The organism is Desulforhopalus singaporensis, from assembly GCF_900104445.1.
Lineage (GTDB): Bacteria > Desulfobacterota > Desulfobulbia > Desulfobulbales > Desulfocapsaceae > Desulforhopalus_A > Desulforhopalus_A singaporensis.
In genome coordinates, this window is record NZ_FNJI01000024.1 from 1 (window position 1) to 57,671 (window position 57,671).

The 57,671-nt window shown below is 51.1% G+C and carries 57 protein-coding genes and 1 pseudogene (1 of these 58 running past the window's edge); 24 read left to right on the forward strand and 34 right to left on the reverse strand.

Annotation, left to right across the window (positions count from 1 at the left end; genetic code table 11):
• The 3 genes and pseudogenes from BLQ17_RS22295 to BLQ17_RS15185 form a co-directional block, all read left to right on the forward strand.
• Positions 1-150 (forward strand): annotated as a pseudogene (locus BLQ17_RS22295) (IS481 family transposase); the annotation flags it as partial.
• Between the two features lie 527 nt (positions 151-677).
• Positions 678-1,157 (forward strand): universal stress protein, encoded by a 480-nt coding sequence (locus BLQ17_RS15180; protein WP_092224340.1) that lies wholly within the window; start codon positions 678-680, stop codon positions 1,155-1,157.
• Between the two features lie 15 nt (positions 1,158-1,172).
• Positions 1,173-1,655 (forward strand): universal stress protein, encoded by a 483-nt coding sequence (locus BLQ17_RS15185; RefSeq protein WP_092224341.1) that lies wholly within the window; start codon positions 1,173-1,175, stop codon positions 1,653-1,655.
• 249 nt (positions 1,656-1,904) lie between these two features.
• Here BLQ17_RS15185 and BLQ17_RS15190 read toward each other — a convergent pair whose 3' ends face one another.
• Both BLQ17_RS15190 and BLQ17_RS15195 read right to left on the reverse strand, forming a co-directional pair.
• Complete coding sequence (locus BLQ17_RS15190) at positions 1,905-4,118, reverse strand: acetate--CoA ligase family protein (protein ID WP_092224343.1); 2,214 nt, start codon at positions 4,116-4,118, stop codon at positions 1,905-1,907.
• A complete protein-coding gene (locus tag BLQ17_RS15195) occupies positions 4,108-4,896 on the reverse strand; it encodes an enoyl-CoA hydratase/isomerase family protein (protein WP_092224345.1) in 789 nt (262 codons plus the stop codon). Before BLQ17_RS15195 ends, BLQ17_RS15190 begins: the two co-directional genes overlap by 11 nt.
• 827 nt (positions 4,897-5,723) lie before the next feature.
• Here BLQ17_RS15195 and BLQ17_RS15200 point away from each other — a divergent pair.
• Positions 5,724-6,248: a hypothetical protein gene (locus BLQ17_RS15200; RefSeq protein WP_092224347.1), complete on the forward strand. Its 525-nt coding sequence runs from the start codon at positions 5,724-5,726 to the stop codon at positions 6,246-6,248.
• A gap of 576 nt (positions 6,249-6,824) precedes the next feature.
• Here BLQ17_RS15200 and BLQ17_RS15205 read toward each other — a convergent pair.
• The 5 genes from BLQ17_RS15205 to BLQ17_RS15220 form a co-directional block, all read right to left on the reverse strand.
• Positions 6,825-7,238 (reverse strand): lipocalin-like domain-containing protein, encoded by a 414-nt coding sequence (locus tag BLQ17_RS15205; protein WP_176761261.1) that lies wholly within the window; start codon positions 7,236-7,238, stop codon positions 6,825-6,827.
• Positions 7,239-7,534: 296 nt separating this feature from the next.
• On the reverse strand, positions 7,535-7,798 hold the full coding sequence (locus BLQ17_RS15210) for an amidohydrolase family protein (RefSeq protein WP_245695171.1): 264 nt from the start codon (positions 7,796-7,798) through the stop codon (positions 7,535-7,537).
• A complete protein-coding gene (locus tag BLQ17_RS15215) occupies positions 7,792-8,640 on the reverse strand; it encodes an amidohydrolase family protein (protein WP_092224353.1) in 849 nt (282 codons plus the stop codon). Before BLQ17_RS15215 ends, BLQ17_RS15210 begins: the two co-directional genes overlap by 7 nt.
• Entirely contained in the window at positions 8,606-8,752 is a 147-nt protein-coding gene (locus BLQ17_RS22680) for a hypothetical protein (RefSeq protein WP_176761262.1), read from the reverse strand. The genes BLQ17_RS15215 and BLQ17_RS22680 overlap by 35 nt, the downstream gene beginning before the upstream one ends.
• A gap of 50 nt (positions 8,753-8,802) precedes the next feature.
• A complete protein-coding gene (locus tag BLQ17_RS15220; RefSeq protein ID WP_176761263.1) occupies positions 8,803-9,003 on the reverse strand; it encodes an amidohydrolase family protein in 201 nt (66 codons plus the stop codon).
• Between the two features lie 169 nt (positions 9,004-9,172).
• On the opposite strand from BLQ17_RS15220, the gene BLQ17_RS15225 reads away from it, so the two are divergent.
• The 5 genes from BLQ17_RS15225 (at position 9,173) to BLQ17_RS15245 (ending at position 13,351) form a co-directional block, all read left to right on the forward strand.
• Positions 9,173-9,457 carry a hypothetical protein gene (locus BLQ17_RS15225; RefSeq protein WP_092224357.1) on the forward strand — a complete coding sequence of 95 codons (285 nt, stop codon included), beginning with the start codon at positions 9,173-9,175 and terminating at the stop codon, positions 9,455-9,457.
• A gap of 34 nt (positions 9,458-9,491) precedes the next feature.
• The gene (locus tag BLQ17_RS23720) at positions 9,492-9,809 is read left to right on the forward strand and encodes an IclR family transcriptional regulator domain-containing protein (RefSeq protein ID WP_092224359.1); all 318 of its coding nucleotides are present in this window, start codon (positions 9,492-9,494) and stop codon (positions 9,807-9,809) included.
• 359 nt (positions 9,810-10,168) lie between these two features.
• On the forward strand, positions 10,169-10,906 hold the full coding sequence (locus BLQ17_RS15235) for a GntR family transcriptional regulator (RefSeq protein ID WP_092224361.1): 738 nt from the start codon (positions 10,169-10,171) through the stop codon (positions 10,904-10,906).
• A 227-nt stretch (positions 10,907-11,133) separates the two neighbouring features.
• The gene (locus tag BLQ17_RS15240; protein ID WP_092224363.1) at positions 11,134-12,462 is read left to right on the forward strand and encodes a replication-associated recombination protein A; all 1,329 of its coding nucleotides are present in this window, start codon (positions 11,134-11,136) and stop codon (positions 12,460-12,462) included.
• Between the two features lie 40 nt (positions 12,463-12,502).
• A complete protein-coding gene (locus BLQ17_RS15245; RefSeq protein WP_092224365.1) occupies positions 12,503-13,351 on the forward strand; it encodes a hypothetical protein in 849 nt (282 codons plus the stop codon).
• A 3-nt stretch (positions 13,352-13,354) separates the two neighbouring features.
• Here BLQ17_RS15245 and amrS read toward each other — a convergent pair whose 3' ends face one another.
• The 5 genes from amrS to BLQ17_RS15270 all read right to left on the reverse strand — a co-directional run bounded on the left by amrS (position 13,355) and on the right by BLQ17_RS15270 (position 21,889).
• Complete coding sequence (gene amrS, locus BLQ17_RS15250) at positions 13,355-14,392, reverse strand: AmmeMemoRadiSam system radical SAM enzyme (protein WP_245695172.1); 1,038 nt, start codon at positions 14,390-14,392, stop codon at positions 13,355-13,357.
• Between the two features lie 135 nt (positions 14,393-14,527).
• A complete protein-coding gene (locus BLQ17_RS15255) occupies positions 14,528-15,277 on the reverse strand; it encodes an arginyltransferase (protein WP_245695173.1) in 750 nt (249 codons plus the stop codon).
• 53 nt (positions 15,278-15,330) lie between these two features.
• Positions 15,331-16,680, reverse strand: a complete 1,350-nt coding sequence (gene gdhA, locus BLQ17_RS15260; protein ID WP_092224369.1) for an NADP-specific glutamate dehydrogenase — start codon at positions 16,678-16,680, stop codon at positions 15,331-15,333.
• Entirely contained in the window at positions 16,680-19,730 is a 3,051-nt protein-coding gene (locus BLQ17_RS15265) for a PEP/pyruvate-binding domain-containing protein (RefSeq protein ID WP_092224371.1), read from the reverse strand. The genes gdhA and BLQ17_RS15265 overlap by 1 nt, the downstream gene beginning before the upstream one ends.
• 569 nt (positions 19,731-20,299) lie before the next feature.
• Positions 20,300-21,889, reverse strand: a complete 1,590-nt coding sequence (locus tag BLQ17_RS15270; RefSeq protein ID WP_092224373.1) for a BCCT family transporter — start codon at positions 21,887-21,889, stop codon at positions 20,300-20,302.
• A 434-nt stretch (positions 21,890-22,323) separates the two neighbouring features.
• On the opposite strand from BLQ17_RS15270, the gene BLQ17_RS15275 reads away from it, so the two are divergent.
• Both BLQ17_RS15275 and BLQ17_RS15280 read left to right on the forward strand, forming a co-directional pair.
• The gene (locus BLQ17_RS15275; protein ID WP_092224375.1) at positions 22,324-22,524 is read left to right on the forward strand and encodes a hypothetical protein; all 201 of its coding nucleotides are present in this window, start codon (positions 22,324-22,326) and stop codon (positions 22,522-22,524) included.
• A gap of 348 nt (positions 22,525-22,872) precedes the next feature.
• The gene (locus BLQ17_RS15280) at positions 22,873-23,262 is read left to right on the forward strand and encodes a helix-turn-helix domain-containing protein (protein WP_092224377.1); all 390 of its coding nucleotides are present in this window, start codon (positions 22,873-22,875) and stop codon (positions 23,260-23,262) included.
• 77 nt (positions 23,263-23,339) lie between these two features.
• Here the strand turns inward: BLQ17_RS15280 and mobA are convergent, their stop codons facing one another.
• The 3 genes from mobA to mqnB are packed head-to-tail and all read right to left on the reverse strand — an operon-like array spanning position 23,340 to position 25,930.
• The gene (mobA, locus tag BLQ17_RS15285) at positions 23,340-24,305 is read right to left on the reverse strand and encodes a molybdenum cofactor guanylyltransferase (RefSeq protein WP_092224379.1); all 966 of its coding nucleotides are present in this window, start codon (positions 24,303-24,305) and stop codon (positions 23,340-23,342) included.
• Between the two features lie 58 nt (positions 24,306-24,363).
• A complete protein-coding gene (locus BLQ17_RS15290) occupies positions 24,364-25,206 on the reverse strand; it encodes a 1,4-dihydroxy-6-naphtoate synthase (protein WP_092224381.1) in 843 nt (280 codons plus the stop codon).
• Positions 25,193-25,930 carry a futalosine hydrolase gene (mqnB, locus tag BLQ17_RS15295; RefSeq protein WP_092224383.1) on the reverse strand — a complete coding sequence of 246 codons (738 nt, stop codon included), beginning with the start codon at positions 25,928-25,930 and terminating at the stop codon, positions 25,193-25,195. Before mqnB ends, BLQ17_RS15290 begins: the two co-directional genes overlap by 14 nt.
• Positions 25,931-26,041: 111 nt before the next feature.
• Here mqnB and queA point away from each other — a divergent pair, with 111 nt between their 5' ends.
• Positions 26,042-27,136, forward strand: a complete 1,095-nt coding sequence (gene queA, locus BLQ17_RS15300) for a tRNA preQ1(34) S-adenosylmethionine ribosyltransferase-isomerase QueA (protein WP_092224386.1) — start codon at positions 26,042-26,044, stop codon at positions 27,134-27,136.
• Positions 27,137-27,156: 20 nt separating this feature from the next.
• On the opposite strand, the gene BLQ17_RS15305 is transcribed toward queA, so the two are convergent.
• Positions 27,157-27,423, reverse strand: a complete 267-nt coding sequence (locus BLQ17_RS15305; protein WP_092224388.1) for an FmdB family zinc ribbon protein — start codon at positions 27,421-27,423, stop codon at positions 27,157-27,159.
• Between the two features lie 383 nt (positions 27,424-27,806).
• Between BLQ17_RS15305 and murI the strand changes: the two genes are divergently transcribed.
• The 4 genes from murI to rpsA all read left to right on the forward strand — a co-directional run bounded on the left by murI (position 27,807) and on the right by rpsA (position 32,453).
• On the forward strand, positions 27,807-28,586 hold the full coding sequence (gene murI / locus BLQ17_RS15310) for a glutamate racemase (protein WP_092224390.1): 780 nt from the start codon (positions 27,807-27,809) through the stop codon (positions 28,584-28,586).
• Positions 28,587-28,593: 7 nt separating this feature from the next.
• The gene (locus tag BLQ17_RS15315) at positions 28,594-29,292 is read left to right on the forward strand and encodes a LolA family protein (protein ID WP_092224391.1); all 699 of its coding nucleotides are present in this window, start codon (positions 28,594-28,596) and stop codon (positions 29,290-29,292) included.
• 1 nt (position 29,293) lies between these two features.
• Complete coding sequence (locus BLQ17_RS15320) at positions 29,294-31,090, forward strand: RiPP maturation radical SAM C-methyltransferase (RefSeq protein WP_092224393.1); 1,797 nt, start codon at positions 29,294-29,296, stop codon at positions 31,088-31,090.
• 160 nt (positions 31,091-31,250) lie between these two features.
• Complete coding sequence (gene rpsA, locus BLQ17_RS15325) at positions 31,251-32,453, forward strand: 30S ribosomal protein S1 (RefSeq protein WP_092224394.1); 1,203 nt, start codon at positions 31,251-31,253, stop codon at positions 32,451-32,453.
• Positions 32,454-32,544: 91 nt separating this feature from the next.
• Here rpsA and BLQ17_RS15330 read toward each other — a convergent pair whose 3' ends face one another.
• Positions 32,545-33,729, reverse strand: a complete 1,185-nt coding sequence (locus BLQ17_RS15330) for an MFS transporter (RefSeq protein ID WP_092224396.1) — start codon at positions 33,727-33,729, stop codon at positions 32,545-32,547.
• Between the two features lie 251 nt (positions 33,730-33,980).
• Here BLQ17_RS15330 and BLQ17_RS15335 point away from each other — a divergent pair, with 251 nt between their 5' ends.
• The 3 genes from BLQ17_RS15335 (at position 33,981) to pyrC (ending at position 38,073) form a co-directional block, all read left to right on the forward strand.
• Positions 33,981-36,041: a hybrid sensor histidine kinase/response regulator gene (locus BLQ17_RS15335; protein ID WP_092224398.1), complete on the forward strand. Its 2,061-nt coding sequence runs from the start codon at positions 33,981-33,983 to the stop codon at positions 36,039-36,041.
• Between the two features lie 67 nt (positions 36,042-36,108).
• Positions 36,109-36,987 (forward strand): TIGR02285 family protein, encoded by an 879-nt coding sequence (locus tag BLQ17_RS15340; protein WP_092224400.1) that lies wholly within the window; start codon positions 36,109-36,111, stop codon positions 36,985-36,987.
• Between the two features lie 84 nt (positions 36,988-37,071).
• Positions 37,072-38,073, forward strand: a complete 1,002-nt coding sequence (gene pyrC, locus BLQ17_RS15345) for a dihydroorotase (RefSeq protein WP_092224402.1) — start codon at positions 37,072-37,074, stop codon at positions 38,071-38,073.
• Between the two features lie 36 nt (positions 38,074-38,109).
• Here the strand turns inward: pyrC and BLQ17_RS15350 are convergent, their stop codons facing one another.
• From BLQ17_RS15350 to BLQ17_RS23240, 11 genes are all read right to left on the reverse strand, one after another.
• Positions 38,110-38,331: a hypothetical protein gene (locus BLQ17_RS15350; protein WP_092224404.1), complete on the reverse strand. Its 222-nt coding sequence runs from the start codon at positions 38,329-38,331 to the stop codon at positions 38,110-38,112.
• Positions 38,332-38,339: 8 nt separating this feature from the next.
• On the reverse strand, positions 38,340-38,990 hold the full coding sequence (locus tag BLQ17_RS15355) for a hypothetical protein (protein ID WP_092224406.1): 651 nt from the start codon (positions 38,988-38,990) through the stop codon (positions 38,340-38,342).
• Positions 38,991-39,081: 91 nt separating this feature from the next.
• The gene (locus BLQ17_RS15360) at positions 39,082-40,665 is read right to left on the reverse strand and encodes a multiheme c-type cytochrome (protein ID WP_092224408.1); all 1,584 of its coding nucleotides are present in this window, start codon (positions 40,663-40,665) and stop codon (positions 39,082-39,084) included.
• A gap of 171 nt (positions 40,666-40,836) precedes the next feature.
• Positions 40,837-42,030 (reverse strand): NrfD/PsrC family molybdoenzyme membrane anchor subunit, encoded by a 1,194-nt coding sequence (nrfD, locus tag BLQ17_RS15365; RefSeq protein ID WP_092224410.1) that lies wholly within the window; start codon positions 42,028-42,030, stop codon positions 40,837-40,839.
• The gene (locus BLQ17_RS15370) at positions 42,030-42,824 is read right to left on the reverse strand and encodes a 4Fe-4S dicluster domain-containing protein (protein WP_092224412.1); all 795 of its coding nucleotides are present in this window, start codon (positions 42,822-42,824) and stop codon (positions 42,030-42,032) included. The genes nrfD and BLQ17_RS15370 overlap by 1 nt, the downstream gene beginning before the upstream one ends.
• A 2-nt stretch (positions 42,825-42,826) precedes the next feature.
• A complete protein-coding gene (locus BLQ17_RS15375) occupies positions 42,827-43,372 on the reverse strand; it encodes a hypothetical protein (RefSeq protein ID WP_092224414.1) in 546 nt (181 codons plus the stop codon).
• A gap of 253 nt (positions 43,373-43,625) precedes the next feature.
• Positions 43,626-44,465, reverse strand: a complete 840-nt coding sequence (locus BLQ17_RS15380) for a 4Fe-4S binding protein (RefSeq protein ID WP_245695174.1) — start codon at positions 44,463-44,465, stop codon at positions 43,626-43,628.
• Entirely contained in the window at positions 44,462-45,064 is a 603-nt protein-coding gene (locus BLQ17_RS15385) for a 4Fe-4S dicluster domain-containing protein (RefSeq protein ID WP_245695175.1), read from the reverse strand. The genes BLQ17_RS15380 and BLQ17_RS15385 overlap by 4 nt, the downstream gene beginning before the upstream one ends.
• A 45-nt stretch (positions 45,065-45,109) precedes the next feature.
• Positions 45,110-45,403 carry a chaperone NapD gene (locus BLQ17_RS15390; RefSeq protein WP_092224416.1) on the reverse strand — a complete coding sequence of 98 codons (294 nt, stop codon included), beginning with the start codon at positions 45,401-45,403 and terminating at the stop codon, positions 45,110-45,112.
• 70 nt (positions 45,404-45,473) lie between these two features.
• Positions 45,474-47,861: a molybdopterin oxidoreductase family protein gene (locus tag BLQ17_RS15395; RefSeq protein WP_092224418.1), complete on the reverse strand. Its 2,388-nt coding sequence runs from the start codon at positions 47,859-47,861 to the stop codon at positions 45,474-45,476.
• Between the two features lie 73 nt (positions 47,862-47,934).
• Positions 47,935-48,318 carry a cytochrome c3 family protein gene (locus BLQ17_RS23240; RefSeq protein ID WP_245695177.1) on the reverse strand — a complete coding sequence of 128 codons (384 nt, stop codon included), beginning with the start codon at positions 48,316-48,318 and terminating at the stop codon, positions 47,935-47,937.
• A 180-nt stretch (positions 48,319-48,498) separates the two neighbouring features.
• On the opposite strand from BLQ17_RS23240, the gene BLQ17_RS15405 reads away from it, so the two are divergent.
• The 3 genes from BLQ17_RS15405 to BLQ17_RS15415 all read left to right on the forward strand — a co-directional run bounded on the left by BLQ17_RS15405 (position 48,499) and on the right by BLQ17_RS15415 (position 51,781).
• Positions 48,499-48,756 (forward strand): hypothetical protein, encoded by a 258-nt coding sequence (locus tag BLQ17_RS15405; protein WP_143005525.1) that lies wholly within the window; start codon positions 48,499-48,501, stop codon positions 48,754-48,756.
• Positions 48,757-48,838: 82 nt separating this feature from the next.
• Positions 48,839-50,431: an ATP-binding protein gene (locus BLQ17_RS15410; protein WP_092224422.1), complete on the forward strand. Its 1,593-nt coding sequence runs from the start codon at positions 48,839-48,841 to the stop codon at positions 50,429-50,431.
• 15 nt (positions 50,432-50,446) lie between these two features.
• Positions 50,447-51,781 (forward strand): sigma-54-dependent transcriptional regulator, encoded by a 1,335-nt coding sequence (locus BLQ17_RS15415; protein ID WP_092224424.1) that lies wholly within the window; start codon positions 50,447-50,449, stop codon positions 51,779-51,781.
• On the opposite strand, the gene rlmB is transcribed toward BLQ17_RS15415, so the two are convergent.
• The 6 genes from rlmB to pal form a co-directional block, all read right to left on the reverse strand.
• Positions 51,766-52,581: a 23S rRNA (guanosine(2251)-2'-O)-methyltransferase RlmB gene (rlmB, locus tag BLQ17_RS15420; RefSeq protein WP_092224426.1), complete on the reverse strand. Its 816-nt coding sequence runs from the start codon at positions 52,579-52,581 to the stop codon at positions 51,766-51,768. The two genes, BLQ17_RS15415 and rlmB, sit on opposite strands and share 16 nt — an antisense overlap.
• Positions 52,578-53,189 (reverse strand): guanylate kinase, encoded by a 612-nt coding sequence (gene gmk / locus BLQ17_RS15425; RefSeq protein WP_092224428.1) that lies wholly within the window; start codon positions 53,187-53,189, stop codon positions 52,578-52,580. The genes rlmB and gmk overlap by 4 nt, the downstream gene beginning before the upstream one ends.
• Positions 53,190-53,191: 2 nt before the next feature.
• A complete protein-coding gene (locus BLQ17_RS15430) occupies positions 53,192-53,488 on the reverse strand; it encodes a DUF370 domain-containing protein (RefSeq protein ID WP_092224430.1) in 297 nt (98 codons plus the stop codon).
• A gap of 55 nt (positions 53,489-53,543) precedes the next feature.
• On the reverse strand, positions 53,544-54,425 hold the full coding sequence (locus tag BLQ17_RS15435; protein WP_092224432.1) for a YicC/YloC family endoribonuclease: 882 nt from the start codon (positions 54,423-54,425) through the stop codon (positions 53,544-53,546).
• A 142-nt stretch (positions 54,426-54,567) separates the two neighbouring features.
• Entirely contained in the window at positions 54,568-55,098 is a 531-nt protein-coding gene (locus BLQ17_RS15440; RefSeq protein WP_092224434.1) for an OmpH/Skp family outer membrane protein, read from the reverse strand.
• Between the two features lie 40 nt (positions 55,099-55,138).
• On the reverse strand, positions 55,139-55,654 hold the full coding sequence (gene pal / locus BLQ17_RS15445) for a peptidoglycan-associated lipoprotein Pal (protein ID WP_092224436.1): 516 nt from the start codon (positions 55,652-55,654) through the stop codon (positions 55,139-55,141).
• Between the two features lie 373 nt (positions 55,655-56,027).
• Between pal and BLQ17_RS15450 the strand changes: the two genes are divergently transcribed.
• Positions 56,028-56,450 (forward strand): hypothetical protein, encoded by a 423-nt coding sequence (locus BLQ17_RS15450; protein WP_092224438.1) that lies wholly within the window; start codon positions 56,028-56,030, stop codon positions 56,448-56,450.
• Positions 56,451-57,671, forward strand: the 5' portion of a protein-coding gene (locus BLQ17_RS15455; protein ID WP_092224440.1) for a radical SAM family protein. Its footprint extends 96 nt past the window's final position; only the first 1,221 of its 1,317 coding nucleotides appear in the window; it begins with the start codon at positions 56,451-56,453; the stop codon falls past the right edge of the window.

Here is a 57,671-nt window from a genome sequence, read left to right on the forward strand (position 1 = left end):
GATCTTGAAGATCTTCAAGTAGACCTGGATGACTGGTTATTACTCTATAATTGGGAGAGGACACACCAGGGAAAGATGTGCTGTGGAAGAACGCCAATAGAAACTCTTGAAGATGGAAAAAAATTGTGGAAGGATAAACAGCTGAACTGAATTTGATCTGACAAAAACCCTGTCAAAATTGGTATTTGTCAGATCAAATTCAGTTCAAATATTTATTTCCCCTCCGCCCTGGCGTCGCGACTCTCTCTAGAAAAACCTTGTCGGCCGACATTCTCGCCACGCATACACTCCACTAACATACTGCATTTCAGTCACTATTCACCTTTTCACTATTACCTGTCCGGCGTACGGTTCAGTAACGCAAAAGAAACAGAGGTGGTGTCAGCTTTTTTTACAGAGGAGAAAATGTTTTTTTCACTACATGTGAAAAATCTTTTCTGATCGACCAGATAGTGGATCGAGTCAAAATCCTTTTGCGATGACAATTCAGCACTATCAGCTGAACAAGAATGACCGGGTAGACTCTACTATTCCATGGAACGATATTTGCGTTATTATCCACCAAAATATCGTTAGAGATAGCCACTAAACGTAAAAACGATTATAGTTAGGCTCATCGGATAATGCATATACCGATGAACAGGCTTTAATTTTAACATATGGAAAAGAGGTAAAAAATGAAAAACATTAAGAAGGTCATGGCCTGCGTTGACCTGTCCGATTACTCAAAGATGACTATTGACTATGCGTTGTCACTCGTAAAGGGTATCGACGCAGAGGTATTGCTTCTCAACGTCATCAACAATAAAGATATCGAGGCGGCCCAGATAGCCATACCATATCTGCCGGGTAACCTGACCATAGACAGCTACATAGAAAAAGCAGGAGCTAAACGGGCTAAGGCGATCAACGATCTGGTAAATGAGTTATTTCCCACTACCGAAATGAAAATGCCGATTCTTATCCGGGCAGGAGTTCCTTACAAGGAGATACTGAGGGCTGTCGACAAAGAGAAAGTAGATGTCGTAGTTCTCGGCAACAAGGGAAAGACCAACCTTCTTGGTACCCTGCATGGATCCCACGGGGAAAAGGTTTTTAGACATTCTCCGGTCCCTGTTCTCAGCGTCAGGGATCGAAAAATGTTCGGCAGGAAATAATTAGGAGGAATAATAATGGGAGCTATTACGCGTGTTGCAGTTGCTGTGAATTTTGCCGATTATAGTGCGGAGCTTATGGAATACGTCGGAGATATAGCCGAACGTAACTCTGCAGAACTTCTGGCCATAAATGTAATTGATAAACGGCAGATCGAACATCTGAGAACTGTATGCGAGGATGAAGATCTGAAATCACTTACCATAGGGGCTTCATTTTCGGTGGAGAACTATGTCGAAGACGAAACAAAATCCCGCATGAAGCGGATTGAAGATCTTTTCCACAAAACGGTTCCGGCAAAGGTTGATACCAGGGCGATTATCCGCATGGGCATCCCCTTCGAACAGATCCTGAAAGTGGTGGAAGAGGAGAATATTGACATGGTCGTCATAAACTCGAGAGGCAGAAGCACGTTCCAGGATTTCATGTACGGGACCGCCTCGGAAAAAATTTTCCGGCACTGTCCTGTTCCGGTGCTCAGCTTGAATCTGGATAAATAATAAGAAACAAAGAATTATTGAACCACTTTACCTGATTCAGGCAGCACCTGGCATAATAGGGTTGGAATCAGGTAAGGTGCGCTCTCACATGGCAACATGTTTATCAATAGTCCCAATATTTCGTTGTCCCTGTTCGTCTGGACCATTGCCCGAACGCCGCTTTTATCAGCACACACAGGGTGTGGTATATAAAAAAAAATCAAGATCCATCGATCTTTATAGCGTGCTCCTTTCAACTCGCGGTAAGCACTATCTGCTCGCATGGAGCAGTATTCGGACATCCACGATGCTAAGGCCCTGTCCATGAACTATCACCGGGTTGAGGTCCATTTCGCGAATTTCCGGATAGGCTTCCATCACCTCGGAGCAAATCAACAGCAGGTTTTCGATGGCTTTCCGGTCTCTAGGAGCCTGACCGCGGACCCCTCGAAGAATTGGAAAAGATTTTGTTTCTTCTATCATTTTTTTTGCCGAGCGCCGGGAAATCGGTACAACTCTAAAGGCGACGTCGTGGAGAATTTCAACCATTATGCCGCCAAGCCCATACATAATTATTGGACCGAATTGTTCGTCGGTTTTCGTGCCTATAATAACCTCCAGACCCGGCTCGGCCATGGGGGAGACGAGGATCCCCCTGATATCGGCGTCCGGCACATAATTCTTCGAATTCCTCATAATCGCAGCAAAAGCCCCGCGGACATCCTCTTCAGTGCGAATGTCCAGACGTACCCCTTTGACGTCGCTTTTATGGATAATGTCCGGAGAGACCACTTTCATGGCTACGGGCTTGCCTATTTTTCTGAAAAAACCGGCAGCCTCCTCCTCACTGGTTGCCAGGTAGCCATTTCCATTATTCCCCGTTTTTTCAACAAAGGACTGATGCGGTTTCACCACCGGTCGGCCTGACTTGTCCTTGAAGAGAGCCATAGCGCCATGCAGGGCAAGGAGTTCCAGACCTTCAGTTTCCAGAAGAGAATCACGTCCATCCTCCAGCGCACCTGTGATTATTTTTACTCCGGCCGATTTTCGTTTATGTTCAGGATTGAGAATAAAATTCGTTTTGGCACGATATGCGCCCAGGTACCGGCCATATTCCCCCAGCGCACCGATACATCTGCAGGCCACATCAATGGAGTCGTAGACCGGGATATTATAGTAGCGAAGCAGGTGTAGAGAATGGGGTTTTTCATAGCTGTAGAGACTGTGGACCACGATTGGTTTTTTTCGACTGACGACAAGTTTGCCCATCTGATGGGCCGCATCTTCTTCCTGCAGGGCAAGAGATTCCGCAAACCGGATGCCATAGCCACCAAATAATCCCACAAGCAGCAGACCACCCACATGGGGATCGTTGAGGATAATTCGCGCACAGTCAGCAAACAACGTCGGCTCCGCATCGGTTCCTCCCGCAACATCCACAGGATTACGAACGGTAGCAGCCGGCGGGAGAATCTTTCTCAGGTTGTTCTGGGTGTGTTCGGTCAACTCGGGAATGGTCAGGCCAAGATCTGTTAAAAGGTCGGCTGCGATTGTGGCATGCCCCCCACCGTCAGCCAAAATGGCGATGCGGTCGTTTTTGATGGGGGGCAGGCAGGAAAGCGTTTCCGCAACAGAAAAAAGCTCGTCCGCATTGTCCACCACGCAAATACCTGCCCGCGCAAAAGTTGTGGAGGCTACCTCGGATATTCCCGCCATGGCGCCGGTATGGGAGCCGGCGGCTTTTCTCCCGGTCGCTGAGCGACCGCTTTTCAGCAGGATAACCGGTTTCTGGCGGGTCGTCTTGTATGCCTCTTGCAGAAACTCACGGCCCTGGCGCATCCCCTCCACATACATCAGGATTGCCGCCGTCTCCGGATCATTCTTGAAGAACCTCAGATATTCGTGAAATTTTATATCGACCTCATTGCCGACGCCGACATAATAGGAAAACCCCCGCTGGCTCTTGATCTTTGCCTCCGTGATCAGACTGAGCGCCATATTGCCACTTTGTGAAATAAGGGCAATATCCCCTCGCGGTGCATCTTTTAACCCCACGAGGTTCAGATTGCTCTTCAGATTCATCATGCCTGAGGTGTTCGGCCCAACCAGTCTGACGTTGTTGTTCCGGGCGGTCTCCAGCAGCCGGGTCTCCAGTTCTATGCCTTTAGCGCCGGTCTCCCCGAATCCGCCGGCGATAGCGACAACACCGGCAATCCCTTTTCGACCGCAGGCTTCGAGGATGTCTGGTACCGTGGCGGCAGGGGTGGTGACCAGGGCCACATCCACCGAATCCGGTATGCTATCGACATCGGGGTAGCAGCGGAGCCCAAGAATGCGTTTTTCCTTCGGGTTGACGGGATAAATAGCCCCCTCGAACTCTTCCTCCAGAAGGATTTTAATGGCCTGGTAGCCACGTTTGGTCAGATTGCGGGAGGCACCGATGATGGCCACAGATTCTGCATTGAATATTTTATCAAGACTCATAATCGGACTCCCCTTTCTTCCTGTTTGCAAAAGCCTGCAGGGAGTCGATTCGCTCCCGGGTGGAAACACAGGCAAGACACGCCTCGATTTCGAAATCCATCAGGGTCTCCAGACTGGCGTCACCGGATGCCATCTGCAGTCCTTTTTTTATCATACTGATCGAAAAAGAGCTGTTTTTCGCGATTTTTTCCGCCATGGCCATAGCTTCCGGCATGAGGTCTGCCAGCGGCACCGCCTTATTCACCAGTCCGATGTCATGGGCTTCACGTCCGGAAATGTATTCCGCTGTAAATAAAAGTTCCTTCGCCTTTCCCGGCCCCACCAGCTGTGAGAGAAGCCTGAAGGCACCGCCGGTAACGGATGAGCTGACGCGTGCTTCGGGGGATCCGATCTGCGCATCTTCAGCGGCGATACGAATATCGCACGCCAGGGCAAGCTCGTAACCGGAGCCGAGAGCATAGCCGTTGATGGCTGCAATAATCGGTTTTTCAAAACGGAGAATACGCCGGGTTGTTTCCTGGAGCCGGACTAGGTAAGCCCTATATGTCGCAAGATCACGGTCCTTGGATTCCTTGAGGTCGGCCCCGGTGGAAAAGGCTCTGCCAGCACCGGTAAGTATCACCGTTTTTACGTCTTGATCGTCTGCTGCTTTTTTGAGGGCTTGTTCCAGCTCGATCCACAGCAATCTATTCATCGCATTGAGCACACCAGGACGGTTCAGGGTAATGATTGCCAAGGGATGAGGGGTTTCATAGACAATGCAAGTATACTCAGGCATGGCTCCTCCTCTTCAGTGTTGAGCCTCCCTGCAAAATAATCTTCCCGGAGTCTCGCCTGCTTCTCTACCGGTCAGGATTCTGATTCTGCGTCATGCAAAAAATTTTATCTTGAAAGCTAAAGGTGCGTAGATGTTTGCGGTAAACTTTTTCTCATTATTTGATATTGCACCCAAACTCTCATTTTGCAGAAGGCTCGATTGGTATTGAAAATAGTGCAGGCAGCTGGCCCTGACGACCTCAGGCCTATAAAAAAATGCTAACAAATTTGTGAGGAATTACCAGAAAAATATCGAAAATCCTGTCACGGCAACGCCAGGGGAGCTAAATCAGTCACTTGCCAACAAATACCTCTGAAAAACGAAAGCCTTCATAACAAACTGTTCAACCTGAAAAAATCTGACCGAATCACAAAGGTTCCTTTCGAGAAATGAAACCCAGGCAGGATCAATGAAGCTTAACCATCGTACCCACAAGTCTGTTTAAAACAACCTGCGCAATTCATGATAGTTCGAAAAGGTATCGAACACAGATGAAAAAGGGGAATAATCGAGCTGCTCTAAAACCTTGTCCGGCACATGACTGTTTAGTGCGCCGAATCCTGTTCATGCACCTATGTGTTAAATATCAACCTGGGGTTATTTTATGTAAGTATTCAACAATTCAATAAATTCTCTAAAAAACAAGGAACGAGCGGGCAAACACACCACAATGTGGCATTGTGGATTTTTCTGTTTTTTAATAAAGTTACTGTGGTTTTGGTATATAGAGATTTCTGGAGAGTTATTTTTTTGCAAATGTTATCACTCAAGAGAGGGGGGGTACAACAATGGCAAAATTGAAAAATGCTGGAAGAAGGAAAGTTGTAAAGCAGATGGTTGGTGGGCTTACAGGCTTGGCTGCATACCAAATGCTGCCCGTTAATTGGGACAAGCCTATAGTTGAACAGATTTTCCTGCCGGCTCACGCTGCTTGCAGTGGTGTGGCCGAGTATTTTGGCACAGAGCTGCCTAACGGCCGGACAGGGGGGCCAGAGGAAGGCCCGGCAACAAATGATTTCCACGTGGTAATAACCGGTGATATGGCAACTGTCAGGTTTACCACCACATACAGGGATGCGATATTCCAGGTTAACAATGTGCCGCTGGGATGCCCGGGAGCAAGTGTCTCTGTCCCGCCGACAACAGAAGGCTGTTGGGAGCCTAGCGAAGGTCAAGGTCCGCAAACACTGCAGATCCTTTCAATAAGCCAGACAGAAATTGTTATTAAAGTCACAGGGTCAAATCCGGGCAGCGAATGGCAAGTGTCGGTACCTCCTGGCACCGGCTCATTGGCATTGACAGGTTGTGACTGATCGCAGCTATTCTGGTTAAAATTCATTCAAACAATATGTAATTGCACAGATAGTCCACAAATCTCAAAGGAGTGAGGTCGATCCTTTTGGCAGACACCGAGACCTTTTATTGTGTTTGGCGCAGTGAAAAATTGTCCTGCATAGGCTGCTGTTGATAGGTATTTCCGTTATCTCTATCTCCAGCGGTCTATACAGAAATTTTCAATGCACTCTGCGGTCGCTGCATCACCTCACTCCTGACAGTACGCGAGGATAATAGTTCAACTCGCTCCCCCAGTATTTTCACAAAGCTTTTAGTTGGGTATCGGAGCAGACCTGCGACGACACGACAAGGCCCGGAAAAACAATTGTCGAGTTCTGATCGCGATACTCCACTCCAAGGCGCGACACTGGCTCTAAAAGCGCAGTCATAGTGGTATTTATCGTGAACTTGAGCTCAATCTTCGCGTTAGCCTGAAAAATCGGTTGAAAAAAGTATACCAAGTCCGTTGGCAGTCCCGGCAAGTCATGTGTGTGTGAGGTTACAAGGTTATATCGAAACTTGCCCGTTCACGCTGTTAGATTAGATCTGAATTGCTACCTGAGCAAGAGGTGTCGCCTCCAGATAAGCTTTGTCTGGTAGCAATTACCTGACTGAGTTGTTTCACGCTCAGTCGTAAGTTCTATTTCATCTTCACTGAGAAATTTCAAATAACGTACAAAGGTAGTGCCAATTTTCTTCGGGGCCGAACAGAACTCGATATAATGGCTTACCTTGTTTCCATTGATCTCCCAACGCCCGGCGTAAGCAAAAAATCGGTCGGATTCTTCCACTGCATTCTTTCCGGTTCGCGCCCAATCCGGCTCCATCAAAAAAGCCGACATATGACCATCGCTGGTGTACTGAATTTGTCCAGATGGTGGATCGCCAAAAGTTTTCGATATAACATCGTTTCGAGACTGGATTGACGAAATAAGCGACCATGCACCAATAAGTTTCTCTGTATTCATAGTTTTCCTCGTTCTTCTTGCGCCTGGAGCAACGAGCATCTTTTCATACGCTTCACCAGGTGTCTTTCATGTTGCCTTCAATGCGGCCAGTACTGATTATGCCAGCATAAAAAGATACTGCATAATCGTTGACTGTGCTTCACTTATTGAGACATAAACATATCGGGTATTGCTGATTGAATGAACAAGGAAAATTCGGATACTGAAGGCTGGAGCGCTAGATAAGAGGAAAGCCGAAATCAATCACCGTCAGTCAACCTTCAAGGGAAGTTGTTGTGGAAGCTACCTGCAGGACATCACTTTCTTCTCAATACCTTTCCGGAACGGCTGTTCATTCTCCTGCCGCGGCTGTAAACAAGCAGTCCGTTCACCATGACATATTCAAAACCGTCCGCATAGACGATCGGATTGACTACAGAGCTATTGTCCCTAACCTTTTCCAGGTCGAAAATGGTTACGTCGGCAGCAAACCCCGGTATGAGGCGGCCTCGATCGCTCAATCCGATCCTGGACGCCGGCAGGCCGGTTATCCTGCGGATTCCTTCCTCAAGGCTCAGCACTTTTTCGTCACGAAGATAATGACCAATAAATTTTGCGCCCCAGTTGTAACCAAGAATACCTCCCAGTCGTATTTCCTTAAGAGCACCGTCGTTGGCCAAAGCCATAGTGTCCGATTCCACTGCACATAGAGGAAACTCTGCAGGACCAATCGGTTATCCGCTTCCGAAAATCCTTCACCGGTGAGAAAGACCCCTTGATAACCATCACCATCTTCTAAAATGAGATCAAACACCACATCCCACCCGGTGGTTTTTCGTTTTCTGGCAATTTCGTCAATCGTCATCCCGCACTTATCGGCGTTTGCCGAACTGGCCAGAAGCCGAATCTTGTCCCATTTTTCATCTACCGCCAATTTCCATATCGGAAGTGGATTTTTCTTGAGTCTTTCCCTTCCTTTAGTCGATTTCATCTGAGCAAACAGTTGGTCTTTGGCAAGTGCAGAGGACCAGGACGGCAGCAAGGCTGTTGCATTCGTATGATTCCAGTTGGTCGGCATCATATCCATGGCAACATCAACTCCCTCCTCCCGGGTCCATTCTATCATCTGGACAGTGTTGCGCATGGCATGTTCCGGTCTGCCATATTTGGGAGTTATATGGGAAATCTGCAGTCGCACCCCGGTTTTCCTGGCCACATCAAGCGCTTCCCGAAAGCCGACCAGGTACCGGCTGTCGCGATTGCGGGAATGAGTCGCATAGAACCCATCCGCCCTGGCTACCACACCGCACAGAGCCGCTATCTCGTCATAATTTGCCATCTTGCCCGGATTGTACTCCAGACCGGTTGTCAAACCAAAAGCGCCCTCTTCAAGCGACTGTTCCAGAAGCTTTACCCATAGCATGTATTTCCGAATCCGTGGCAAGCCGCGGCTCATGCAGCCCCATCACCGCTTCCCGCAGCGCTTTGTGGCCCACCATGCCGACCACATTGGTCGCAATTCCGGCATGATCCATAACCTCCAGCAATTGAGCGTAGCTGTTCTAATTCCCCAGATCCGGCACACCTACCTGCTGAAACATCGCCTTGCGGCTTGCATCGGTACAGGCGCCAGACTGGAACCGCACTGGCCAATCACCTCGGTGGTGACTCCCTGCCGGATCTGATTTTCCGCACGGGGATCGACCAGGAGGGTAAAATCCGAATGGGTGTGGATATCTATAAAACCCGGGGCCACATACAGACCGGGGGCATCAATTGTCTGCACTGTCTCGCAGTTTTCAATATTGCCTATGACCGAAATCCGCCTGTTTCCAAAGATTGCTCGCCTTGATGATTATCTCTCCTGAAACCATTTACAAAATCTCTGTTACCACTCCCCACAACAGTCCTCTCCTGGCAGACAGTATAAGATAAAACTCAGAGGAAGCATAAAGATGCTGAATACGTTCATCATGCCTACCCCGAAAGCTACCGGCGTTTTAAAATCGGGGTCGGAAATCCGCAGCAGCATAAGTAAGCTGGCGGCAGTACCCAGTACCCGTCAATGTTCCAAACATGGCCAGCAGACGTTCGAGACCGTAAGTTTCCAGCCGCCGGCCCAAATAGACAATGAAAAAGAATATCAGCGTGGCAGCGGCTACGCATATAAGCAGGATGGAAACCAGGGAGGCTCGGATAGTAACACCTTGATCACCATCAGCGTCGCCACCAGCAGGTAATCGACCGCCACCCCGGTGATACACCGCTGAACAATTGACGGCCGACCTCAGTAAGACACAGCTGATTCCATATACTGGAGCGACAATTACGGATCACAAGAGATTACTGGAAGATCTGGAAAAAAACCGCCTGAGAGGGTATTCGATAGATCGCGGGGAATTAATACCCAATATCTTTTCCGTTGGTGCACCAATCTTTGACAGAAACGGAACCATCGCAGCTTCCATCAGCATATCATCAGATCCCGTCATGTTGGACCTGGACAATTTCTCCGAACTTACCGACGAGCTGATCCTGGCATCCAGGGAGATATCCCATTCTCTTGGTTATATTACCACGTACATCATTTAGGAACCTGTATCAGGCTCTCCTCCACCCATGCATGAACTTGACAACAGCAAGATGATGCCCGAGTCGGCACGACACCTCACCCAACGTGTGATCAACCATTTTCCCGATCGCTGCAAGCTGGTGATTTTCGTTCTTGACCAAAACGCAACCCGGCTTTGTCCAGCCCCACCCTCCGACCTATCTCCTGCAGAACGAACCGTAACAACATTTTCATCTTGTGAGCTTTATCAATTGCTGGTACATACACTATTGGAGTAGTTCGGTTCCGGGCATTAACAGCCCAACTTCTTAATATAATACCAATAACTATAGTTTACAGGTCAAGGCCTGCCAGTTTGGCCCCGGTGCGGCCAGAAAAGATGAATAAAAAAAAATCACCAAACAAGAGCCAGATAATTCACCAGTGGCTGATTGCCCAGATCGAAACCCATGAAATACGTATAGGCGATCAGCTGCCAACTGAAAAAATGATCATGGAACAGTTTCAGGTCAACAGAACGACCGTGCGCACCGCCCTGGCCAAACTGGAAAAAGCTGGCATGATCGTACGCAGGAGCGGCAAAGGTACTTTTTTAATCACCGATTCTCCTCCTCAGTTTGTACGTAACTTCAACAGGCTTGAACTGGTCGACTCGGATGCCGTGTCCGGTACGACCACCTACAGGACTATTGAGAAAAAATGGGTGGTCCCCCCTAAAAACGTTCAACTCCTGCTTGACAGCAAAGGAGAGGAACATCTCACCTTTTCAAGGGTTGTTGCGGTGGACGACCAGCCGACACTCATGGAGCAGACCTACCTTTCTGAAAAATTATCAGACATTTTTACCGATCTGGACACCAACCAGCCTTACTATCCGCTTATCGAAAAATATGGCGGGGAAAAACTGGCCTATGTCAAGATCAACTTCACGGCGACAAAACCTAACCCGGAGCAGCAGAAACTCCTCCAGGTCGATGAACATCATCCCTGCATCAGACTGCGCTCACAGCTGTACAACACCAAACACGAGATACTCGAATACGTTGAAGCGCTCTACCGCGGGGATAAATATCTCTTCAGCCTGGAATCACTCTGCTATCTGCCCCCCCATCTGTGATCGGCAGCGTCGTTCTGAATTGCCCGTAACGGATACAAAACAACCGTTCGCTGTTTCCCGGGAGGAACCGCCGGACGCTGTCTTTTCCGATCTGCAAGATAGCTTACCTTTTCCTTTACTCCATGGACATTCTGTATATAGTAGTAACCGTATTGCGTCGTCGCAATCAGCGCACGTCACAGATTTCAGGCACTTTTAAATGACCAAAAGCCCCGGCGGAAAACCAGATGCAACGATCAGTTTTTGATAATTTGAATTCTCCCACCGAAATTCCTCTGGCTGAGAAGATCCGCCCACGGACTCTTGAGGAGATATGCGGGCACGAAAAACTGCTTTATCCGGGAAGTCCGCTACGGTCAATGATCGAGAAAGGGACATTTAGTTCATTTATTCTCTGGGGACCTCCTGGCAGCGGTAAAACGACCATAGCCAAGCTGATAGAAAAGCTTGTTCCCGATCGTTTTTTCTCGTTCAGCGCAGTACTGAGCAAAATTGCCGATGTCAAGAAACTGATGCAGCAGGCGCAGCAGATACACTTGCACCATAATCGCAGCAGCATCGTTTTTGTCGATGAAATCCACCGCTTCAACAAATCGCAACAGGACGCTTTCCTCCCCTACGTCGAGTCGGGAGCAGTAGTACTGATAGGGGCCACGACCGAGAATCCCTCGTTTGAAGTAATTCCGGCACTGCTCTCCAGATGTCACCTGTTCGTGCTGGAACCACTGGGGGAGGAACAGATCGTCACTATTCTGCAAAACGGCCTGCCCCACCTGGGCAAGCGTCTGAATATTGCTCCTGAAAGTTTACAAATTCTCGCGAAAAAGTCCGGCGGGGATGCGCGAAGAGGGCTCAACGACCTGGAACTGGTTTGCAGAAATGCCGAAGTCGGCGACACCATCACCCCCGAACAGATCTCAACACTGCTGAACAAACGTTCCCTGTTCTACGATAAACGCGGCGAGGAACACTTCAACCTTATATCCGCGCTGCAGAAATCGATCCGGGGAAGCGACCCGCAGGCGGCGGTGTACTGGCTTGCGCGAATGGTCGAGGCAGGTGAGGATCCGCTCTATATCACCAGGAGACTGGTAAGGATAGCCTCCGAGGATGTCGGCCTCGCCGACCCACAGGCAATAGTGCAGGCCATGGCAGTGAAGGAGGCGGTGCATTTTCTGGGAATGCCCGAGGCCAATACCGCCCTCACCCAGCTGACCGTCTACCTGGCCACCGCCCCCAAGAGCAACGCCCTTGAGACAGCTTACCTCACTGCACAGAAGGATGCAGCAGAGTCAAGCCATCTCAAGGTCCCCAGGGCCATTCGCAATGCACCGACAAGGCTGATGAAGGATTTGGGGTACGGCGAGGGATATCGTTATTCGCACAACTACGAAAATCATTACAGCTACCAGAGATATTTTCCTGAAGAGATGAAGGAAAAGACCTACTACCGTCCATCCCGTTTCGGGTTTGAAAGAGAAATCCAAAAACGGATTGAGTGGTGGAACCGGCTGAAAGCCGAAGAGTTGAAGAAACGTTCCCCCTCTCAGGACTGACAGCAGATTTTTAAAAATCACGTTTTAGATCGCCACAGGTATGAATTTTCTGTTTGAAAAAATAACGTACATCTTCGACCCGCTGTACCATATGTGGGAACATGAACACATACACAGGAAAACCTCCTTTGCTCTTGTTATTTTTTTCCTGTGCAGCGTCGTCAGCATCGAAATGAAAAGACAGGGGTTGCTCAACAACGCCGTTGGCGCGATTATTCCGAGCAACCATTTTTACGCCGTGCACGGCGCCTTTACTGTTGTTCTTATTCTTGAAGTGATCAGCCTTATCTTTTCCCTTCCCTGCTCTTTCAGTAAATCGGTGGGAAAACAGTTTGAGATACTGGCGTTAATCCTTATGCGAAACGCGTTCAAGGAGCTTTCCTACTTTCCTGAACCGATCACTTTTTCAGGAAACGAACATGCCATTCTCAACATTCTCTCAGACGGATTCGGAGCCCTGCTCATCTTCGCCCTACTGGGCGTTTATTATAAAATACAGGTATATTCTTCCGACGACAAAATGGGGCCGGCCGATCTTTTCAGTTTCGTTGCCGCCAAGAAAGGGATCGCCCTGCTCCTTCTTTTTCTTTTTATCCTGCTGGGGATAGAGTACTGGGTCGCGGTCATCCAGGGCAGCGAGCACCATGATTTCTTTTCCAGCTTCTACACCATTCTTATCCTTGCGGACATTCTGGTGGTGCTCATTTCCCAGTGTTTTCAGCCGTCTTTTTATGCGGTTTTCCGCAATTCGGGATTCGCGCTTTCTACGCTGATAATCCGTATCGCCCTGGCCGCTCCGCCGTTTTTCAACGTCCTGCTCGGCCTGGCCGCAGCCCTTTTTGCAATTTCGCTCACTTTCATGAGCAGAACTCTTTTCCGAAAAAAATAGCTGTCAGCGCCAGACCCCGGGAAAAGAGTTTCCGCACCCGGGGCAGTTACCGTTTACAAGCCTGTTGTCTGTAAGATGAAACCCGAACCGTGAAATGACCTGCTCCCCGCAAAAGTGACAGACACTGTTTGCGCCTTTTACTCCGGGAATGTTGCCCGTATAAACGTGATGCAACCCCTGTTCATGGCCGATGCGGCGAGCCCTTTCCAGGGTTGCCGGAGGCGTCATCTTTCTGTCACTCATTTTATAGGTCGGATAAAAAGCGGTCACATGCCAGGGTATCCTGCGGTTGATGGCTGACAAAAACGCCGCGATCTGAGCCAATTCCTCATCGCTGTCATTTAATCCGGGAATAATCAGAGTCGTCACCTCGAGCCACACCCCGAGTTCGACGCATCCTCGAATATTCTCGAGTACAGGCTGCAGTTTAGCCCCACACACTTGCTGGTAAAAGGAATCACGAAAAGATTTAAGGTCGATGTTCATGGCAGTGAGAACGGGGGCCAGTTGCACCAATGTCCGGCGGGACATATAGCCGTTTGACACGAAAATATTTTTCAATCCCTCATCCCGGGCCCCGACACAACAATCGTAGGCAAACTCAAGAAAAACAGTGGGTTCGACATAGGTATAGCTGATTGAATCGCACCCGCCGGCTTTAGCCGCGGCGACAATCTGCTGCGGCAAACGATCGGTGGTGACAAGGTCCAGGTTCTGTTTTACGGAAACCTGGGAAATAGAGCTGTTTTGACAGTGAAGACAGCGGAAGTTACAGCCGGGAGTGGCAATAGAATAGCTCAGACTACCCGGCAGCACATGATAAATTGGTTTTTTCTCAATAGGGTCGACATGCTCGGCGACAACTTTCCCGTAGACAAGGCTCTCGATGGAGTCACCCTTTCGCTGCCTGACCCTGCATTTTCCGAGCTGTCCGTCTTTGAGCTCGCACTCCTGATAACAAACGGGGCATGTGATTACTACCGTCTCCTTGGTCACGTCACTGTTTCCTTCTACTAATCGATGGCCAGGGAGGCGCGCCACCCGGGTAGCCTCCCTGTTCGTTGACCGGCGCTACTATTTTCATTTTTCCTGCCTGGCTTAAATTATAAGAAGGAAAAGCATGTTATGCCACGGTGACCGATGGTAAAATCGCAGAAACAGCCAGACAGCCGACTCTTACGAGTTGCTCTGCCATATGCCATCCACACAGGTATAATTGGGTCGAAAATTCGCTTTATAGCTCATGGCGGAAATTTCATTGATCAGATAGCCGAGGTAAAGATATTCAATATCCCATTCAACACACAGTTCGACAAGATTGAGAATATTGAACGTCCCCAGACTACGTCTTGACTCCTCGGGATCAAAATAAAAATATACCGCATTGAGCCAGTTGTAGCCGATATCGATGATGGATGTTCCCACCAGCCTGGTGTCAATCCGATACTGTACCCGGGCACTGGTCACGATGTTGTTCAGGAAAAAATCACGAAAATAGCCGGTCGCCGAATTGTTTTCCCCGGGATACCTCTTTTTAAGAAAATGATCACACAGTTCCAGTTCTTCCCCGTCCGGCGCCAGCGGCAGAATCTCCTGGCTGACATCCGAATTCCTGGCAGCGGTTCTTTTCTGGTTGCGATTGGGTCGGAAGGTGGAGCTGTGCAGACGGACAGGGATGCAGCTTGAGCAGGAAGAACAGCTCATACAGTAAAGACAATTACCGTTCCTTCTGTATCCCGCCGATAAAAAGAGTTCCATGGCGCGTTCGCTCAAGGGGGCGAACGTTGCCTGATGAAACGTTGCAACTGTGCCCACTTCATAAGGACAAGCTATATCGATATCGACAAAGAGATGGTCAACCCGCGCCTTCAACATCGCAAATTCGCGCGCACACCTCAGATCGTATGAAAGGGGCAACTCTTTCATCTACGGACCTTCCCTGTTTTTCCCGCCATGTGTTTTTGCCACACTACTGGAGTCTACACCAGCCCCTGGTCCAGCATGGCATTAACCACTTTAATAAACCCGGCGATATTTGCACCCGCCATATAATCGCCGGATGCGCCGTATTTGGCTGCCGCATCCAGGCAGGTGGTATGAATCGATTTTATGATCTGCTTGAGTCTTTTGTCAACCTCCTCCCGCGGCCACGAGATACGCATTGAATTCTGTGCCATTTCAAGCCCCGAGACAGCTACCCCGCCGGCGTTGGCAGCCTTTCCGGGAGCAAAGAGAACTTTTTCCTGATGAAATATATCGATCGCTTCCGGCATTGCCGGCATATTGGCGCCCTCACAGACGAGCCTTATCCCGCCGTCGACAAGGTGCTGCGCGTCCCGCCGGTTTATCTCGTTCTGGGTAGCACAGGGAAAAACGCAATCGGCCGGGTGCATCCAGAGTGGATTGTGATCAAGGCCTGGATCAGCCGGAGTATAGACGGCCTCAGGATACTGCTCGACATAGTCGCTGATACGTCCCCTTCTGATATTTTTCAACTGCTTAACATATTCCAGTTTTTCCCCATCTATCCCCGCCTCATCGTAGATGTATCCCGAGGAGTCGGAAAGGGTGATTACCCGGCCGCCAAACTCGATAATCTTCTCCGCTGTAAATTGCGCCACATTTCCTGAACCGGAGATAAGACACTTCTTGTTTTCCAGCCTGTCACCGTATACTCCGAGCATCTCTGAGGCGAAATAGACGACACCGTATCCGGTTGCCTCCGGCCGGATAAGGCTGCCTCCCCACCCGAGACTCTTTCCGGTAAGGACTCCGGTAAACTCGTTGGATAATTTTTTATACATGCCAAAGAGATATCCAATTTCTCTGGCTCCGACCCCGATGTCTCCTGCAGGCACATCGGTGTTGGGGCCTATGTGACGAAAAAGTTCGGCCATAAATGCCTGGCAGAACCGCATCACCTCTCCATCAGACCTTCCCTTCGGGTCGAAATCGGCTCCTCCCTTGCCGCCCCCCATGGACAGCGTCGTCAAAGAGTTTTTAAAGACCTGCTCAAAAGCGAGAAACTTTATGATGCCGAGGTTGACCGAATTATGAAAACGCAACCCGCCCTTGTAGGGTCCAAGGGCGCTGTTCATCTCCACCCTGAACCCGCGGTTAACATGCACCTGCCCTTCGTCATCCATCCAAGGTATCCGAAATATAATTATCCTTTCAGGCTCGGTGATCCGCTCCAGCACCGCCTGCTGACGAAACTCCAGGTGCTGGTCGAGTACCGGTTTCACGCTCTGTAAAACCTCCTCCACCGCCTGATGAAACTCACGCTGTTCGGGGTCTCTCTCCTTTATCCTCGCAACCATTTCCTCCATTAGCATTCTCCCTTTGAAATTCGACTGGTATCCCGAACGCCGCCCGGCTCTTTTGCGCACGAACCGTTGCCGGACAGGGCCGGCTCGAACAGCACACTCTCCGAGCGGGTCCCGTCACATTTTAAGACGAACGGATTCGCGGTGCGGGCATGACAGATATATTCCAGCCTCTCGATTATTCTCTGCTTCTCCAGCCACTGCCAGTCAAAAAAATCAGCCCGTCTCCGCTCATCTGAGTCCTTCTTCCTGGCACCGTCCTCGTTAAGGGTCATGTAGGGGATTCCCAGCGAGGTGATGTTCTGGAAAAAGTGGGTCCCCTGAGACGCGTCCGCCTTTATGGTACTGTTTCGTACCTCGATTATCGCAGCCGCCCCGGAAATCTGGTTCCACTGCACCGGAATGCCAAGCCATGGATCCGCCGACCCCCAGCGGCCGGGGCCGATAAGAAGGAAAGGAACCTTGCCTGCCGTAAGTTTGCGGTTGATCTCTCCTATTTCCCAGGCCATCTGCTGTGTTTTGCCGAGATCGAAGGTTTCGGGATGCACGTACACTATGTCGGTAATATGCTTAAAATGCCCATGGCCGAGCAGCTGGGTGATATAACCGAATCCATTGTCAATTTCGGCGTCGCAGATGTTTACATCGGCAAGCTCGCGGCCGGTAGCCATGGGTCGGATCTGCAAAAAATAGAACATCGATTTTTTCGGATCCGGATCAAGGTGCAGGGCAAACTCAATCTCCACGTCGCCGCCCATACCGGTTTTTCCTATTTTCAGCAATTCGCCCAGGACCTGTGCCAGGGGATAGGCACCATATTTCAATATCTGATAAAAAGTGAGTATTTTCCGGCCTGGCAGGATGGTATCACGCACCCTGTGTTCTTCGGCCACATAGGTTGAGGCCACCAGGGAAAGAGCCATCTCGCGCTCCGCGTCCTGAACGTTTCGTAACACCAGATTTGAGGTATTACGCTCAAAACAGTTTTCCGGACTGATATCAAGAGCCCAGAACTGGGTCTGACTCCGCCGGAGCATATCATCCACAGAGTCGAACTGAAACAGTTTTTTCGGCTGCCTGGGGGAAAACCACAGAGATTTCCCCCCTTCGACAACAGTTTTACCAAGGCCAAGGGCAATGTGGCAAATCCCCTCATCGGCCTTCAGATCCATTACCGGGTAAAAGTTATGGGACTGGGCTACCCCGCAGACGGCGGGATACCAGAAATCGCCGTATTTGTCCCCGGCCAGCTCCTGAATGATGACCGCCATCGAGTCTTCCCGTGCATAGCCGACCATTTTGGAAAAGGATCTGGGCCCCTCAAACCAGGTCGAAGCATAAACAAGCTTGATGGCACTTTCCAGCTGGGCGAGTCTCTCGTTGAAATCGGGATAATTATTTGCCAGAAAGTAGGTCGAATAAAGCCCCGCGTACGGCTTGAACTGACCGTCTTCAAGCAGGCTGGACGACCTCACCGACAGCGGTTTTTCAACCTTTTTGAGAAACTCCCGGAGCTCCTGCCTCAGCCAGGCTGGCAGTGGTGCATCAAGAAACAGATCGGCGATATGACAGTCGCGATAATTTTTACAGTAGTAAAGGTTGTTGTCCTCCACAAAAGCGTCGAAACCATCAGCGGTGATGACACATGTCTTGGGGATAATAACGGGAAATTCGCTCAGGATGCTTTCATGGTTGTAGGCACTCTGCAGACATGCCCATATAAACGCTATCCCCCGGGCCTTGCCCCCCATCGACCCCTTACCGATTTTAACGAAATCCATAATGTCTGAGTCGTAGATATCGGCATCAAACCCGACGACCACCCCCTGCTGGCGCAACCGCCGCAACGAGTGGACCTTGTGTACAAGATCATCGCGGATGGCACCCAGGTCGTCGGCTGCCGCCACATAATCCTTGTGCAGCCTCTTGGCCAGGATGACTTCGGCCCGAGCCATGACCCAGTTGGAAAAGTGATTTCTCTTGGTGTGATAACATAAAGACGCCTCCGGGACGATTTTCAGCTGGCGCTCAAACTCCGCCAGATTGGAGGCGTGACCGATTGCCGTCTCATCCGGCAGGCGAAAGATAAAATCGCCAAACCCAAGATGGGTGAGAAAAAAATTATGCAGTTCATCCTTGATATGAGGGGACTTCTTGTCGATAAAGACAGCCGGGATGCTTTGCGCCTCCTTCCGGTTCGCCTCTTCCGAGGAGACCATCAGCAGGGGCAAATCGGCAATCTCGCTGCGGACTGTCTTAAGAAAATCCATCCCCGCATTGACGTTTGTCTTTCCGGCCCGGGGAAATCGCGCATCGGATATAATGCCGAACACGTACGGTTTGTAAGCCTCGTAAAGCGTCAACGCCTCTTCATAATTGGTTGCCATCAGGATTTTCGGACGTGCCCGCATGCGCAACAAACGATGTCGCTCATTGAGACTTTCGTCGAGCACCGACTGGGTTTGACGCACAACTTCATTATAGATCAGAGGCAGAAACAGGGAGCGGTAGAGCGGTGAGTCCTCCACATAAATTATGACCCGCACCATCGCCCGTTCCGTGTCCGGATCCACATTGCGGTGATCCTCAACGTTTTTGATGATTGCAAGCAGCAGATCGGCCTCGCAGCACCAGAGGAAAACCCTGTCGATCCCGTGACGGTTGACCTTATCGAGAAAAGATGACTTCAGGTTATGGGCAACCACGATAACCGGAATATCCGGGCGCACCTCTTTTATCGCGGTCCCCAGCTTGAAGGCGTCCACTCCCCCGAGAAAAGGCATGGTGATGACCATGTCAAAATCCATTTCCTTCACCATCCTGACAGCTTCTTCGGCCGAAGAAATCCTTGTCATTTTGGGCGGTTTACTGAGGTTAAGGCCATGATATTCATTAATCAGCCGTGTCGCCAAGCTGCCGTCCTCCTCCATGATAAAGGCATCGTAAAGACTCGATACCAGGAGGATTTCCTGCACCTTAAACGGCATCAGATCATGAAAAACCTTGAAGTGCGGATCAAAATCGGGGATGACATCTTTTGAAGCGATGAACATGACAGGCTCCTCAACAAAAACGGTTCGCCTTGCTGCATCTTTTCCTTTCCTTACTGTATGGTATATCCGATATCGCCTCTATCCGGCAAATAAGATTTCAGCAACCGCCTGGGGCCAGCGAAAAAGACTGCTCGGACCATGGATAAATCAGCACGTGTGGCAAAACCGACCGTAAAGTGCAAAGCGTACAACACTTCCGCGATCAGGCGACTGGCACCGGGTCGCCAGCGTGCCTGGCTTCAGATGTTCTTAATTAAAGATAGTCACGGAAGGATCTTTGTGCAGATTACAGCAGCCGCTCGTGCTTCGGCGGTCACGTTGCTGCCTTAAAAAGCTGATACAGAACCGACTTATTGCCGGCCGGACTCTTCCGGCAGCAAGTCGGTGAATACAATTAGCGGTGGGTTGTAATGACGGCCAGGGAGGGGTTGCAAACCGGTCAACACGCTTGCCGGTCCGTTCTGTTCCCGGCGGTCCGGTTTACCCTTGTGGCCCGGCTTGGCGGAATTGCTCACGATCATCGCATAAGCTACCCGATACGATGATCGTGAGCGATATAATTTCAGGCCTTACTGCTTTTGGGATTTTTTGCCGTAGAGAGAATATACCACAGATACAAGGGCAAGCATTTCAATTATTACGATAGGCAAGCCCACCACGATACTTGAGGTCTGCAACGCCTTTGTTCCGGTTTTGCCACTGATAATGAGAAAAAGAATGGTCATGCTGCCCATGATAATGCCCCAGAATATTTTCAACGTTGCGGGCGGCTCATCGCGATCCATTTTTTTTGTACAAATTTCAGAGATCGCCGAGGTAGCGGAGTCGGCGAGGGTGACAAAGGATATGCAGATGGTCAGAAAAGCAAGAGGTACAGTCACCCATGCCAGGGGAAACCGCTCCAGCAGCGCATACATGGAAAACTCGACCCCCTTATTGTTCACCACGCCCATAAGGTCGGCCCCGGCTACACTATCCATATATATTGCGCCGCCGCCGAAGGTTATAAACCAGCAAATTCCAAAAATTGCCGGGGCCATCACATTGACACACATAAACTCCCGGATAGTCCTGCCGTAAGAGATTTTTGCCAGAAACACGCCGAGAATAGGGGCAAGAGAGAGCCACCACGCCCAGTAAAAGATGGTCCAGCTCCCCGGCCAGCCGCCGCCTTTCTGGAAAGTATCCGTCCACAGGGACATGGACACGAAATCGTCGAGGAAACCGCCGAAAGACTCTACTCCCAGATTGAGGAAATACTTGGTAGGCCCCATGACAAAGACAAAAACGACAAAAGCGATAAAAATTTTAGCGTTCTGGCTGCTGAGAAACTTAATGCCCCTCTGCAGCCCGGTATAGCTTGAAATGGTATAGGTTGCGGTCATCAACCCGATAATCACTGCGTAGACAAGATAAGATTGTGGAATTCCCAGAAGGTATTCAAGGCCTCCTGCGAGCTGCATTGTTCCAAACCCCATGGAAGTAATTACACAACCTACCGTGGCGAAAATGCACAACCCGTTGACGATATCGCCGGCCAACCCATTTACCCTGTCGCCCATGATGGGGTAAAGGGCCGAGCTGACCCGCAGCGGCTGCTTCAGGTTATAGGTTGAATAGGCAATGGCAACCCCGATCACCGCGTAGATACAGTAAGGATGAAAAGACCAGTGGAGAAAAGATATCTTCATGGCCGCAAGAGCGGACTCCGGGGTGGACGGTGAGGCGCCGGAAAGGCTGGGAGGTCCGTAATAGTGGTACAACGGCTCTGCAACACCCCAGAAGGCGATGCCTGTACCGATTCCCGCACAGAGTGCTATGGCCCACCAGTTCCAGTAACTGAGCACCGGCTTTGCATCCTCCCCGCCCAGCCTGATATTCCCTGCAGAGGAAAAGGACAGGATAACTACAAATGCGACGAATATGAAGATAAACAACAGATACATCCAACCAAAATAGTCGATGGTGAACTTGAGGGCGGCAGCGGCGCCGGCCATGAAGAGTTCCCTGTTGACTATGCCGACTACCAGCAGGATGGTCAACAGAATGGCGGGAGGCCAAAAGATACGTTTTTCTATTTCGAAATCAAAATAGCCGGTAGTTTTTTTCCCTAAGGCAAAACCATCCTGCCCTTGTACCCGGCTCATGTTTCTTTTCATAACATTCCGCTCCTTTGTTTCGTTCTTTAGCTTTTGAAAACTTGTACAGTTTCCTCGAATGAACCTCGCCTGGTCGTTTTCAGCCACCTCACCCACTGTTGGCAACGGCTGCCGCGCATCACAAAAACAGACGCGACAACTACACGTTGCAGCACATAAAAAAAAAATTTACAGAGAACAGCTGATGCCTGTTCTGTGTTTCGGCAAAACAGGACATGTTTTTCTGTCGAACGAATTAACCCGGTTTTATACCTGCGTTATCAAGCAGCTGCGACATCCTGTAGCAGCCGCCCCTGTGCCGGTTTGGTTGCAAACCAGATGAACCCGAAAAATATGCGGGCTAGAAGGAGTGATCCCCGATCAAGACGAGTGAAGAGTGTTTTGTGGATTCTGCAATCCGGCTTTCATCTCCACGAATAGGGACGAAGCAATAAATGCGCCAGGAAAATAGGGAAGTAACACGGGTGAGCTATGGTCCTGAAATCAATAACAATGGACACACAAAAATCCGCGGGGACATCGATTGGAAAAGGCAAAACAGACAACAGCACGACTTTGTGTTTTTAAAATATTTTTTAAAAAATGCAAAAGATATTTGTTTTTTTATGAAACAACAAACAGCTATCGGGTCATGATTGATTACGGCAGATAGAGAAGTGCTGATTGCGTCATCCACGTCGTGCAAAGCTTGTGCCCTCCGGTGAGGCTCTGGAGAAAGCAGGAAAGTACCAGGAACCTTCTGAGCAACATCCGTTTTTAACCTGACGATACGGCCCGGATTTGACATATCGCCATTGCGTTACCATCATACTATGTGTTACAATGTGGCACCTGGATGGATAAAACTTTCGTCCTTTTGTGGTGTGCGTCCCGCCGTTACGGCGAGGGATTCGACCAGTTCGCCGAAAATGTTCCGGATAAATTGACTTGCACGGTCACTCCCGGGTTCATTACAGATCGGTTCTATTTTTCTCCCCGGACCAATGGACAGTAAAGAATTTATAAAGACAAGGAAGGAACTGGCCAAGACCCAGAAAGAACTGGCCGAGCTTCTCGGGGTATCCCTGAAAGCCGTCAGCAGCTATGAACAAGGGTGGCGCGCCATCCCGACCCACGTGGAGCGTCAGCTCATGTTTCTATTGATCAGGAAAACGTGCGACGTGGAGAACATTGAAAATTGCTGGGAAATTCGCCACTGTTCCAACGAAAAAAAAGCGAAATGCCCGGCATGGGAATTCAAGTCTGGAAAATTATGCTGGTTTATAAGCGGCACGCTGTGCGAAAATCAAACCCAGGGCAACTGGGATAACAAGATCGATATATGCAAGAACTGCATCGTGCTGAAAAAACTGATGGACCATTCCTCAAGATAACCAGGCAACAACTGCGAACAGTGTCTCATGCTTCCCCACCGGCCCTGATCAGGCAATAGCCAAGACCAACCGGTTTATCAGGATGATTCAGACCGATGATTTTCAGCCTGGCGCAACTGGTCGGGAGTGTTGATGTTTTTCCAGCAACCGCGAAACCTGTCTGGTATTACCGGGTTGTCGATCTTTGGATGGGTGCCGATCTGGTTGATGCTGCGCTCCCCCAACAGCAGTCGATCCTCGAAAAGCTGGCCCGCACAACGCTCGTACAGGGCAAAAAGCGGCTCACAGCGGTTAGCTCCGGCAAGCTTTGGCACCCTCCCCCACGACCCCGCACGCCTGTTTTCCAGCAGCCACCGGAGCGCCGGCGTTGAGGCCAGCGGCATGTCGCACGCAAGAAAGATCCAGGAAGCCATGGGATGCCACCGAGTCGCCGCTACGATCCCCGTAAGCGGGCCTGCGACTCCGGGGATATCGGGAAGCCGGATACAATTCTCCAGTTCTTCCGGTAATTCTCCTGCCCCTGAGACAACGATACCATCCACTTCCGGGCGCAATAGCGCCACGGCTCGTTCAATCCATGTGGGACCGGTTTCCGCCCGGCGAATAAGATGCTTTGGCCGGCCCATGCGCGAACTCCTGCCGCCGATCAGCACACATCCCCAGAGAGGTGCTGCCTGCATAAGCCGCGACAGGCTGGCCGCCAGCTCGTCGCCAAATTTTTCCAGAGCCCGGTCGCCGTCACCCGTTATGCAAAGTGTCTGTCCTTTTGCCTGCGGACCGCTTCCCAAAAAAATCGTCTGCACCTGAACATCTGGACCCTGCAGGGTGAAAACAACATCAAAGCGTCTGGCCAGGCAGGAAAGGGCGTAACCACTCAAGTGATCTTTCCCGGCTACCGCGCCATAGAGCCCGCGGCGATCAAGAACCGTCAGCGCTTTTTGCAGGAATTCTTCGCGCTGTCGCTTATCCTGGCCGCAAATTTTGAAAACGGGCAGCTGTGACAAGGTCGGCGGGTAGTTTTCACCGGAGTCTCTGGTTCGCATATTTCCCTATTTTTTCGTTTCTCCACCAACAATCGCCGATAACAATGCGCCGTGCTGCTTATACCGTAATCTGCTGGGTCCCTGGCGGCAGCACTTTATTTTCCCTTCCCATGGCGATAAATTTATCTATTGCCGCAAGCCCTTGGGCGCCCAGATCCCGGGAGAACTCATTCACATAGAGATCAATGTGGCTCTGCACCACCTCCGGTGCCAATTCCTGGCTGTATCGCCTGATATAGGGCATACATTCCTGTGAATTTTGAAATCCGTACGCCACGCTTGCACGGACGGCTCTTTCAATCGCCTTTATCGTTTTTTTGCCAAGGGACCTCCTGGCGGCAATACAACCCAGCGGGATAGGCATGCCGGTAAGATTTTCCCACCACTGGCCGAGGTCCTGAACACAGGTGAGGCCGAATTCTTTATAGGTAAATCGCGACTCATGAATAATGACTCCGCCATCGACCTTGCCGGTGCTAACAGCATCCATGATCAGGTCAAAACGCATCTCCACCAACTCACAAGTTTCTTCCAGATACATCTGCAGTAGCAGTGCAGCGGTAGTTAACTTGCCGGGAATGGCAATTTTCCGGCCTGCAAAAGAGCCTTTTTCTCCCTCACCGGTGGTCACGAGCAGAGGGCCGCACCCCCGGCCAAGAGCGCTGCCCGACGACAGCACGCAATACTCATCGAGCACATGCCCCAGAGCATGAAAGGACAACTTCGTCACATCAAGTTTTTTTTGCAATGCCAGAAGATTAAGCTGCTCCACGTCATCGAGCACCGGGGCACCAAACGAGAGGCCCTCAGTCGCGATTTTGCCATGGACAAGACCGTAAAACATAAACGTGTCGTTTGGGCAGGGAGAAAAGCCCAGGCTGAGTTCGTTATTTTTCTTCATCACTGTTTAAATCAGTTATAATTTCTGCGCTCACCCGTGCAATTACGCTGCACGCTTCGGCTAGTTTCCATGACGACAGATCCCGGTCGGTCACATAATTTGAGACGGCGCGGATCTCAACCACCGGCACCGCAAATGTTTCGCACGCCCTGGCGACAGAAGCGCCTTCCATATTTTCGCACAACCCGTTAAACCTGCCCTGAAGTTGCTTTCCTCTTTTGTTGGTGGCGGAAACACCGCTGACCGTCACAAAGTCTCCTTCAAGAAATCGATGGCCTCGCAATTTAAGAATTTTTCGCACACGCTCGCGCAGTCCCCGATCCAGTTCGCAGACGATTTCTCCGGCAATTGAAGTATCAAGAGGAACAGTTCCCCGGTCGGTGCAGATGCCAAGGTCGCCAAACCATTCCCTATGGGCAAGACAGATATCGAGCAGCCGGGCCCGGGACAACGCGTCGCCCAGGTATGCTCCGGCCACACCGAAGTTGAGCACCAGCGACGGCCTGCTATGTTCACACAGCCACCTGGTAATTTCTATCGCCGCCGCAACGGGACCGACCCCGGTGATAATGGTGTCGCACGCTATTTTATTGCGGGATGCGATTGTTTTGAACGGCAGCATCTCTATTTCGGTTGCAGCGGCGGCAAGAATCATGTTATCTAGTTCATTTTTTCCGGCAGAGAAGAATCGTGCTGTGACCTGATCAGATTCTTGTTCCGTCATTTTTCCCCAAAAGCCGTTCTTTTCATCGATGCGAACTTAACGCATTATTACAAAAATTGCATCGCTTGCAAAACAATACCCGCGGTAATCCACAATATTTCCAGACAGCCAATGATACCTCAAGAAGATCTGACCCTTGAAGCCTACCGTTACCATCTGCCCAAAAACTGTATTGCCCAGCATCCGGCCGACCGGAGAGACACATCGAGATTAATGGTACTCGACTCAGGCAGCGATTCGCTAAGCCATCGCCACTTCAACAATCTCGATGAATACATCGGGCCATGCGACATGCTGGTGGTAAACAACACCAAGGTGTTTCCGGCACGTCTTGAGGGAGTGAAGGAGACCGGCGGCAAAGCGGAAGTTTTTCTCCTGGAGCTGCCTTCAGAGGATGACTGCGACATCGGTACGGCAACGGCCACAGCGCTTATTAAATCGTCAAAACGGCCCAAGCCAGGTTCGGTCATCACCATCGGCGACAATCTGCACTGCGTTGTTTCCGAGTTGCTCGAAGACGGCAAGGCGGCCCTGGAACTGCACTACAATCGCTCCCACACTCTGGCTGCATGCCTTTTAGAATGCGGCCAGGTTCCGCTTCCGCCGTATATTGTCAGGAAAAACGGATCGACAAAGGAAGACGCCGCCCGCTACCAGACCGTCTATGCGGCGCAGCCGGGTGCTGTGGCCGCACCCACCGCCGGCCTGCACTTCACCGACAGCCTCCTGTCGCGAATTACCGATAAAGGCACACTCCTGGGCGAAGTAACTCTCCATGTCGGCTATGGCACTTTTGCCCCGGTCCGGGACAACGACATCACCCAGCACAAGATTCACCGGGAATTTTTATCTATCCCCGAAGAGACAGTCGCCAAAGTGGAAAAGACCAGGGAGCGGGGAGGGAAAATATGGGCTGTTGGAACAACGTCGGTCCGGGCGCTGGAATACGGCGCTCTTAAAACCGGCCGCCTGCAGGCTACAGAGGAATGGTGTGATCTTTACATCTATCCGGGCTTCAAATTTCAGGTAACGGACAATCTCATTACGAATTTTCATCTACCCGATTCGTCGCTGATGTTTCTGGTATCAGCACTTTGCGGTCGAAAAACCCTTCTCAACTGCTATAAGAAGGCAATTGAGAAGGGGTATCGTTTCTTCTCCTACGGGGACGCAATGGCCATTATCGGCGACCACCCACGGGTCTGAGTGGTCCGTAAAAAGCTGGATTATGCAGCGGCAGGGCACCCTGCGCAGCCGCCACCGGCTTGACAGGAGGGTGCCGGTTTTGATTTTTCCGTCCCCCCGGCTGCCGACTTGCTCGCGTAACCGTCGGCGTACCAGCCGCCGCCCTTGAGCTGGAAAGAACTCATCGACATAAGTTTTGTCACCGGCGCCTGGCACTGGGGACAGTTGGCCAGAGGCTCATCGGAGATCTTCTGCTGCACTTCAAAAATCTGCTCACATGCTTTACATTCGTACTCATAGACTGGCATTGTTCAACCACCTGTTTGCTCTGTAGTGTTAACTTTTCAATATCTCAAAAAAACCCGGATATTTTAACTAAGATGCTTTTACACCGGCCAGAAATCTAATTCTCAACACCATATCTGTCAACATATTGTACGGTCTATTTCATAAAAACTAACAGGCGGGAGCTTGTTGTCACCAGATTTTTTTGGTATACAGCTAACCTTACAGTTGCCGACCCGCACCTGCCGGCACGTCCACCTCAGGGGCAGGCAATCCTCACCAGAGAATAAAAAAAATCTGCTGCGGGCCGTACCCCTGTCACGGCGCTAAGCGTTGAAACAGTGAGCGGGCCAAACAAATACATGCGGGCCAATTTCCATGCCCTTACAGCTTCTTTACAACGTATATGATTGGTATATTTGATTCAGGCGTCGGCGGCATGACCGTTGCCCGCTCCATAGAGCTTGCCCTGCCTAACTATCCGGTAGTCTACCTTGGTGATATTGCGCGTACCCCATACGGTTCCAAAAGTGCTGCGATCATAACCAACTACGCCATTGAAAACAGCGGTTTTCTGGTAGACAAGGGGGCAAAAGTTATCGTTATCGCCTGCAGTTCGGCGTCCAGCGTCGCAACAGAACAGTTGCGCCGGGAATTTGATGTGCCGATTATCGAGGTCATCACCCCGGCGGTCCGGGAGGCAGCCAAAGTGACGAGGGGCAGAGTGGGCGTCATAGGAACCAGCGCGACCATCCGCAGCGAATCGTATCCACGACTTCTTACAAAGCAGGATCCTGCGCTCAAGGTCTACTCCAAGGCCTGTCCACTGCTCTGTCCCCTGGTCGAGGAAGGATGGACTGGCAGGCGGGAAACCAAGATGATTCTGCGGCGCTACCTTCATGATCTCAAGAAACACCAGATCGACACCCTCATCCTCGGCTGCACCCACTACCCCCTGCTCAAACACCTCATCCAGCCGAGGATTGGTAAAAAAGTACATTTAATAGACCCTGCCCAGGCGACAGCAGAAAATCTCAAAACATTTCTCGTGCAAAATCCCGTGGTGAAGGAAGAACCCTCCCACACCCCGGAGGACAACCTCTATTATGTGACCGACACCAGCCAATCGGCTACGGAAATCGCAACAAGGATTTTTCAGCGTGAGATGAAACTTTTGCCAGCATGAATATCTTATGAATAAAGCCATACTCTTCTTTGTCGTTTTTTTCGTTATTACCACAATTCCGTTTAACGTACAGGCCTCGGCGCCCGATGGTGAATTTCCCGAGGACATAGCCGCAAGAGTGCAGAGCCGGTACGACCGGATGGCCAGCCTCTCATTTGCCTTTCACCAGGAGACCGTAGGCGAAATTACCGGCAGGAACCAGAAAGGAAGCGGCCATGCCTTTTTTTTAAAAGACAATAGCGCTCCTAAAATGCGCTGGAACTATGAGTTGCCTAATCGCCAGGTGCTGCTTGGCGACGGCAAATTATTTTCCATGTACTTTGAAAACCTGCAGCAGATGATTGTCACTCCGGCAGAAAACCTGGATACGGACCTTACCTACTCGTTTTTCACAGGAAAAGGGCGGCTGCTCCATGATTTTCATATACGCCCGCCGGACAATGGAATTGACCACACCAAACAAGCGGACATTGCCATAATAAAGCTTATACCGGTCATTCCCCAGTCCCAGGTTCAGGATATACACCTGTTTGTCTCCGCCGACTCCCTGATCCGCAGAATCTCCATAAAGGATCACTTCGGGACAGTAACCACCATCAACATCAGCGATATAGAAGTGAACGCCCTGGCAAAGTCGAGCAGCGCCGAGCTGGACAAGATTTTTTCCTTCATCCCGCCTGAAGGAACAGAAATAATACGACAGTGATATGGACAGCCCTTTACCGTTTAAGGTGGCCCTTGTTTCGATGCCCTGGGCAATCGTCAATCGCCCCTCGGTCCAGTTGGCCACCCTGAAGAGCTACCTGCAGCTGCAACAAGACATTCAAGTCGACAACTATCACCCGTATCTGTCAATCGCCGCATCCCTGGGTCCGTCGCGCTATACCGAAATTGCCCTTTCCGGCATGGGCGGAGAAGCACTTTTTGCTCCCCTTGTCTTCTCAGGGAAAAAATCCGACAGCAGGATCCTGTTCAACCATCTGCTGGCAAACAGCAGGAAAAAGCAGCCGGATTTTGATGAGATTGCGGCGACAGTCGCCACCGCATGCGACGACTGGTTGAAGACCTTTACCTGCTCCGATTACAGCCTGATCGGGTTTTCGGTCTGTTTCAATCAACTCCTGCCTTCGCTTTATATGGCAAAACTGATAAAGCAAAAGTACCCGGCGGCGGCGATCGTCTTTGGCGGCTCATCGTGTTCGGGCGGGCTGGGGAAATCGCTTCTGGCCCACTTTCCCGAAATCGACTACGTGATAAGCGGAGAGGGAGAAAGGGCGCTGGAAGCACTCTGCTCCTTTGTAAAAGGCGATAGTGTGCATTTGCCGGAAAATGTTTTTCACAGCAGCGAGGAAGCGGCGACAAAGAGTATGTCCCTGGTCGATCTTAACCAACAGCCTCCGCCCGACTACGACGACTATTTCCGCCAGATGCACCACCTTTTCACCAACCAGCCTTTTATCCCGGAAATTTCCCTGGAGTTCTCCCGGGGCTGCTGGTGGAACAAGTGCAGCTTCTGCAACCTCAACATCCAATGGCCGGACTACAGGTGGAAAAACGGCATGAAGATGGTGCAGGAGACGCTCGACCTTGCCCGCAGATACGAATTGCTGAACTTTAATTTTACCGATAATGCCCTGCCCCCCAAAGATGCTGATATTTTCTTTAGCGAAATCAAAAAACAGGCGATGGATTTCTCGTTTTTTGCCGAAATCAGGGCAACCCTCTTTCCCGACCGGCTAAGGCTCTATAAAGAGGGCGGTCTCAACACTGTCCAGGTCGGTATTGAGGCGCTGTCAACCTCCCTTCTTGAAAAACTGAAAAAAGGCACCACCGCCATAGAAAACATAGCGGCAATGAAACACTGTTGCGAGCAGAACATAGCGCTCAAAGGCAACCTCATCGTCGAGTTCCCCTCGTCCTCTGACCACGAGGTGAGTGAGACCCTTGAAAACCTCGACTACGTGCTCCCCTACCCGCCGCTTGACACCGCTTCATTTTTCCTCGGGTTCGGCTCACCGGTTCACAGCTATTTCCACGACTACGACATCCGCTCGCTGACAGTCCACTGCAAAAACAGGCAGTTGTTCCCGGAAAGGTACCAGAAATCAATGACCATGATGCTACTAGGCTACCGCGGGGATCGAACCATCCAGCGAAAGAGATGGAAGCCGGTCATACAGAAGGTCAGGGCATGGAATGAGTTTCATGCCAACAGAATGAATTTGACCCCGCCGCTGAGCTACCGGGACGGCAAAACCTTTCTGATCATCCGCCAGGAACGTCCTCACGGACCGCCACTGCAGCACCGGCTGCGGGGACTATCAAGAAGGATATACCTGGCCTGCGGAGAAATAATCACGCTGGACAAGCTGCTTGAACTCTTTACAGAAGTCAGGCGGGATCGGCTCACACTCTTTATCGAATCGATGTGTTTGAAAAGGTTAATGTTTAAGGAGCAGGATAAAGTTATATCGCTTGCAGTGCGGCAGGAAACGTGTCGATAAACCGGGATTGTTCTGGTTCACGCACCAACAATGCTTGCCACCCTGCCAATCTGTGATATAGTTGGCCGTAACCTTTTTTCTCATATTGAGACGCAACCAAACCAGCGCCAGGCTCAAGCGAGCCGCGGCTAACCCCAAAACCACAGTTTGACAGGAAGACATGACAGAAGCAAACAGTGACAGCTTTGAGGATCTGTTCAAAGCACAACAGACCAGGAAAATCAGGCACCTCACCCCGGGGCAGAAAATCAAAGCAACCATCGTGGGCATAACCGAAGAGACCACATTTCTTGATGTGGGAGGCAAAAGCGAAGGTGTCTTGAACAGCTCCGAACTCAAAGACGGAGAAGGAAACATTTCCTATCAACTAGGAGATGTCCTTGATGTTTATTTTCTCCAGGCGAAAGCCTCCGAACAGCTTTTCACCATGAGAATCGGTTCGGGATCTTCCACTGCCCACCTGGAGGAAGCGTTCCGGTCATCAATCCCGGTTGAAGGTTTTGTCAAAGCGGAAATCAAAGGCGGCTTTGAGATCACCCTCGGCGGTAACGTACGGTCATTCTGTCCCTATTCCCAGATGGGAATTCGCCGGGTGGAAGATAGCGGCAAGGAATACCTTGAAACCCATATGCAGTTTCTGATCACCCGTTTTGAGGAGAACGGGCGCAACATAGTGGTATCCGCCAGAGCACTTCAGGAAGCCTTGAGAGAGGAGATGCGCGAGAAGCTGCGCAACACCCTCGAAGAGGGACAGACCATCGACGGAACCGTAAGCTCAATCCGCGACTTCGGCGCATTTGTCGATATCGGCGGTGTCGACGGACTGATCCCGATTTCCGAAATCGGCTGGTCAAGGGTGCAAAACGTGGCAGAGCATTTCACGGTGGGCCAGCAGGTAAAAGCGGTCATCAAAAAGCTCGACTGGGACAACAACAGGATATCTCTTAGTTATAAAGAAACCCAGGAAGACCCGTGGGAAAAAGCTGCCGCCAGTTTTGCCGAAGGCTCGACCCATACGGGGACGGTGGCCAGACTTGCTCAGTTCGGGGCCTTTGTAACCCTCGCCCCAGGCATCGACGGCCTGATCCACATTTCGAAACTGGGAGCAGGCCGGAGGATCAATCACCCTCGGGAGGTGCTGGAGGAAGGCCAGGATATCGATGTCAAAATCGAGTCATTCGACCTGGCCGACAAGAGGATCGGCCTGGTACCGGCAGATTACGTTTCCCAGGAAAGTGAACAGGAGCAGGAGCAAAAGGAATATCGTAAATTTATAGCCAAAAACAATGGCGCAAAAGAAAAGAAGACCGTCGGCAGTCTCGGTGCCCTGCTCCAGGAAAAACTGGCAAAAAAGAAAAAATAACAAGCCATCCCGACTCGTAAAGTGCATAAAAACATCCCGGCAACACTCGGGTTGCGTGTTACCGGGGTGTTTGCCGAAAATGTTGCAAAAGTTACCCGCGGCCAGGGCTGCCAGCCTGTTTATCCCCGGATACTATCAGCATGCCAGCCAGCAGGCTCCCTCCCCCGACCGCCACGGCAGTGACATGATAAGCAGAAACAATACCCCACATGTTCATACTGGTGCCGGCAAGAATTGCCCCGGTAAAAACCCCGGCGCTCATTGCAAAACTGAACACCCCCATCATCGTGCCGTGCCCATACAGGTTTTTCGCCTCCAGCGATGCATATGCTCCGAGCAGCGCCCAGACGCACGCCTCGGTCACACCGAGAAAGAGATAAGTTATTGCCATCATGGCAAAACTGTCGATGGACGGAATGACAAAAATAAGACCACTAAGGGCCAGCGAACTGCCTAAAAGAAGAGGGAGTTTACTTACGGTATCACCAATTCTGCCAAAAGGGATCTGGAATACGGCATTAACCAGGGTCCTGCAGGCGATGACAATACCGATCTGCAACCCGGTCGTCTCCTGCCAGGCCGACATCAGCAGGGGCAAAAAAGCCATGGTCGGAACCATCACGATCATGGTGGCATAGCGTGCAACAAGGATTCCGCAGGTTTTTCGACTGGAAAGCATTGCAGAAAAACCGGCCAGCAATTTTTTTTTCGTTACGCTTTTGGTCCCGTCATTGCCGGGCATGAAGCGAACAACCAGCAGCAGTGCCATAAAGCTGAGCAGTGCCATGGCATAGAACACCACACGAAGCCCAAAAAAATCGTAAATACAGCCGCCGATCACCGGACCGCAGCCAATACCACAGAAGATAGCTATATTGAGATAGCTCATATAACGCCCTTCATGTCCAGCTGGGGCGAGCAGACTCATATACGCCATGGCAATAGGCACAATCATCGCCGATCCCACCCCGTGAAAGCCACGGATAGCGATCAGGTGAAAAACGGTATTCGCGGAGGGAATCATCAGTCCCACCAACCCGTATATGAGCAGACCGACCATGAGAAACCGTTTTCTCCCCCACTGATCGGAAAGACTTCCAACAACGGGTTGGAGCGCGCCCCTGGTGATAGAAAACGCGGCGATTATCATCCCCAGGGCAAACCCGCCGGCACCGAGATCCTTGGCATAAACCGGCATAACCGGAACTATTATGCCTATCCCCAGCAAGGCGATGAATATCGACAGGAGCAGGGTTATCACGGTGTACTTCTTCATCTGTCCACCCACAAAATAGAATTATAACTTATTGTTTTACCAGATAAAATCAACTCATCACATTGACAAAAAAAGACCGAAGGGACTACTATAGTTGCAAATCTCATGGAGTCAATCAGTCTTTTTTTGATTTATGGAACGAATAGGGTATAATTGCCGCTAACCCTGATACCGCAATCACCGATTTTACCGGCAGCTCACCTGTCGACTGGCTGGCTTTCATAAAAATAATCACCACAAATCACAACGAAATGGCTTTTTTCATCAAATCCCGCCATACCGTTTACCTCCTGAGCGTGTTCTTCGCCGCCTATTCGATCATTGCCCTCACCTACATCAATCGTAACAACAGTGATCTCAAAAATGAGTTTGCCCATCATGCGGTTGTTATCTCCGATGATATATGGGCGCTCAACAAAGAGGGGGCCAATGCCTACCTGCAGCTTGTGGCGTATAAGGATCACTTCAGTTCCATAAGAGTATCCATACCGGGCGATCCCTCTTACCTCAATGTCGATTCCCCTCCTCTTTCTGGCCTTTTCGGCCTGCTTGAAAAGCTCAACCTTATCTGGAAACGCCAGCTCTCTTCTGCTATCGAATACAAGGGACAGTTGATTGGCCACCTTTTCGGGACCAAGTATGTAAGAACGTTCTTTCCACTTGTAAATATTCTTATTTTCATGCTGTTCGGGCTGCTTCTCGTTGTTTTCGTGATTTCCCAGGCGGCTGGCAACAAAATGCTGAAAAAACAGGTGGAAGAGCGGAGCCTGCACCTGAGAAGAACCCGGAAGAGATTTCAGGATCTGATCAACATGCTGCCGGAAATGGTACTGGAAACCGACACCGACGGCTTTATAATCTACGGCAACGATACCGCCCGCACCAACCTCAAGCTGACCCCTGGAGAATTCTTTGACTTTCTTGATTTCATCGACGCCAAAAACCGCGCTCAGGTACAGCAGGAATTCCAAAAATCACTCGAGGGCAGCAATTCTCATCTTCTTGAATGCAACATGGTGGTTAAAAACGGGAAAATGATTCCCGTGCTGCTGCGCATCTCCCCCGTTCACCGGGACGATGAAGTGTCGGGAACACTGATGATCGCCATAGATATTACGAGACACCGGGAGATGGAGAAACAGCTCCAGCAGGACCAGAAGATGAAGACCATAGGTATCATGGCGGGCGGAGTCGCCCACGATCTCAACAATATTCTCTCCGGCATAATAAGTTACCCGGAATTCCTGCTGCTGGATCTGGAAAAAAACAGTGAAATGCGCAAACCTCTGGAGGCCATCAGGCAGGCGGGTCTTGACGCCGCCCGGGTGGTTTCTGACCTGCTCACCGTTGCCAGGGGGACCGCTGTCGACACGGAGACTACCAACCTCAACGACCTGATAGTCCATTATCTCGATTCACCTGACTTCAAACAACTCACGCAGCAATATCCGCATATAACCGTCACGACCTTTCTCGCAGAGAAGCTGCCCAGTGTCGATTGCTCTCCCATCCATATACGCAAGTGTCTGATGAACCTGATAAGGAACGGATTTGAGGCAATTTCCAGCGAGGGAACAATAGAGATCCGTACAGCACAGAGCCCGGCCCTCCCGGACTCGTGTGTTTCTGCCACCACCACTTCATGCATCCTCAGCCAGTCGCCCCCCCATGACGATTACGTACGAATAAGCATCTGTGACACCGGAATCGGCATAGACCCCCAGGAAATCGAACAGATTTTCGAGCCATTCTACAGCAAGAAGGTCATGGGAAGAAGCGGATCGGGCCTGGGCCTTACCGTGGTCAGGAATACCGTTTGCGAACACGGCGGCTCAATCAACGTCAGAAGCGGTAACGATAAGACCTGTTTTGATATATATTTTCCAGGGATCGAGAGCATGGTGCCCTCCAGGACCGAGCAAAAAAACTGGCGCGAATTTCTCGGTCACGGACAGACGGTACTGGTCATAGACGATGAATACAGGCAACGAATCATCGCCCAGAAGCTGCTTGAGACACTGAACTACAAGGTAGTAACCGTTTCATCGGGAGAAAACGCCGTCGAATATCTGAAGAACAACCCGACCGAACTTCTGCTTCTTGACATGATAATGTCTCCGGGGCTCAACGGCCGCAGGACGTACGAACAGATCCTGAAACACCACCCGGACCAGAGAGCGGTCATAGTAAGCGGCTATGCCGAAGACGACGATGTGGAGGCAACCCTAAAAATGGGTGCCAGTTCATTTGTCGCCAAGCCATATACCCTGGAACGCCTCGGTTCTGCAATATACAACACCATCAATCCATGATATGGTCTACGCTTACTCTTTGCTGACTGGTCCTGACAGACAAGTTTATTAATACTGGAGCCAAATAATGAAACCGACCGTGTTGCGTTACCTGTTTGTCACCATCCTGTTCGCCGTGTTTTTTTCCCCTCAGCAACCTTTTGCGGCCAATCCCCTGATCTGGCTCGAAGCTGATGCCCCGCCGTTTTTCATTCATGACGGTCCGTACCAGGGACAGGGATATGAAGACCTGATAACCGATATCGTTACCAACCATCTCCCCCAATACCAGCACATTCGCATGAAGGCAAATATCTCACGGCACTACCAGCAATGGAAACAGGGAGAGCCGGCCTGCAGTCTTGCCATGTTCAAGACCCCCGAAAGGATGGAGTTCGCCTACTTTTCAATTCCAAGCGTATTCACCCTTCCCGCGGTTCTCATTATCACCAAGGACAGATATGAGAGTTTCGGCGGGAGCAAGACTGTAAGCCTGGAGGAGATTCTCTTGTCGGGCAACTTTGTAGTCGGCCGCTCGGAAAACCGCTCCTACGGTCAGGAGTTTGACAACGTGCTCGACAAGTTCGGCACCGACAAAAACATCTTTTCCTATGAAGGACCGCAGCTCTCCGAAAATCTATTCAGGATGCTGACCGCAGGACGCATCGACGCCCTGCCGGGGCTCCCCGAAGAAGCCATGTACCTGGCAGAGTCTCTTGGGCATCGAGATAAGATAATGACCCTCAATATTGTCGAAAACCAGGACAACCACAACGCGTCTCTTAGCTATGTGGCATGCTCGAAGAATGAGTGGGGCAAGAAGGCCATAAGCGCGATCAACGAGGTACTGCTCCGACAGCGTCCCACCGCAGAGTACAGGGCAGCCTACGAGCGCTGGCTCGACCCCAGCAGCATCGAGCAATACCGGAAGCTGTACCGGGAAATACTCCTCAACACCAATGAGTGAGGCGACCACTGTACCGTACGGCACCCCAACATCCGCGCCGGACTACCACCTTTTTATCAACACTTCAACTCCTGTATAAACCTTATGAACATTGATATACGCTCCCCCCTGGACATGCACCTGCACCTGCGGGAAGGTGAAATGCTTGCCCGGATTGCACCTCTTTCCAGTATGAGCTTTGCAGGTGGTGTCATCATGCCCAACCTCAAGGAGCCGGTCGATACTCTCGAAAAGGTTCACGGCTACAGAAAAGCTATAGAAGAACAGTGTAACCCGGATGAATTTACACCATACATGACAGCTTTTTTCAGGTGCTATTCCGCCGCGGAACTGCAAGCACTGCGCAGCGCCATAATCGGCATCAAACTCTATCCTGCAGGGATCACAACCCAGAGTGAAGCCGGAGTTTCCGACTTCAGCGGGATCGAAGAAACCATTTCTGTCATGGAGGAGTTGCAGATACCGCTCCTGGTTCACGGAGAATCGAACGGTTTCGTGATGGATCGCGAAAAAGAATTTTTAAAAATTTATGAAAGGCTGGCGAAAAATTTCCCCAAGCTCCATATAATCATGGAGCATATCACCACCGCCGACGCTGTCGAGTTTATGGACAAATATCCCAACATCTCTGCCACTGTCACGCTCCATCACCTGTTCATCACCCTCGATGACGTTATCGGCGGCCTTATGGAACCGGACCTTTTCTGCAAACCGATAGCCAAAACGCCAAGAGATCTCGGAGCCCTCCAGGATGCGGTCCTCTCGGGTCACCCGAGGGTCATGTTCGGTTCCGATTCGGCACCCCACCCGCGGCAGAAAAAAGAGTGTTGCGGCTGTGCTGCAGGGATATTTTCAGCACCTGTCGCCCTGCCAATGCTCGCCGATTTTTTTGTAAAGAGGGGGAAACCGGAATTGTTGCAGGGGTTCGTTAGCGATATAGCCTGTCGCCGCTATAGGCTCACTCCTGTAAACAGGACGATACGACTCAGCCAGCAGAGCTGGCGGATTCCCGAACTGTATAACGGGGTCAAGCCTTTTGGCGCAGGTTGCGAAATCGGCTGGAAGCTGGCAACAGAGAAAAACTGAAAATTGCTCCAGACCACTTTTTTTGAAGTACCCGGTTCAGTCCTCAGCTTCACGTGCTTCGGCATCGGTTTCAGGAGGTGTAACGGTAACCTTGTTGATATCGGCATCTTCCTCAGCCTGTTCGTATAGAAACATCGCCGGCCCGGCCTTGCGCTCGGAACCACTATCGGGCCTGACCGGGTATTTGTGACCGGGATCACCGGGTGAAGCACAGCCGCCCAAAAGACAGACGGCGAAGAACAGGGCTGTCAAACGCATGTTGTCCCCTATTTATTTAACGCCAGAAAAAGCCTGGACATCGGGTTGGAGGAAATTATCACATAAATCCCGGCTTTCTCCCCTGGAAAAACGGCGTCTTTTTCCGCACCTGTTTTATCACCACCGGAATCCGTCGGTTGTTCATCAGGAGTGATTGGCATTGAACTTTGCAGCTTTACCGTGGCAATCATCTCCGTTTCACCGCTCTGTTTGGAAAAATCATACTCGTCCTCACTGATTTTCCCGTTTTGGTTGTAGGCCCAGTAAATGATGGTATCGTGAGCCATGGTTGTCGGCTCGGAAAACCTCATCATCAGCTCCCCGACCATCTCTTTCATCTGGGCCCTTGTGGCCGCAGGGTTATCCTTATAGAGAGCGAGAATGATATCGTCTTTGTCACTGACCACCACCACAATATCGCCATCACCAAACTTATAGGTACCCTGCAAGGCGTCCTCGACTCTATTTTTTTGGGCAAAAGCTTTCTGGTCAGCGGTAAGCACCTCCCCCAGAACATAGTCGCCAAACCCCAGACCGAGCGCAGCAACCTGGCGGGCGGTCGTCTGCAGCGCTTCCCTGCCGCTGGCGCCCATGAGAGCCAGCGGCTGCAGAAAAAGAAAGGTCACTACTGCCAGCAGAAAAATTTTTCTGTTCATCATGTTGTCATGTTATTGAAAAACACCCCGGTCAAGCAAAACCGGGGTGAATTGAATGAATGTAACCGGCACTATACCAATAGCTTGGTAGCGGCTACTGCTTGTAACGCTCCTTCTGTTCCGCCTTGATAGCCTTCATCATGTCGGCATCAAACCCTTTCTTGTACCAGGCATGTTCAGGCTTTTCGAGAATTGCGCCGAGCTCTTTTTCATACTTTTCGGCCATGCCGTTCTCTTCGGCCAGACGCATGAGTTCAGGAATGAACTTGAAGTAGAAGTTATGAGCCACGTCATACATCCCGTGCCAGTGGGTATAGTCCGGGCCGAGCATCGCCGCACCGTGACGGGCACGCCGTCCCTCATGATGCCACAACTCCCACCAGTACCACCCGAGCTCGGTGTGGAAAGTGGAGCCGTGGATAAGGCCGTCCTTGAGCGCCATGGCGTACAAATTCCCCGCAGGCTTGGCAAACTTCTCATTGTAGGTCACGACCAGCGCGTCAAACTGTTTATAGAACGACTCGACTTTCTGGGTGCCGTGGCACTGTTTGCATACCCCTTTCATATTGCCCCTGCGCTGTTCCCAACTCACCACCTCGACGGCTTCCTTTTCAACTGGGACAGTTTTCCACTTGTTGTCCACCATCTTGAACTCCTGGTATTTCACCATGGAGCCGGCCTGGGGAGCAATTTCTCCGGGGATGTCCTTTTCAGTGCCGTCGGCAAAAATTGCGCGATTGAGCTTGGCGGAAACCTTGGGCCGCAGGGTCCAGGAAATTCTGTCGCCTACGTTGTGGGTGTTCTGTACCACCGCCCCGTCCGATTTCATGTAGGCTCCCATATGGCAGGTGGAACATGTCGGGGCATTATAATAATCCTTGCCCAGTACCCATGTTCCGGCCTTCATGATATTCATCCCGTTCATACCGTGCTCACGGGAGGCAGCGCTGTAGGCAATACCGTGTTTTGACTCGGTATAGATCTCAATCTGCGGATGGTCCGGACCGAGATGGCATTTTCCGCAGTTATCAGGCTGGCGTGCAGTGGAAGCCCGGAAACTGTGCTTGGAATGGCAAGCATTACAGGTCCCCGCATACCCGTCGGGGTTGAGCCTGCCGACCCCTGAATTGGGATAGGTCATCGGATCAAACATTACCGCTCCGGCCTCATTTTTAAGCGGCTTACCGTCGGCGTCGGTCATCACCCCGAGATTGGAACCGTGACACTGCCAGCATCCGTTTGCCGCATCGGCCTTATCTTCAAGCGAGCAGACAACTTCACCGAGCACATTGTCAAGAGAAGCCATGATCCGCCCGGCGGCTGCATGGTGGGAATTCTGCTGTTCCTTCATCTCCCGTTCATGGCAGTAGCCGCAATCTTTTGGCGTCTGGATGGACTTGATCAGAACTCCTTCGTGCATATATGACGTAATATCATCCTGCTCGGCTGCATGACAGTTATAGCAGGCAACCGCTCCATCTCTTCCGGCCGCATGGGGAGAATTTTTCCACTGCTGAACAAGCGAATTATTCTCCTTGAGGTGACAGTTAATGCATTTGACATTAATGTCCTTGTTCCTCTGGTTGGTGACATCCATTGACGCTTTGGTTGTTGCAAAGACGGGTGCAGCAACGAAAAGAGCGAGGATTGTCAAGAGGACAACAGTCCAACGATGCATATTCATTTCCTCCTGTTAAGTTAAATTTTTGCCTTCAATGCCGGCTGCCCGACATCCAAAAACGTAATTCTTTTCAGCATCACCCTCCTTTTGTTGACGTTTGTAGACGTTTGCAGTACCTCTCAGATAGATAATATCTATAAAATTACCGCTTCCAGCAGTAATACCGTTTCAGGAATCTTTCGGTTCCTCACTCATCCAAAACGGAAAGATCTTCCCGAGTAAAAACAGAATCACAACAGGAGCGGCCATAACGACCACCGCCGCGAGAATCCCCTCACGTCCCAGCCACTCTGGAACAAACGATACCTGTCCCCGCGTTGAGTTCGACATCAGCTGGCCGCCGATAACAACGTTCCAGCGCATAAGCAGCACCTGTATCAAAATCATTAATGAAACTATCGGGGCAACAAACAGGACCACCCGGTCCTTGAACTTGATCAGGCAGACCGCTCCGAGCAGGAAGAACGGGATAAGAGAAAAAATCTTCACCTGGAGCAGCCAATAGGTCGTATAAAGAGGCCCCCAGAGCAGACTTTCAAGCACGTGCCAGTGGTGGGTTGACATGTAGAAGTGACTGAAAACCTCAAGCATCTCAAAAACAAAATCGAGGATGAAAAAGCCCCAGAGAAATTTCAGGGAAGTACGAATACAGGTAACATCGATGGGCTTTCCCGTCACCTTTCTGATCAGGATATAGGAGAAGATGATCCCTGAAATGCCGGAAACACATGCCGAGAGCAGAAAGATAACCGGCATAAGGGGGGTCGCCCAGAGAGGATTGGCTTTAATGCCGCCGAAGATAAATCCCACGTAACCGTGAAGAATACACGCCATGGGGATACCGAGTCCCGCCAGAAAATTGATGATCTTATGATCAAGCTTCATGGCTTCGTCCGAGAGGTTATCGTTGTAGAATGAAAGAAAAGCGTAGAGCTTGCGCGGGATACCTGTTGAATTCATCCACAGACCGACCATCGTGGGTCTGTAGATGAACAGTATCTCGTGAACCAGCAGGATAAGATAAGCCGAGTAGATATACCCGAACCCGGCCATCGCTGAGGTAGGATTGGGGGTGAGAAACATATTCAGCGCGCGCTCCGGATGCCCCAGATGAAGCAGCAGGGGCCAGGTCGCACAGCACAGGAAGGCCAGGGCAAAAACCAGTGAAAACCTGGAAATCGGCTGCAGCTCCCTGATGCCGAAAACATGGTACAGTGACGATACGATAAACGCCCCTGCAACTATACCGGTAATGTAGGGATAGAGCACAATCATCAGGCTCCAGTGAACATACACGTCGTTGGGGAAAACATAATTTGTCAGGGCGAGTATGGTATCCCCATGTTGCATAGCACCACTCATCAGACCACCTCCCTTCTTAACCCGACATAATGGAGGGCGGGTTTGTTCCCCATATCCGGCTTCAGCACGGAAATAACATGCGGTTCATGGAGAATCTTGTAGACCTCCGAGTTTTTATCGTTGAGATCGCCGAATTTTCTGGCGTGCACAGGACACACCTCGACACAGGCTGGAAGCAACCCTTTTCGCACCCGATGGTAACACCAGGTGCATTTTTCCGCGGTATGAGTCGCCGGGCTTATAAACCGTACGGAATAGGGACACGCCTGAATACAGTAGGAGCACCCCACGCACCTGGTTTTATCCACGAGGACGAAGCCGTCTTTAGTCTGGTAGGTGGCGCCCACCGGGCAGACCTGGACGCACGAGGGTTTTTCGCACATGTTGCACAGTTTGGGCACGAAAAAAGTGTCCCTGGTGGGATGAGGCAACCCTTCACGCGCCCTGATATAGCCATGGAGCCCGCCATCGGGACAATCGACAAAGACGTTATCATGGTCGTCTATGATGTACCGTTCCACCCAGGTACGATAGTGTCCGTCGGGCACATTGTATTCGGCCTTATCGGCAACACAGCAGGAGCCGCAGCCAATGCACGCGGTTATATCGACGACAAATGCAAATCTTTTCGCAGTAAAAACGGCTTTTTCTTCCCGCATCCCCGGGATCTGTTCGGCAATATCCACGGCGCCGGCCGGAAGCACCAGCAGCAGGGAGCCGGCAATGGAACCCCCAAGTACTTTTTTGATAAAAGCCCGCCGGTCCCGTTCAATCTCTTTTTTGATATCAATCATCTCTATATTGCCTCCTTTATCCCCATCATCCGCTTAGCCTGGTTGATCCAGAGAAGCGGGTCATGAACCATGTGGCACTGGTCACAGGTGTGATCCACCCGCACTCCCTTTTGTTCGAGATGTTCAGGCAGCCCAATCATTTTGATCGATTTCCTGGGTCTTGCCTGGATCACTTTGTTGTGACACCTAAGACAGAGCTGAGTGATCTCCTTGCCTTTTTTCACGGGCAAAACACCGACCTTCTTCCCGTCTTGGATATGATCGCCAAAGGGGCCGTGACATATTTCGCACGATACGCTGTTGTGAATCCCCTCTTTATGGATCTGTCGTATGGGTCTGTGACACTGAAAACAGGACTCATTGGTCTGCAGCCGTATCGGCACATTCAACTGATCGACAATATCATCCCCTCGATAATGTCCGTACGTACCCATACTTGCAGGCATAAACACCTGCCGTGCAAAATATCCGAGGCCCCCTGCGACAATCAAAGCCACGATCAACTTGATCAGGTGGGAGTTATATTTTGATCTCGACTGGTTATGCACCGAAAACCTCCTTTCTTTAAATCACCGGAAACCGGAAGCTTTGCAGCTTCGAGTGGTTTGCTGCTCGACGACAAATTTACACCACCTAACTGCAAGATAGATTCCATCTTGACAAATTCACAATAACGACGAGTTAGCATATCATTCCCCAACCAACAGCTACTGTATGGTAACAGTTGGCGCCACAGGTGTTACCATACGGTAACGCACGCCGTGTCAAACCTCCTCTTTTCAAGAGCATTGACTCTCCGCCCTACCTCCAGTGAAACTTCAAGGCTTCGTTGTCGCAGCACGCCACGCATTCTCCGCAGTTCCAGCAATAGGCTCCCCGGCTCTCCCCGACACTCGGCCTGAGCCCCATGGGACAGACAAAATCACATTGCCTGCATCCGCTGCAACTCTCGTCTGCCAGGTCGATTACCAGGTTTCTTTTTCTGCCGATAAATGCAAGCAGTCCTCCCAGAGGGCAAAAAGAGCGGCAGAAAAATCTTCTGGTCAACAATTCGAGCATGACGATAAGCAGCAGGATCCCCCCCTCCAGGGGCAGGCTGCCGAAAAATGCCAGCATCATCACCTCCCTGCCGACAAGTCCGGGAGGGGAGAGAAAAACAAAAAGAGGAACACCGAGAATCATGCTGAGCAGGATTTCCGTCATCAAGGTTACCCAGAGAATTCTTTTCGCCACAATCAAGCCGTTGAAAAGATACCGTTTCCCGCTGAAAACCTTCCTGATCCTGTCCTGAACCTCAAGGATGAAACTGACGGGACAGATCCATGAACAGAACACCCTGCCGAGGAACAGCGCGACCAGCACGGGAACCGCCATACCCACCAGTGACGGCCCATAAAACGATTTACTGATCAACAGACTCTCAAGGCCTTCCAGGGGGGAGACGAACCAAAGGCTGCCGATGCCCAGGGACTGATACCACCCCTGGACAAAAGTGAAATGGAGGTAGTAGGTTACAAAGGGATTTATCACTACCAGCAGAAAGGCGCCGCCAAGGGTCAGCAACCGCCAGCGATTCAACCCCCGGCCCTTTTTTGGTTTTTTTTCTTCATGTTTGTCACCCACCAGGGTATCCCGCTTCACCGGCCCACCTTTTTTTCTGCATAAAGAGGCACAATATTGATTGCCTTGCCCCTTTTTTTAACAGTTACCGGACAGGCGTGGGTACAGAGCCCGCAACCGGTGCACCACTTTTCGTCGACGACAGGGCGCAGTTGATCGAGCCGGATGGCCTTTTCCGGGTACGGACATTTGTCGTAGCAGGTGCGGCAGAGTATGGTCCCGGCCCAGGCACTGCAGTCAAATTTATTGACAACGGCAAGCCCCATTCTCGTCTGGTGCTGTTCTATACGTTTGAGGCTGCCTGTCGGGCAGACGTCGACACACTTCATGCAGAGATAGCAGGGGATCTTGTCCACCTCCACCACAGGGGTTCCGGCATACACTCCCGCCCTGATATCGAGCAGGACGATGGATCGGTAGGGACAGACTTCGACACATCGCCCGCAACGGATACACCTGGAGGGGAAAAGCTCCTCGGACACCGCCCCGGGAGGACGCAGACAGTTGGTGGTTACCGGACTGTTGAACATCGCCGCAACCGACCCGCAGGGCGAAAACACAATCCCGGACAACGCAGTCGCCCCGGCAGACATACAGAAGAGAAAAGATCTTCTATTCATGACCTTGCAGTCCAGCTTTGAACCATCTGAGCGAGCCATGCAATCTTAGAGCGGATTCTTGAAGCCAAACGGCCTGGCAACTGCTGTTTCAAGAGTCATCCGGTCCGCCTCATCCTCGGTATTGAGATACGTCACCCCCACGTTAAAGACATCCTTGTCCCGGTTGATGCGGTCGATGAGCATCTCCATCGCCTCGGAACTTGCGGTATCGAGCACGGCGACAATGTTTCCCTGGTCATCGTCACCGTATACCTCAAGCCCGGACAACCTTCCGAGTCTTTCAAGGAGCCCCTGTTTTTTTTCCGCTGCACCCGTTATGACAACCCCGCTAATCGGCATAGCCGCCCCCCTCACTGTTATCGGACATATCTCTGATGGCTGCCGGCAAAAACGCCGGCCGCCGCCAGGGTTAAACGATAAATGGCTTGAGCGGGGTCGGACCGGAGACCCGCTTTACCTGAACCGCACAAATCTTGAACTCCGGCTCTTTTGATCCCGGATCTATTGCGTCCTTGGTTACCTTGTTAATCATACGATCTTTGTGCTGGTCGTGCCAATAGACAAAGACCATCCCTTCGACAGGGCCCTGATACACCTTGGCCGGCAATATATTCACCCCCCGTCGGGACTTGATTTCGACCATATCTCCAGGCCCTATCCCGAGTTTTTTCGCGTCATCTGGGTTTATCTCCACATATGCGTAAGGGTTGGCCCGGAGAAGTTCCGGTATGCGTCCGGTCATCGACATGGTGTGCCAATGATCAATGATCCTTCCGGTCGAGAGATAGAAGGGATATTCGGCGTCTGGAACTTCTTCCGGATCCGCCTGGTCGCGCAGCCAGATCCACAGTGTCCGGTCCGGGTGGGCGGGCCCGTAAAACTGATAGGGTAAATCGTCTTTCGACTCGCTGTCGGCCATCGGGTCGATTCCCTTGACGAACTTCTTCACCGTCCCGCCTGTAAGAGCATGTTCCCTGGTGGGGGCCGGCCACTGCACCCCGTCGGCCATCTGGCCAAGAACCTCGTAGGTCGCTCCCCGGAGATCATTATCCCGATGGGCGGTCAGTTTCTGTGTATACTCATCCCAGATTGCCTTGGGCAATTCATACCCTTCCTCAAGACCTTCAAACGGTTTAACGCACTGGGCGATGACCGGATCGCCCAGTTTGGCTGCAAGTTTACTGGCCCATTCCCGTACAATCCAGACCTCGGGTTTGGCCTCTCCGGGCGGATCAATCGCTTTCCTGGTAAGCTGCGAGCGGCGCTCGGTACAACCATAGACGCCGGTCTTCTCAAAATGAAAGGCGGTGGGCAGGACCAGGTTGGCCTTTTGGGTCGTCAGGGTATGGAAAATGTCGGTACAGACGATAAACACGTCGTCCCTTTCCATGCCTTTGTTGTACAGATTACAATTCGGCAGGCTCTGGACGGGACTGGTGCAGTTGATCCAGATCGCCTTGATTTTGCCTTCATTGACCGCAGAAAACATCGCCATTGTATGCAGACCCGGCTTTGCCGGAATCCGGCCCTCAGGAACGCCCCAGCTGTTTTCCACCTGCCGCCGCAGTTTCTCTTTTACCACCAGCCGGTGTCCGGGGAGGATATGACACAACCCGCCGCCCTCCCTGACCCCGCCGCAGGCATTGGGTTGCCCGGTGAGCGAGAGACTGTCGGCACCATCTTTCAGCAGCTGTCCTGTCAGAATATGCAGGTTGTGCATCAAGTTGTTGGCCCATACCCCGCGCTTGCGCTGGTTCAACCCCATCGTCCAGAGGCTGACGGTCCCCTTCGAGCCGGCAAACCACCTGGCAGCGGTACGAATTTGATCGGGGCTGAAAGTATCGCCGCACATTTTCGCCGCTTTTTCAGGCGTATAATCGGCCAATTTCGCCTTGAAATCGTCAAAGGTGGTCTTTTCGTTTTTCCCTTTCCTGAAGGTCGCATAGGTCTTGACAAACTCTTCGTCATAGAGTTTTTCCTCAACAATGACATGTGCCATGGCGTTGAGCAGGGCCAGGTCGGTACCGGGCTTGAACTGCAGATGCATATCGGCGATCCTGGAGGTCTGCGACACTCTCGGATCCACATTGATAACCTTGACCGTTTCCCTATTGTCGAGCTTTCTTCGCATGATCCTGCGGAACAGTACCGGGTGCGCCTCCGCCGTATTGGAGCCGACGATGAAAAAACAGTGCGCTTTTTCCAGATCTGAATATCCGCCGATGGGTTCGTCGGCGCCAAAAGAGCTCAAATATCCGCCGACCGCGCTGGCCATACAGAGGCGGGGGTTGCCCTCGACATTATTTGACTGCAGCCCTCCCCGCATTATTTTCTGAAACAGGTAGGTCTCCTCGGTCAGCGCCTGGCCGGAGCCGTAGTAGGCCACGGCCTCTCCCCCGCCCTGCCGAAAAGCTGTACCAAACCTGTTCGCTGCAATGTCAAGCGCCTGTTCCCAGGATATTTCCTTAAAAGCATCACTCTTTTTTTCCCGGTACAGAGGCATTGTCAACCGGTCGGGATGGCGCATGCATTTCCAGAAATGCATGCCTTTCATACAGACAAAACCGAAATTGGTCCGAGAATCGCTTATCCCCCGCAGCCCCATGGGAACGCCGTCCTTGACTCCCAGCTCGACACGGCACCCGACCCCGCAGAGCCGGCAGCTGCCCCGATGCCAGCTCACCCCCTGTTCAGCCTTGGCAATGTTATGGTCGTTGATCGGCAGGCTTATGCCAACATAGGATGCGGCGGACAGCGCCGCAGCTCGTTTAATAAAGTCACGTCTTGATTGCGCCATTGTAATCCTCTTCCTTTGATTCGCTGACTCGGATAAAGAGTCCGGATTATACGGAACCCTTGTTTCGTTCATTCTATTTTCTTTCCTTGAACATATGGGGGACATGACACTCCCAGCAAGACTTGTCGGTCGGGCATTTGTCGAGCATGTCCGCATGACAGGTTGCACAATCCTCTCGGGACGGGGTCACTTTAAACGTCTCAAAAGTTCCGTGGCACTGGTAGCATTTCACCATGGCGATACCGTGAACAGAAGCATACCACTGCTTTTCAATCTCCGGCGTAGCTTCGCGATGGCAGTCGGCACAGGGTGTCAGCATCTCCTGTTGAGACAATTCCGGATGATTCGACAGGGAACCATCGGCTGCACCCAAGGCTGCGCCAGCGGTGATAATCAACACCGAGCCGGCAACAACCGCAAATACTGTTTTTACACTTCTTTTCAATATGTTCCTCACCACTCCCCTCCTTTTATTTTGAGGTTACTCGTCGATCCTGTTGATAAAGCAGACGCTGCTGTCTTCGTTTGCCGGATCCATGGCCGAATGACCCGACCAGGGACTGTGAAAATTTCAAATTCGTATGATGTAATGAAACTCAATTTTCCCTTGCAATCCCTGTTCCGGTTAGGAGCAGGAATGAAGATGCTGATATTCGCAGATTTTGTGGCAAGAGCGGGACAAACACGTTACCGTATGGTAACGTTATCGGTATGCGACCGCTACCAGCCGGTAACAGATGCCCAGGGACCTGTTATCTTTTCCGGCTGGTCGAAGCCGGGACATATCTCGGCAAGATCGCTGCAACAGACTGATCCTTCGCTGTTTTTCCAATCGAAAAAACAGCAGTCAGAGAATCGGAAAAACATGGCTCACGTGGAGCAGATATTGCGATAAGATGAGAATCTTAGCCTTGAACACAGCCCCCTTGACCGAAACACTTTCGACACTTTTACTGTTATTCCCGAAGAAGAGAACAATGGTTACGACACCTCCGCTGACACTCTCTTTACGCACGAAGTTTATCATCTTCATCTGCGCGATAATTTCCGCATTTTACCTTTTTATGCTCTATCGCACTTCCGTCTTTGACGAAGCGATGATACTCAAGCAGGCTGAGCAGCAGGCGCGAATGCTTTACAAGCAAATTCTTTTAACCCGCCAGTGGGCTTCCGACCATAACGGGTTGTTTATCCTGGAAAGACAAGGCCAGGGGCCTAATCCGTACCTAGACCAACCGACTGTGAAGGACTCTTTGGGCAACAGCTATTATCTCAGAAATCCGGCAATGATCACCCGGGAGCTTTCGACCTATGCCAAACGTGACGGCCTCGGCCACTTCAAGGTCACCAGCCTTGATCCGGTGAATCCGCAAAACAGCCCTGATGAATTTGAAAAAAGATCCCTGAACAAATTTATAGGGGGGACAAAAGAGAACATTGAGGTGCTCAAGTCAGATATGGGCCGTGTATTACGATTTATGGCCCCTCTCCATGTCAGCAACTCCTGCCTCGGCTGCCACGCACGGCATGGCTACGGTGAAGGCGATATCCGGGGAGGGCTCTCCATTACCATCCCGATCACCTGGGCCGACGATCTCATTCTGCGCAACATCCACTCCCTCGTTTTCCTGGGAGTCCTGAGTATCGTCTTTGTGACCATTGCACTCTTTTTGATGTTCGAGTCACTCATCGTCCACAGAATCAGGAACCTGAACACAGCCATGGACCATTTTCCACAGGCCGCGCCGGAACAGTATCTGCTGCCTTCCGTTTTCAAGGACGAGATTGACAGCGTAAGCGACAACTTCGTCACCTTCTGCGACCGGCTGAACAAATCACAGGATGAGCTGTTGAAAACCAAGAGTCAGGCCCACCTGAATGAGAAAATGGCCTCTCTAGGCATACTTTCAGCGGGTATAGCCCACGAAGTGAACAATCCCCTTGGCGGAATGCTCAACTGCGTTAAATCGATCCGGGAAAACCCCGACGACACCAAACAGCTGGAACGTTACCTTCCTCTACTGGAAAAAGGACTTCGGCAGATCGAGACCACCATGCGCCAGCTGCTCAACTTCGGCAGAACCGAGCCACTCAAGGTGAGAAAAGTTGATATCAACACTCTGCTTGAGGAATGTACCCAGCTGCTCTCTTTCAAATCCAAAAACATACAGCTGACCACCACCGTCTCCATCTCGGGGGAGCACCTGCTCGATGCCGAAGCGCTCAAGCAGATTATTATCAACATCGGCCTTAACGCAATCCAGGCCATGCGCCACGGCGGTACCCTTACAATCGGCTGTCGGGAGCTCAATAACCAGCTGGAGCTAACCTTCCAGGATACCGGAACCGGAATTGCTGAAGAAAACCTGACCCACATTTTCGATCCGTTCTTCACCACCAAGGAGGTGGGTGAGGGCACGGGACTCGGATTGTCCGTCTCCTATTCCCTGGTAAAAAGAATGGGCGGCGACATCATGGTTCACAGCATGCCCGGACAGGGAACCCTGTTCACCATCATGCTGCCGACCACAAAACAAGCGGTTACCGATTTCGTTGCCAAAGACGACTAGTCCAAAGGAGTTGTTATGAAAATTCTTCTTGCCGAAGATGATGAAATAATGAGAATATCCATTTATGACCGGCTGGGAAAACAGGGCTGGCGTGTCGATGAAGCGGAAAACGGTCTGGCAGCACTCGAGCTGTACCAGAAAAATCATTATCACCTGATCGTCTCGGACATCCGCATGCCCGGACTCGACGGTCTGAGTCTATTGAGGAATGTGCAAAAGAACAGCCCCGAGACCGACGTGATCATAATGACAGCTTACGGCAGTGTCGATGACGCCATTGAATGTTTGCGAATCGGTGCGGCCGACTACATTCTCAAACCGTTTGATATGGATGACCTTATAATCCGTATATCGAGACTTCTGGAAGCGCAGCAGGTAAAGAACAGGTGCGAGGCGCTTGAAGCCAACTGCCTTGCTTCCCATGACCGTAAACTGATCGGCAGTTCCAAGGCGATGCAGAAAGTTCATAGTCTTATCAGCCAGGCCGCGCCCACCAGCGCCACCATCCTCATCACCGGAGAATCGGGAACCGGTAAAGAACTTGCCGCAAGGGCAATCCACAACGCCAGCAACCGCAGTGACAAACCGTTTGTGTCAATAAACTGCGCTGCTATCCCCGAGGGATTGATGGAATCGGAACTGTTTGGCCATGAACGTGGGGCCTTTACCGGCGCCGAACATCGGCGCAAGGGTAAGTTTGAACTGGCGGATACCGGCACCCTGCTGCTCGACGAGCTCGGGGATCTGCCGGCACCGCTGCAGGCCAAACTGCTCAGAGTCCTTCAGGAAAACGAGTTTGAACGGGTAGGAGGAAGCAAGACCGTAAATGTTGATGTACGTATCATCGCCTGCACTTCAAAAGATTTACAACAAGAGGTGCAAAAAGGTAACTTCCGGCAGGACCTGCTCTACAGACTCCAGGTAATCCCCCTGGAAATGCCACCCCTGCGGACCCACAAGGAGGACATCGGCGAGCTGTGCGCATTCTTTCTTCATGAATTCAACGTACTGCACGGCAGATCGGCAACCCTTTCAGAAGAGGCGTTGACCCGGCTCAAGCAGTATGATTTTCCAGGCAATGCCCGTGAGCTTCGCAACATTATGGAAAGAGCTTCAGTGCTTACCCGGGGATCAACCATAGAAGATAACGACCTACCCCTGTCAACCATTGATGAAGCCCCTGACTCAAACGAGGATTACAACCTCGGCTCGCACGTAGCAAAAACGGAAGAAAGATGTATCAAAAAGGCCCTGCAGAAAAGCGGCGGAAACAGAACCGCCGCTGCAGCGCTTTTGGGCATCAGCCGAAAAAACCTCTGGGAAAAAATAAAAATCTATAATTTGAGCTGAACGTTTTGGCGCAGCATCTCAAAGAGAATGACTCCGGCAGCCACCGAACTGTTCAGGGAATCGAGAGATCCTTCCATCGGAATCGACAAGAGGACATCGCACTCCTTTTTGACAAGCGGCCTGATGCCTTTTCCTTCGCTACCGATAACTACGCAGCCAGGAACGGTAAGGTCGGTCTCAAAAAGCGAAACCGCGCTGTCGTCTTTGACCGCACCGAACACCCAGAGCCCTGCTTTCTTGATTTTTTTTAACGCTTCCGACAGGTTGGTGACCTGGCAGATATCGATATGGGACATTGAGCCGGCCGAAGATTTAGCCGCCGTTCCCCCCAGAGGAGCACTACGCTCCCTGGTCACCACCACCGCCACGGCACCAGACGCATATGCCGAGCGGATAATCGCTCCGACATTATGCGGATCCTGCAGTGAGTCCAGCGCAACAATACGGCACCTTTTTCCGTCGGCAACATATTGTGCAAGTTTGTCAAGCAGGGTCTCAAGTGAGATAAGCGAGGTCTGACTCAATCTCGCCACCACCCCCTGGTGGCGAGCCTGGGAACTCCCTTCCCCGGTCAACCGGACGGAATCAGTGAACGATATTTTCACCCCAGCATCACGTGCCCGCTCGATGATCTTCTCAATCTTTTCTCCGTGCCTGTCTTTTTGCAGGATAAGTTCGGAGAACCGTTCAGGCTCTTTTTCCAGACCCTCATATATGGGATGAATGCCCCACAGCAAGTCTTCACTGAGGCGGATTCTTTTTTCTCCGGCTTGCCCGGTGGTGCGTTTTTTCTTGCTCATTTGCAGTAGTTCGACGTAATCGGCTCTCCGGAAGCAGACCGGTGCCCGCGAGCCCGTTCGGCGGTAACGATCGAGGAAAGCACCCTTGCGGCCTGTTCCAGATCATCGTTGATCAACAGATACTCATACTCTTTTGCGGCCTGCAGCTCTTGCTTCGCATTCGCCATCCGGGTCTTAACCGCCTCCTCGCTTTCGGTACCGCGGCCCCGCAACCTCTTTTCCAGTTCACCAAGCCCCGGCGGGGCAATGAACACGAACGCCCCGTCGATCTGTCCACTTTTTCTTATGATCTGAGCCCCCTGCACATCAATATCGAGGATCACGTCAATCCCACGGCTCAGCTGCTGCTCAACGGCATCGCTGCTGGTGCCGTACAGGTTGTCATGTACCCTGGCGTACTCCAGAAATGCGCCCTGTCCGATCATCTTTTCAAACCGGCTCTTGGTGACAAAATGGTAATCGACCCCGTCGACTTCACCCGGACGCGGAGAACGGGTGGTATGGGAAATGGAGAATGACAGTTTCGGAACATCACGCATAACCAGTTTGAGCAGCGTGGTCTTGCCCGCACCAGATGGCGCCGACACAACAAACAAACGGCCCTTCATATTCACGACTCCTTACCTTTTTGCGCCATTTCGGCATAGTATTCCGCCAGCTGTGTACCGGGATGCAGCGCCATCATTCGCTGGCTTATGGTATCTGGCTGTACCGATGACAAGATGACGTGGTTGGAGTCCATCACCAGAATCGACCTGGTGCGCCTTCCCTCGGTAACGTCTACCAGCCGTCCTTCCTTTTTGGCAAGTTCCCTGAGCTTTCGCGCAGGTGAAGAACCGGTATTTATGACAGCGATAATTCTCTCCACCATCACGGTATTGCCAAACCCAATATTCAACAGTTGCATACAACTCTACTCCTGGATTTTGCCAGGTATATATCTTAAACCGGTGGCAGGATTTCTATTCTATATTTTGCACCTGTTCACGCATTTTTTCCAGTTCACTTTTCAGGTCAACCGCAAGATGAGCAATGGCGGCATCGCTGATTTTCGACGCAAGGGTGTTTACCTCGCGAAGAAACTCCTGGATAAGAAAATCGAGCTTGCGCCCCACCCCCCCGCTTTCTCCAAGAAACTGGGTAAACTGTTCGATATGGCATCTGAGACGGACAATTTCCTCGGTGACATCTGACTTGTCCGCCATCACCGCAACTTCCTGGGCCAGTCGCGCGGGATCGAGCTGGACACCACCCAGCAGCTTCTGCAGCCGCTCTTCAAGCACCGTCTTTCGTTGTTGCACTATCTCGGGAATCCGCCCCTCGATTACCGTCACCACCTCACTAAATCTTCGCAGCCGCTGCAGCAGATCGTCTCCAAGGGCGGCTCCTTCCTGCTGCCTCATCAGATCACACTTGCCAAGGGCTTCGTCAACCACATTCTCAACCAGGGGCCAGATCTCCTCGAGGTCTTCCTGCTGCTGGTCCCTCACTATCACCTCAGGCAGTGAAGCAAGGTCGCGCACGGTAAGGTCACCTGGCAGCTGAAACTCTTTTGCCAGTTCGGAAAGGGCGTTCTCGTATCCCCTGGCAAGCGTCATGTTTATTTTGACTTGCTGCAGTTCTGAAAAATCGCCGGCAACCGACAGATAAAGATCAACCCTGCCGCGAAGGTACCTGACCGCCACCTTCTTGCGGATTCGATCTTCCAGGGGACCATAACTTTTGGGAAGCTTCATCTTCAAATCGAGATAGCGGTTATTGACCGAACGGACTTCAGCGCTCCATACACGTCCCTGACTCTCCAATTCCCCGCGGCCGAAGCCGGTCATGCTTGTTAATGCCATTGTACAATCTTCTCTTGTTTTCCTGGTGGTTATCTCGGTCCGTCCTGTTTCCAGTTAAATAGGCGGAAAAAAAGAAAACGACGCAGGGGCAGCCCTGCATCGTTCTCCATCATAATACCGATTGGCTGGAAACAGCCAGTATTTATTTGTCCTTCAACACCTTATTGAGTTCTTTTGTCAAGTCACCGCTGACATCTACCGCCTTGCTGGCATAGATCACGCCGACCCTTCTATCAAGAATCACCGTGTACCCTTTTTCTTCCCCGTAGGTGTCAACTATTTTCTCAAGCGACTTGAGAATAGGCTGCAGTTCCTTGTCCTGCATCGATTTCATCTCATATCGGGCGTCTTCTTTCTTTTCCTGGAGTTCACGTCCTCTCTTCTGAAGGTCTCTAACTTTTTCAGCTTTTTTCTCTTCAGTCCAGGCCGTAGACTTCTTCATGATCTCATTCTGAAGATTTTTCAGACCATCTTCTTCAGTCTTGAATTTAACCTCGAATTCCTTCATTTTCTTTTCAAACCGCACCTTCGCAGCTTTGCCGGCGTTACTGTCGAAAAGGATTTTCTGTAAATCCATGACACCTATTTTAACATCAGCTGCAAAACCCTGTGTTGCGCTGAACAAAAGCGCCGACAAGGCAACCACGGTCAGTACGGTTTTACCGTATTTCATAAGTATCTCCAGAAAATGTTCAAGTTATTGTCAGGCTTCCTTACGGTACGGCAACAAAGTCGGCACGGCGGTTTTGTGCCCAGGAAAGCTCATCGTGACCAAAAAGCAGCATTTTTTCTTCACCGTAACTCACGGTGGACAGTTTTGCTTCATCAACGCCGAGATTCATGAGATATTTTTTTGCACTCAGGGCTCTTCTCTCGCCGAGCGCCATATTATACTCATTGGTTCCGCGGGGATCTGTGTTTCCTTCAATCCTGACAGACAACTCATTATTATTCTTGCAGAATTCAGCGTTTACCTCGATTCTGGCTACCTGGTCGGAACGGATATCCGAGGAATCAAAATTGAAATAAACCGGCAGCATCCCTTCCGTTGTCCGCCCTTCTCCTATTTCCAGCGGTTTTGAATCAAGGGATTCCGTCTCCCCCATCGCTTCGCCCTGGTCGACGGCCTTCATCCCCTCATCAGTATCGGTCTTGGACCCACAACCCGATAGGCTCACAACAGAAGCAAACAACAATACCGGCAACAACATCCTTACACTTTTTAACATGAATGAACCTCCCGAAGTTCAATAGTTTTTTGGTGGAAATTTTCTTTGTATAATTCAAAGAATTAAGATTTACAACAGTACATACTGTTGTCGTTGATCCGCATGACAATCGCTCCTAGCAATATATTGCAACGCTATTAAAATTCAACTTTTTTTTTACATGAAGGCAATATACGCATTTCTTGCCAACTGGTCAGAAATCCTCAGAAACAGAATGAAAAAACCGTAGCCCGGGGGTTGCAATGGCCGATTTTTCCGCGGATGCCCTTAAAATTACGCTAGTGATATTTATCTTTTCAGTTTATAAAGCGATTAACAAAATTACAGGGTTTTCCCCGCCTGATGGCGACGATAACAAGATGGAGAGACAATAATGGCCAAAGTGAATATAAGTCCCAACAGAGCGACTGACCGGACCATCCGGACCATAGATCGCAAACGTGAACGGGAAAGAAAGAAAATGTTTTTACGGGCAAAGGACCATGCGCCCGAATTCGCCGCCAAACTCGTGCAGCGGCTCATTGACCGGGAAATCATCGAAACCACCTCCGTGTCCGACATCCGTGAAGTTTTCGAAAAGCAGCTGTCGCAACTGGCCTATCTCGAGGATTTCGACCTGCAGATGAAGATCGCCCCGGTACGGACTCTGGCACAGGACCCCAACGTGGTCAGCCTCTACTTTACCATGTACATTGTAGAAGACCTTATCGAGCACCCGTCAATCCAGGATGTTTTCGGAGACGACCTGGATATATACCGAGCTGTCGATTCCGTGTTTCGTATACTGCGTGGATAGATGAATCATCCGGATACACTGCCTTCGCTCGTATATGCGGACAAAGATGGAAACATAACCGACTTTCCCGAGCTGGGGATGTGCGGCATGGCCAACAGGGACCACTACCGGCCCGAACTCTCCGAACTCATCCCGCTGCCCCATGGCAGTGAGCTTTTTACTCTTCCCGGCCGTCTACCCATCGGCTGGGAAAAGCAAGCATCTCAGCCGGTTTTGCTCGACCGGGACCCCTTCAGTCCCGACCATGTGCTGCAGGCGGTGGCAGCGTTTATCGCACCGGCCCATACCTCTGTCTATTCCAGCAGTTACCAGACTCTTCCCGATGCTCCTACCCTGCCGCTGTTTGCCTACACCGCGGTAGGCTGGCACAAGGGGCAGTTTTGGGTTGCCGCCTTTCGCAGCGACAGAGATAAACGGCAGGATGCCGACCAGTACGACCAGGCCGATGTCATTGACAGGACCCGCAGAATGCTCAAGCAGTGCAGCGACAACCGTCTGGTACAGCATCTTGGGAAATGTTGTCTGACGTATGGCTGCCCGGCGGCGAGAAATTATTTTTTACGAAGGTGGGAGGCCCCCCTGCCTACATCGCCTTCGTGTAACGCAAGGTGCCTAGGGTGCATCTCATTGCAGGAATCAGGCTGCTGTCCTGCGACCCAGGACAGAATCAAATTTGTCCCGACCCCGAAAGAGATCTGTGAAATGGCTGTTCCCCACCTGGACAATGCGGAGAACCCGATCGTAAGCTTTGGCCAGGGCTGCGAGGGAGAACCTCTCCTCCAGGCGGATGTCATTGAAGAAGCGATAAAAAAGATACGATCCAAGACCGCAAAAGGAACCGTCAACCTTAATTCCAATGCCAGTCTTCCAGGTAAAATTGCAAAACTGGCCAAATCAGGTCTTGATTCCTTGCGAGTCAGTCTCAATTCAGCGCAGGCTGAATATTACAGCCGATATTACCGCCCCAAAAACTACTATTTTTCGGATGTGCTCCAATCGATCGACCGCATGAAAGATGCAGGTGGGTTCGTATCACTGAATTATTTCATTCTACCCGGGTTCAGCGACAGTGAACCGGAATTCGATGCGCTTTGCACCCTTATCCGCAATCACAGCCCCGACCTCATCCAGCTGCGCAACCTCAATATGGACCCCGAATGGTATCTGGATACTCTCAATTTACCTGAAAAAACGCATGCTTTCGGTATTCGCCAGTGGCAC

Coding starts and splice junctions, on each gene's coding strand:
- BLQ17_RS15180 (WP_092224340.1), top strand. CDS start 678: ATGAAAAACATTAAGAAGGTCATGGCCTGCGTTGACCTGTCCGATTAC.
- BLQ17_RS15185 (WP_092224341.1), top strand. CDS start 1,173: ATGGGAGCTATTACGCGTGTTGCAGTTGCTGTGAATTTTGCCGATTAT.
- BLQ17_RS15190 (WP_092224343.1), bottom strand. CDS start 4,118: ATGAGTCTTGATAAAATATTCAATGCAGAATCTGTGGCCATCATCGGT.
- BLQ17_RS15195 (WP_092224345.1), bottom strand. CDS start 4,896: ATGCCTGAGTATACTTGCATTGTCTATGAAACCCCTCATCCCTTGGCA.
- BLQ17_RS15200 (WP_092224347.1), top strand. CDS start 5,724: ATGGCAAAATTGAAAAATGCTGGAAGAAGGAAAGTTGTAAAGCAGATG.
- BLQ17_RS15205 (WP_176761261.1), bottom strand. CDS start 7,238: ATGAATACAGAGAAACTTATTGGTGCATGGTCGCTTATTTCGTCAATC.
- BLQ17_RS15215 (WP_092224353.1), bottom strand. CDS start 8,640: ATGCTATGGGTAAAGCTTCTGGAACAGTCGCTTGAAGAGGGCGCTTTT.
- BLQ17_RS22680 (WP_176761262.1), bottom strand. CDS start 8,752: ATGGATCATGCCGGAATTGCGACCAATGTGGTCGGCATGGTGGGCCAC.
- BLQ17_RS15225 (WP_092224357.1), top strand. CDS start 9,173: ATGCTGAATACGTTCATCATGCCTACCCCGAAAGCTACCGGCGTTTTA.
- BLQ17_RS15235 (WP_092224361.1), top strand. CDS start 10,169: ATGAATAAAAAAAAATCACCAAACAAGAGCCAGATAATTCACCAGTGG.
- BLQ17_RS15240 (WP_092224363.1), top strand. CDS start 11,134: ATGCAACGATCAGTTTTTGATAATTTGAATTCTCCCACCGAAATTCCT.
- BLQ17_RS15245 (WP_092224365.1), top strand. CDS start 12,503: ATGAATTTTCTGTTTGAAAAAATAACGTACATCTTCGACCCGCTGTAC.
- BLQ17_RS15255 (WP_245695173.1), bottom strand. CDS start 15,277: ATGAAAGAGTTGCCCCTTTCATACGATCTGAGGTGTGCGCGCGAATTT.
- gdhA (WP_092224369.1), bottom strand. CDS start 16,680: ATGGAGGAAATGGTTGCGAGGATAAAGGAGAGAGACCCCGAACAGCGT.
- BLQ17_RS15265 (WP_092224371.1), bottom strand. CDS start 19,730: ATGTTCATCGCTTCAAAAGATGTCATCCCCGATTTTGATCCGCACTTC.
- BLQ17_RS15270 (WP_092224373.1), bottom strand. CDS start 21,889: ATGAAAAGAAACATGAGCCGGGTACAAGGGCAGGATGGTTTTGCCTTA.
- BLQ17_RS15275 (WP_092224375.1), top strand. CDS start 22,324: ATGCGCCAGGAAAATAGGGAAGTAACACGGGTGAGCTATGGTCCTGAA.
- BLQ17_RS15280 (WP_092224377.1), top strand. CDS start 22,873: ATGGACAGTAAAGAATTTATAAAGACAAGGAAGGAACTGGCCAAGACC.
- mobA (WP_092224379.1), bottom strand. CDS start 24,305: ATGCGAACCAGAGACTCCGGTGAAAACTACCCGCCGACCTTGTCACAG.
- BLQ17_RS15290 (WP_092224381.1), bottom strand. CDS start 25,206: ATGAAGAAAAATAACGAACTCAGCCTGGGCTTTTCTCCCTGCCCAAAC.
- mqnB (WP_092224383.1), bottom strand. CDS start 25,930: ATGACGGAACAAGAATCTGATCAGGTCACAGCACGATTCTTCTCTGCC.
- queA (WP_092224386.1), top strand. CDS start 26,042: ATGATACCTCAAGAAGATCTGACCCTTGAAGCCTACCGTTACCATCTG.
- BLQ17_RS15305 (WP_092224388.1), bottom strand. CDS start 27,423: ATGCCAGTCTATGAGTACGAATGTAAAGCATGTGAGCAGATTTTTGAA.
- murI (WP_092224390.1), top strand. CDS start 27,807: ATGATTGGTATATTTGATTCAGGCGTCGGCGGCATGACCGTTGCCCGC.
- BLQ17_RS15315 (WP_092224391.1), top strand. CDS start 28,594: ATGAATAAAGCCATACTCTTCTTTGTCGTTTTTTTCGTTATTACCACA.
- BLQ17_RS15320 (WP_092224393.1), top strand. CDS start 29,294: ATGGACAGCCCTTTACCGTTTAAGGTGGCCCTTGTTTCGATGCCCTGG.
- rpsA (WP_092224394.1), top strand. CDS start 31,251: ATGACAGAAGCAAACAGTGACAGCTTTGAGGATCTGTTCAAAGCACAA.
- BLQ17_RS15330 (WP_092224396.1), bottom strand. CDS start 33,729: ATGAAGAAGTACACCGTGATAACCCTGCTCCTGTCGATATTCATCGCC.
- BLQ17_RS15335 (WP_092224398.1), top strand. CDS start 33,981: ATGGCTTTTTTCATCAAATCCCGCCATACCGTTTACCTCCTGAGCGTG.
- BLQ17_RS15340 (WP_092224400.1), top strand. CDS start 36,109: ATGAAACCGACCGTGTTGCGTTACCTGTTTGTCACCATCCTGTTCGCC.
- pyrC (WP_092224402.1), top strand. CDS start 37,072: ATGAACATTGATATACGCTCCCCCCTGGACATGCACCTGCACCTGCGG.
- BLQ17_RS15350 (WP_092224404.1), bottom strand. CDS start 38,331: ATGCGTTTGACAGCCCTGTTCTTCGCCGTCTGTCTTTTGGGCGGCTGT.
- BLQ17_RS15355 (WP_092224406.1), bottom strand. CDS start 38,990: ATGATGAACAGAAAAATTTTTCTGCTGGCAGTAGTGACCTTTCTTTTT.
- BLQ17_RS15360 (WP_092224408.1), bottom strand. CDS start 40,665: ATGCATCGTTGGACTGTTGTCCTCTTGACAATCCTCGCTCTTTTCGTT.
- nrfD (WP_092224410.1), bottom strand. CDS start 42,030: ATGAGTGGTGCTATGCAACATGGGGATACCATACTCGCCCTGACAAAT.
- BLQ17_RS15370 (WP_092224412.1), bottom strand. CDS start 42,824: ATGATTGATATCAAAAAAGAGATTGAACGGGACCGGCGGGCTTTTATC.
- BLQ17_RS15385 (WP_245695175.1), bottom strand. CDS start 45,064: ATGAATAGAAGATCTTTTCTCTTCTGTATGTCTGCCGGGGCGACTGCG.
- BLQ17_RS15390 (WP_092224416.1), bottom strand. CDS start 45,403: ATGCCGATTAGCGGGGTTGTCATAACGGGTGCAGCGGAAAAAAAACAG.
- BLQ17_RS15395 (WP_092224418.1), bottom strand. CDS start 47,861: ATGGCGCAATCAAGACGTGACTTTATTAAACGAGCTGCGGCGCTGTCC.
- BLQ17_RS15405 (WP_143005525.1), top strand. CDS start 48,499: ATGAAGATGCTGATATTCGCAGATTTTGTGGCAAGAGCGGGACAAACA.
- BLQ17_RS15410 (WP_092224422.1), top strand. CDS start 48,839: ATGGTTACGACACCTCCGCTGACACTCTCTTTACGCACGAAGTTTATC.
- BLQ17_RS15415 (WP_092224424.1), top strand. CDS start 50,447: ATGAAAATTCTTCTTGCCGAAGATGATGAAATAATGAGAATATCCATT.
- rlmB (WP_092224426.1), bottom strand. CDS start 52,581: ATGAGCAAGAAAAAACGCACCACCGGGCAAGCCGGAGAAAAAAGAATC.
- gmk (WP_092224428.1), bottom strand. CDS start 53,189: ATGAAGGGCCGTTTGTTTGTTGTGTCGGCGCCATCTGGTGCGGGCAAG.
- BLQ17_RS15430 (WP_092224430.1), bottom strand. CDS start 53,488: ATGCAACTGTTGAATATTGGGTTTGGCAATACCGTGATGGTGGAGAGA.
- BLQ17_RS15435 (WP_092224432.1), bottom strand. CDS start 54,425: ATGGCATTAACAAGCATGACCGGCTTCGGCCGCGGGGAATTGGAGAGT.
- BLQ17_RS15440 (WP_092224434.1), bottom strand. CDS start 55,098: ATGAAATACGGTAAAACCGTACTGACCGTGGTTGCCTTGTCGGCGCTT.
- pal (WP_092224436.1), bottom strand. CDS start 55,654: ATGTTAAAAAGTGTAAGGATGTTGTTGCCGGTATTGTTGTTTGCTTCT.
- BLQ17_RS15450 (WP_092224438.1), top strand. CDS start 56,028: ATGGCCAAAGTGAATATAAGTCCCAACAGAGCGACTGACCGGACCATC.